Origin of the sequence: Tabrizicola sp. (assembly GCF_022842145.1) — a bacterium.
Classification (GTDB): Bacteria; Pseudomonadota; Alphaproteobacteria; order Rhodobacterales; family Rhodobacteraceae; genus Tabrizicola.
In genome coordinates, this window is the sequence record NZ_JALHQD010000005.1 from 169,307 (window position 1) to 225,712 (window position 56,406).

The 56,406-nt window shown below is 62.4% G+C and carries 52 protein-coding genes, 1 tRNA gene and 2 pseudogenes (2 of these 55 only partly in view); 19 read left to right on the forward strand and 36 right to left on the reverse strand.

What is annotated here, in order from left to right:
* From Q0C42_RS13655 to argB, 5 genes are all read right to left on the reverse strand, one after another.
* On the reverse strand, positions 1 to 91 hold the start of the coding sequence (locus Q0C42_RS13655) for an SDR family NAD(P)-dependent oxidoreductase (protein ID WP_295076818.1). It extends 569 nt beyond the left edge of the window; 91 of the gene's 660 nt are visible here — the first part of the coding sequence; the start codon lies at positions 89 to 91; its stop codon lies off the left edge, out of view.
* Positions 92 to 373: 282 nt separating this feature from the next.
* On the reverse strand, positions 374 to 877 hold the full coding sequence (locus tag Q0C42_RS13660; RefSeq protein WP_295076821.1) for a histidine phosphatase family protein: 504 nt from the start codon (positions 875 to 877) through the stop codon (positions 374 to 376).
* Positions 874 to 1,530 carry a ferredoxin gene (locus Q0C42_RS13665; RefSeq protein ID WP_295076823.1) on the reverse strand — a complete coding sequence of 219 codons (657 nt, stop codon included), beginning with the start codon at positions 1,528 to 1,530 and terminating at the stop codon, positions 874 to 876. The genes Q0C42_RS13660 and Q0C42_RS13665 overlap by 4 nt, the downstream gene beginning before the upstream one ends.
* Complete coding sequence (locus tag Q0C42_RS13670; protein WP_295076824.1) at positions 1,500 to 2,291, reverse strand: sterol desaturase family protein; 792 nt, start codon at positions 2,289 to 2,291, stop codon at positions 1,500 to 1,502. Before Q0C42_RS13670 ends, Q0C42_RS13665 begins: the two co-directional genes overlap by 31 nt.
* A 154-nt stretch (positions 2,292 to 2,445) precedes the next feature.
* Complete coding sequence (gene argB, locus Q0C42_RS13675; protein WP_295076826.1) at positions 2,446 to 3,345, reverse strand: acetylglutamate kinase; 900 nt, start codon at positions 3,343 to 3,345, stop codon at positions 2,446 to 2,448.
* Positions 3,346 to 3,476: 131 nt separating this feature from the next.
* Between argB and Q0C42_RS13680 the strand changes: the two genes are divergently transcribed.
* Positions 3,477 to 4,208, forward strand: coding sequence for an SDR family NAD(P)-dependent oxidoreductase (locus Q0C42_RS13680; protein ID WP_295076829.1), 732 nt, complete (start codon positions 3,477 to 3,479; stop codon positions 4,206 to 4,208).
* On the opposite strand, the gene Q0C42_RS13685 is transcribed toward Q0C42_RS13680, so the two are convergent.
* A complete protein-coding gene (locus Q0C42_RS13685) occupies positions 4,205 to 5,194 on the reverse strand; it encodes an alpha/beta hydrolase (RefSeq protein WP_295076832.1) in 990 nt (329 codons plus the stop codon). The two genes, Q0C42_RS13680 and Q0C42_RS13685, sit on opposite strands and share 4 nt — an antisense overlap.
* A gap of 90 nt (positions 5,195 to 5,284) precedes the next feature.
* Between Q0C42_RS13685 and ttcA the strand changes: the two genes are divergently transcribed.
* From ttcA to yihA, 5 genes are all read left to right on the forward strand, one after another.
* Positions 5,285 to 6,151, forward strand: a complete 867-nt coding sequence (gene ttcA / locus Q0C42_RS13690) for a tRNA 2-thiocytidine(32) synthetase TtcA (RefSeq protein ID WP_295076835.1) — start codon at positions 5,285 to 5,287, stop codon at positions 6,149 to 6,151.
* An 81-nt stretch (positions 6,152 to 6,232) separates the two neighbouring features.
* On the forward strand, positions 6,233 to 7,717 hold the full coding sequence (locus tag Q0C42_RS13695; protein WP_295076838.1) for a bifunctional diguanylate cyclase/phosphodiesterase: 1,485 nt from the start codon (positions 6,233 to 6,235) through the stop codon (positions 7,715 to 7,717).
* A gap of 178 nt (positions 7,718 to 7,895) precedes the next feature.
* Positions 7,896 to 9,737: a membrane protein insertase YidC gene (yidC, locus tag Q0C42_RS13700; RefSeq protein WP_295076841.1), complete on the forward strand. Its 1,842-nt coding sequence runs from the start codon at positions 7,896 to 7,898 to the stop codon at positions 9,735 to 9,737.
* Entirely contained in the window at positions 9,734 to 10,495 is a 762-nt protein-coding gene (locus tag Q0C42_RS13705; RefSeq protein ID WP_295076844.1) for an MOSC domain-containing protein, read from the forward strand. The genes yidC and Q0C42_RS13705 overlap by 4 nt, the downstream gene beginning before the upstream one ends.
* Positions 10,495 to 11,145, forward strand: a complete 651-nt coding sequence (yihA, locus tag Q0C42_RS13710) for a ribosome biogenesis GTP-binding protein YihA/YsxC (RefSeq protein WP_295076847.1) — start codon at positions 10,495 to 10,497, stop codon at positions 11,143 to 11,145. Before Q0C42_RS13705 ends, yihA begins: the two co-directional genes overlap by 1 nt.
* 1 nt (position 11,146) lies before the next feature.
* Here yihA and yidD read toward each other — a convergent pair whose 3' ends face one another.
* The 3 genes from yidD to rpmH are packed head-to-tail and all read right to left on the reverse strand — an operon-like array spanning position 11,147 to position 11,966.
* A complete protein-coding gene (gene yidD / locus Q0C42_RS13715; protein WP_295076850.1) occupies positions 11,147 to 11,395 on the reverse strand; it encodes a membrane protein insertion efficiency factor YidD in 249 nt (82 codons plus the stop codon).
* The gene (rnpA, locus tag Q0C42_RS13720; RefSeq protein WP_295076853.1) at positions 11,392 to 11,799 is read right to left on the reverse strand and encodes a ribonuclease P protein component; all 408 of its coding nucleotides are present in this window, start codon (positions 11,797 to 11,799) and stop codon (positions 11,392 to 11,394) included. The genes yidD and rnpA overlap by 4 nt, the downstream gene beginning before the upstream one ends.
* A gap of 32 nt (positions 11,800 to 11,831) precedes the next feature.
* On the reverse strand, positions 11,832 to 11,966 hold the full coding sequence (rpmH, locus tag Q0C42_RS13725; RefSeq protein WP_125324946.1) for a 50S ribosomal protein L34: 135 nt from the start codon (positions 11,964 to 11,966) through the stop codon (positions 11,832 to 11,834).
* A gap of 249 nt (positions 11,967 to 12,215) precedes the next feature.
* Between rpmH and Q0C42_RS13730 the strand changes: the two genes are divergently transcribed.
* The 4 genes from Q0C42_RS13730 (at position 12,216) to Q0C42_RS13745 (ending at position 15,919) form a co-directional block, all read left to right on the forward strand.
* Positions 12,216 to 12,944 (forward strand): VTT domain-containing protein, encoded by a 729-nt coding sequence (locus Q0C42_RS13730; RefSeq protein ID WP_295076859.1) that lies wholly within the window; start codon positions 12,216 to 12,218, stop codon positions 12,942 to 12,944.
* Complete coding sequence (locus Q0C42_RS13735; protein ID WP_295076863.1) at positions 12,945 to 14,360, forward strand: FAD-dependent oxidoreductase; 1,416 nt, start codon at positions 12,945 to 12,947, stop codon at positions 14,358 to 14,360.
* 71 nt (positions 14,361 to 14,431) lie between these two features.
* Positions 14,432 to 15,793: a HAMP domain-containing sensor histidine kinase gene (locus tag Q0C42_RS13740; protein ID WP_295076866.1), complete on the forward strand. Its 1,362-nt coding sequence runs from the start codon at positions 14,432 to 14,434 to the stop codon at positions 15,791 to 15,793.
* 49 nt (positions 15,794 to 15,842) lie between these two features.
* Positions 15,843 to 15,919 (forward strand) — tRNA-Arg (locus Q0C42_RS13745).
* A gap of 1,134 nt (positions 15,920 to 17,053) precedes the next feature.
* Here Q0C42_RS13745 and Q0C42_RS13750 read toward each other — a convergent pair.
* From Q0C42_RS13750 to Q0C42_RS21645, 4 genes and pseudogenes are all read right to left on the reverse strand, one after another.
* Positions 17,054 to 17,413, reverse strand: a complete 360-nt coding sequence (locus Q0C42_RS13750; protein ID WP_295076870.1) for a hypothetical protein — start codon at positions 17,411 to 17,413, stop codon at positions 17,054 to 17,056.
* 975 nt (positions 17,414 to 18,388) lie between these two features.
* Positions 18,389 to 18,661 (reverse strand): hypothetical protein, encoded by a 273-nt coding sequence (locus Q0C42_RS13760; RefSeq protein WP_367115740.1) that lies wholly within the window; start codon positions 18,659 to 18,661, stop codon positions 18,389 to 18,391.
* 63 nt (positions 18,662 to 18,724) lie between these two features.
* Positions 18,725 to 19,852: pseudogene (locus Q0C42_RS13765) on the reverse strand (IS3 family transposase).
* Between the two features lie 1,177 nt (positions 19,853 to 21,029).
* The gene (locus tag Q0C42_RS21645; RefSeq protein WP_367115741.1) at positions 21,030 to 21,179 is read right to left on the reverse strand and encodes an integrase core domain-containing protein; all 150 of its coding nucleotides are present in this window, start codon (positions 21,177 to 21,179) and stop codon (positions 21,030 to 21,032) included.
* 501 nt (positions 21,180 to 21,680) lie between these two features.
* Here Q0C42_RS21645 and Q0C42_RS13770 point away from each other — a divergent pair.
* From Q0C42_RS13770 to Q0C42_RS13780, 3 genes are all read left to right on the forward strand, one after another.
* Positions 21,681 to 24,335, forward strand: coding sequence for a calcium-binding protein (locus Q0C42_RS13770; protein WP_295076876.1), 2,655 nt, complete (start codon positions 21,681 to 21,683; stop codon positions 24,333 to 24,335).
* A gap of 250 nt (positions 24,336 to 24,585) precedes the next feature.
* Positions 24,586 to 26,322: a type I secretion system permease/ATPase gene (locus tag Q0C42_RS13775; protein WP_295076878.1), complete on the forward strand. Its 1,737-nt coding sequence runs from the start codon at positions 24,586 to 24,588 to the stop codon at positions 26,320 to 26,322.
* Positions 26,319 to 27,623, forward strand: coding sequence for an HlyD family type I secretion periplasmic adaptor subunit (locus Q0C42_RS13780; RefSeq protein ID WP_295076880.1), 1,305 nt, complete (start codon positions 26,319 to 26,321; stop codon positions 27,621 to 27,623). Before Q0C42_RS13775 ends, Q0C42_RS13780 begins: the two co-directional genes overlap by 4 nt.
* A 1,176-nt stretch (positions 27,624 to 28,799) precedes the next feature.
* Here the strand turns inward: Q0C42_RS13780 and Q0C42_RS13785 are convergent.
* The 9 genes and pseudogenes from Q0C42_RS13785 to Q0C42_RS13820 form a co-directional block, all read right to left on the reverse strand.
* Complete coding sequence (locus tag Q0C42_RS13785) at positions 28,800 to 29,249, reverse strand: hypothetical protein (protein WP_295076882.1); 450 nt, start codon at positions 29,247 to 29,249, stop codon at positions 28,800 to 28,802.
* A 225-nt stretch (positions 29,250 to 29,474) separates the two neighbouring features.
* Positions 29,475 to 29,666: a helix-turn-helix transcriptional regulator gene (locus Q0C42_RS21650; RefSeq protein WP_367115742.1), complete on the reverse strand. Its 192-nt coding sequence runs from the start codon at positions 29,664 to 29,666 to the stop codon at positions 29,475 to 29,477.
* A gap of 1,534 nt (positions 29,667 to 31,200) precedes the next feature.
* A complete protein-coding gene (locus Q0C42_RS13790) occupies positions 31,201 to 31,635 on the reverse strand; it encodes a hypothetical protein (RefSeq protein WP_295077119.1) in 435 nt (144 codons plus the stop codon).
* 86 nt (positions 31,636 to 31,721) lie between these two features.
* A pseudogene (locus Q0C42_RS13795) lies at positions 31,722 to 31,820 on the reverse strand (hypothetical protein); the annotation flags it as partial.
* Between the two features lie 330 nt (positions 31,821 to 32,150).
* Complete coding sequence (locus Q0C42_RS13800) at positions 32,151 to 32,486, reverse strand: hypothetical protein (RefSeq protein WP_295076885.1); 336 nt, start codon at positions 32,484 to 32,486, stop codon at positions 32,151 to 32,153.
* The gene (locus Q0C42_RS13805; RefSeq protein ID WP_295076888.1) at positions 32,483 to 33,133 is read right to left on the reverse strand and encodes a hypothetical protein; all 651 of its coding nucleotides are present in this window, start codon (positions 33,131 to 33,133) and stop codon (positions 32,483 to 32,485) included. Before Q0C42_RS13805 ends, Q0C42_RS13800 begins: the two co-directional genes overlap by 4 nt.
* Complete coding sequence (locus Q0C42_RS13810; protein ID WP_295076892.1) at positions 33,130 to 34,491, reverse strand: hybrid sensor histidine kinase/response regulator; 1,362 nt, start codon at positions 34,489 to 34,491, stop codon at positions 33,130 to 33,132. Before Q0C42_RS13810 ends, Q0C42_RS13805 begins: the two co-directional genes overlap by 4 nt.
* Entirely contained in the window at positions 34,492 to 35,637 is a 1,146-nt protein-coding gene (locus tag Q0C42_RS13815) for an FIST N-terminal domain-containing protein (protein WP_295076895.1), read from the reverse strand.
* Between the two features lie 25 nt (positions 35,638 to 35,662).
* Positions 35,663 to 36,373, reverse strand: coding sequence for a response regulator transcription factor (locus tag Q0C42_RS13820; protein WP_295076898.1), 711 nt, complete (start codon positions 36,371 to 36,373; stop codon positions 35,663 to 35,665).
* A gap of 204 nt (positions 36,374 to 36,577) precedes the next feature.
* Here Q0C42_RS13820 and Q0C42_RS13825 point away from each other — a divergent pair, with 204 nt between their 5' ends.
* The 3 genes from Q0C42_RS13825 to Q0C42_RS13835 are packed head-to-tail and all read left to right on the forward strand — an operon-like array spanning position 36,578 to position 38,892.
* Positions 36,578 to 37,543, forward strand: a complete 966-nt coding sequence (locus Q0C42_RS13825) for an ABC transporter substrate-binding protein (protein WP_295076901.1) — start codon at positions 36,578 to 36,580, stop codon at positions 37,541 to 37,543.
* Between the two features lie 37 nt (positions 37,544 to 37,580).
* Positions 37,581 to 38,315: an ABC transporter permease gene (locus tag Q0C42_RS13830; RefSeq protein WP_295076903.1), complete on the forward strand. Its 735-nt coding sequence runs from the start codon at positions 37,581 to 37,583 to the stop codon at positions 38,313 to 38,315.
* The gene (locus Q0C42_RS13835; protein WP_295076906.1) at positions 38,305 to 38,892 is read left to right on the forward strand and encodes an ABC transporter ATP-binding protein; all 588 of its coding nucleotides are present in this window, start codon (positions 38,305 to 38,307) and stop codon (positions 38,890 to 38,892) included. Before Q0C42_RS13830 ends, Q0C42_RS13835 begins: the two co-directional genes overlap by 11 nt.
* On the opposite strand, the gene Q0C42_RS13840 is transcribed toward Q0C42_RS13835, so the two are convergent.
* Complete coding sequence (locus Q0C42_RS13840) at positions 38,889 to 39,689, reverse strand: quinoprotein dehydrogenase-associated SoxYZ-like carrier (RefSeq protein WP_295076909.1); 801 nt, start codon at positions 39,687 to 39,689, stop codon at positions 38,889 to 38,891. The two genes, Q0C42_RS13835 and Q0C42_RS13840, sit on opposite strands and share 4 nt — an antisense overlap.
* 113 nt (positions 39,690 to 39,802) lie before the next feature.
* Here Q0C42_RS13840 and Q0C42_RS13845 point away from each other — a divergent pair, with 113 nt between their 5' ends.
* Positions 39,803 to 40,849: a quinoprotein relay system zinc metallohydrolase 2 gene (locus Q0C42_RS13845; RefSeq protein ID WP_295076912.1), complete on the forward strand. Its 1,047-nt coding sequence runs from the start codon at positions 39,803 to 39,805 to the stop codon at positions 40,847 to 40,849.
* A 2-nt stretch (positions 40,850 to 40,851) separates the two neighbouring features.
* Here Q0C42_RS13845 and Q0C42_RS13850 read toward each other — a convergent pair whose 3' ends face one another.
* The 5 genes from Q0C42_RS13850 to Q0C42_RS13870 are packed head-to-tail and all read right to left on the reverse strand — an operon-like array spanning position 40,852 to position 45,135.
* Positions 40,852 to 41,448 (reverse strand): hypothetical protein, encoded by a 597-nt coding sequence (locus Q0C42_RS13850; protein ID WP_295076915.1) that lies wholly within the window; start codon positions 41,446 to 41,448, stop codon positions 40,852 to 40,854.
* Entirely contained in the window at positions 41,445 to 42,260 is an 816-nt protein-coding gene (locus Q0C42_RS13855; protein ID WP_295076917.1) for an ABC transporter permease, read from the reverse strand. The genes Q0C42_RS13850 and Q0C42_RS13855 overlap by 4 nt, the downstream gene beginning before the upstream one ends.
* Positions 42,257 to 42,982: an ATP-binding cassette domain-containing protein gene (locus Q0C42_RS13860; RefSeq protein ID WP_295076920.1), complete on the reverse strand. Its 726-nt coding sequence runs from the start codon at positions 42,980 to 42,982 to the stop codon at positions 42,257 to 42,259. Before Q0C42_RS13860 ends, Q0C42_RS13855 begins: the two co-directional genes overlap by 4 nt.
* A gap of 12 nt (positions 42,983 to 42,994) precedes the next feature.
* On the reverse strand, positions 42,995 to 43,951 hold the full coding sequence (locus Q0C42_RS13865) for a YVTN family beta-propeller repeat protein (protein WP_295076923.1): 957 nt from the start codon (positions 43,949 to 43,951) through the stop codon (positions 42,995 to 42,997).
* A gap of 8 nt (positions 43,952 to 43,959) precedes the next feature.
* A complete protein-coding gene (locus tag Q0C42_RS13870) occupies positions 43,960 to 45,135 on the reverse strand; it encodes an ABC transporter substrate-binding protein (RefSeq protein ID WP_295076926.1) in 1,176 nt (391 codons plus the stop codon).
* Positions 45,136 to 45,265: 130 nt separating this feature from the next.
* Here Q0C42_RS13870 and Q0C42_RS13875 point away from each other — a divergent pair, with 130 nt between their 5' ends.
* A complete protein-coding gene (locus Q0C42_RS13875) occupies positions 45,266 to 45,769 on the forward strand; it encodes a DUF3280 domain-containing protein (RefSeq protein WP_295076928.1) in 504 nt (167 codons plus the stop codon).
* A 5-nt stretch (positions 45,770 to 45,774) separates the two neighbouring features.
* Here the strand turns inward: Q0C42_RS13875 and Q0C42_RS13880 are convergent, their stop codons facing one another.
* The 7 genes from Q0C42_RS13880 to torT form a co-directional block, all read right to left on the reverse strand.
* Positions 45,775 to 46,317: a PQQ-dependent catabolism-associated CXXCW motif protein gene (locus Q0C42_RS13880; protein ID WP_295076931.1), complete on the reverse strand. Its 543-nt coding sequence runs from the start codon at positions 46,315 to 46,317 to the stop codon at positions 45,775 to 45,777.
* The gene (locus Q0C42_RS13885) at positions 46,314 to 47,102 is read right to left on the reverse strand and encodes a substrate-binding domain-containing protein (RefSeq protein ID WP_295076934.1); all 789 of its coding nucleotides are present in this window, start codon (positions 47,100 to 47,102) and stop codon (positions 46,314 to 46,316) included. Before Q0C42_RS13885 ends, Q0C42_RS13880 begins: the two co-directional genes overlap by 4 nt.
* Positions 47,103 to 47,127: 25 nt before the next feature.
* Positions 47,128 to 47,664, reverse strand: coding sequence for a c-type cytochrome, methanol metabolism-related (locus Q0C42_RS13890; protein WP_295076937.1), 537 nt, complete (start codon positions 47,662 to 47,664; stop codon positions 47,128 to 47,130).
* Positions 47,665 to 47,738: 74 nt separating this feature from the next.
* Positions 47,739 to 49,541, reverse strand: coding sequence for a lanthanide-dependent methanol dehydrogenase XoxF5 (gene xoxF5, locus Q0C42_RS13895; protein WP_295076940.1), 1,803 nt, complete (start codon positions 49,539 to 49,541; stop codon positions 47,739 to 47,741).
* Positions 49,542 to 49,775: 234 nt separating this feature from the next.
* Entirely contained in the window at positions 49,776 to 50,912 is a 1,137-nt protein-coding gene (locus Q0C42_RS13900; protein ID WP_295077117.1) for an S-(hydroxymethyl)glutathione dehydrogenase/class III alcohol dehydrogenase, read from the reverse strand.
* 97 nt (positions 50,913 to 51,009) lie between these two features.
* Entirely contained in the window at positions 51,010 to 51,585 is a 576-nt protein-coding gene (gene gfa, locus Q0C42_RS13905) for an S-(hydroxymethyl)glutathione synthase (protein ID WP_295076942.1), read from the reverse strand.
* A gap of 206 nt (positions 51,586 to 51,791) precedes the next feature.
* Positions 51,792 to 52,868, reverse strand: coding sequence for a TMAO reductase system periplasmic protein TorT (torT, locus tag Q0C42_RS13910; protein ID WP_295076944.1), 1,077 nt, complete (start codon positions 52,866 to 52,868; stop codon positions 51,792 to 51,794).
* Between the two features lie 60 nt (positions 52,869 to 52,928).
* Between torT and Q0C42_RS13915 the strand changes: the two genes are divergently transcribed.
* Complete coding sequence (locus Q0C42_RS13915; RefSeq protein WP_295076946.1) at positions 52,929 to 55,796, forward strand: ATP-binding protein; 2,868 nt, start codon at positions 52,929 to 52,931, stop codon at positions 55,794 to 55,796.
* Here the strand turns inward: Q0C42_RS13915 and Q0C42_RS13920 are convergent.
* Positions 55,777 to 56,406 carry the 3' portion of a response regulator gene (locus tag Q0C42_RS13920; protein WP_295076949.1) on the reverse strand. It continues 72 nt past the right edge of the window, so 630 of the gene's 702 nt are visible here — the last part of the coding sequence; its start codon lies off the right edge, out of view — the gene reads right to left on this strand; it ends in the stop codon at positions 55,777 to 55,779. The genes Q0C42_RS13915 and Q0C42_RS13920 overlap by 20 nt on opposite strands.

Here is a 56,406-nt window from a genome sequence, read left to right on the forward strand (position 1 = left end):
GCGACAGTCCGACCACCTCGCCACGCTCCCGCAAGGCTGCGATCAAAGCCGCACCAATCCCGCCCGACGCCCCAACAACCAATGCCCGCATCACGCCTCCCGATCAGAAGCGAGAGATAGCGCCCCGCCGCCCGGCGACCACGCACAACGCTTTCATACTGGCTGAAATATCCCCGCCGGAGGCTCCGCCGCCGCCACCAGCCCGCGATCAACAAACGCCCGCGGATGCGCCGCCAAGCGGGAGCTCGATGCCCCCCGAGGCGGCTCCCCGTTCAAGGTACACAGCAGAGGGCATGGTAAAGCCCACGCTAACGCGGTCGATCAACCCGTTGATTTCACATTTAATCCGACAGCCGCCTCGCGTGGGCAGCGATCAGACCGCGATCTCGCGCGGGACGATGAAATCCACCGTCACCCCGGATCCGAAGGTGACGTCCGTCCAGTCCGTGACGTCGAAATCCGCCACCAGAGTGGCCCCCGTCGGATATCTCGCAAACTCCGCGTTGGCAGGCGGATGCGCGACCAACCGCGCCGCGAATTCCGCGATGCCGGGGTTGTGCCCGATCATCATCACCACGTCCGCCTTGCCATGCCGCAAGACCGCCATCATCACATCCGGACCGGCATGATAGAGCGCCGGCTTCAATTCCAGCACCGGAGCCCCCGGCAGCGCGGGCGCGATGCCCGAGAAGGTCTTCCGGGTGCGTACCGCATCAGAACACAGGACCTCTCCCGGCACATAGTCCCGGCTCGCCAGCCACTGCCCCAGGTCCGCCGCCGCGGCCTTGCCGCGCTCGTTCAGCGGGCGGTCATGGTCGGGGGTCAGCGGGTCGTCCCAGGAAGATTTCGCATGCCGCGTCAGGATCAAGCGCTTCATCTGTGGAACTGCCTCATGTGATAACCCGACTGTTCGGGCAGTCTTGCATAGCTTTGCGACAGCGGGCAAGCGCGGCGCACAAGGCAGCCGGCGGACAGGCACTCCGCCCCTTCCGGTCGGTCCAGGAAAGCGTGGCAGGCCGGCAGGTCATAGCCCGCCCCGGTCAGCGCGCCCACCGGGCAGGCGGTCAGGCAGGGGGCGGCACAAGTCTCGCAGGGCCGGGCCACCGGGGGCGGCACCGCGACGACATCCTTCAAGGCCAAAGCCCCGCGAAAGCTGACCATCAGCCCCTGCCCGGCATGAACCAGCAGCCGCACCGGGCTGTCCCAGACCCTGCCCGTCCGCAAGGCCCACTGGTAGAACGGATGATAGGGTGGCCCCCCGAACGGAAACAGCGCCTTCGCCCCAAGATCGCAGGCGATCCGCCCGATCACCCGGCGCGACCAGCGGTCCACCGGGTCCGGTTCGCCCCACTCCGGCTGCGCCTGCAGATGTGGCCAGAAGCCCGGCTCCCTCGGCCCCAGCATCAGCAGGGTTCTGGTGCCCGCCGGAAAGCCCGCCTCGCCCTCGGCCACGGCGAAACCGCCCAGCACCTCCAGCCGCTCTTCGGCCAGCCGCGCCTCTAGCGCCGGAAGGGCAAGCCCAGCGCCCACCCCAGTTTCGCCGGTCTCTCGTCCTGCCATTCCAGCCCCACGGTCATCGCGTCATGTCCCGCCTTCGGTTGTGGCACATGAGTGCGGAAAATCCGGTCCCAAACCGACAGGCAGAAGCCGTAATTGCTGTCATGCTCCTCGCGGTTCACCGAGTGGTGGACCCGGTGCATGTCGGGCGTCACCAGCACCAGCCGCAAGGCCCGGTCCACCGGCCCCGGCAAGGCAAGGTTCGAGTGGTTGAACAGCGCCGTGCCGCTGAGCAGGATCTCGAACACCAGCACCGCCAGCGCCGAGGGGCCAAGCAGATAGACAAGCCCGATCTTCAGCCCCATCGAGGCCAGGATCTCGACCGGATGAAAGCGGAAGCCCGTGGTCACGTCCATGTCGCGGTCGGCATGGTGGACCCGGTGAAACCGCCAGAAGAGGGGCACCTTGTGCGTCACCAGATGCTGCGCCCAGATCGCGAGGTCCAGGATCAGGACGGCCAGCACCAGTTCCAGCCAGCCCGGCCAGTCCAGCCGGTTCAGCAGCCCCCAGCCCTGCGCCTGGGCGTCAAACGCCGCTCCGATGGCAAGCAGTGGCAGAAGAATGGCCAGGCCCCGCAGCGCCAGGGTGTTCAAGACCGTGATGGCCAGATTGGTCGCCCAACGCCGCCTGCGCGTCAGCGCGCGGGGTCGGCGCGGGACCAGCGCCTCCAGCCCCGCAAAGAGGGCAAAGAGCGTCAGGAACACCCCGCCACGCCAAAGAAGTTCCTGCTCCATACGGAAGGCATATACGCGATTCGCGGCCGATGGTTAAGAACCGCAAGCCCGGGCGCGCGTATGCATGGAATGAATACGCAATGAATACGCAAAGGATACGCTGAAAACCCCGCCGTTTCAGCCGGTTAACTGTCCGCCCGCGGGTTCGCGCCGGTCAGCGCCGTGCGTGGGGTTTTATCCTGGGTTCGGTCGACCGGATCTGGCTTCCGGCCCCGTGGTCAGTGAACAACTCCAGAAGGCAGGCGTTCGGCACCTTGCCATCCAGGATCGTCACCGCCCGCGTCCCCTGGTCGATCGCCATCAGTGCCGTTTCCGTCTTCGGGATCATCCCGCCCGAGATCACACCGTCCGCCGTCATCTGGCGGATCTCCTCCGGCGTGATCTGGGTCATCACCTCTCCGGCCGCGTTCTTGACGCCGGGCACGTCTGTCAGAAGCAGCAGACGGTCCGCCTGCAAGGCGCCTGCGATGGCCCCCGCCGCCGTGTCACCGTTCACGTTGAAGGTCTCGTTGTCCTTCATCCCCGTCGCCACGGGGGCCACCACCGGGATGATCCCGGCGTTGTAAAGGTCGCGCAGGACCTGCACGTTCATTTCCACGGGACGGCCGACGTAGCCCAGTTCGGGGTCATCCGCCTCGCAGACCATCAGGTCATCGTCCTTGCCGGAAATGCCCACGGCCCGACCGCCCGCATCCATGATCGCCTGCACGATCCGCTTGTTCACCAGGCCCGACAGGATCATTTCCACAACCTGCACCGTGGCCTTGTCCGTCACCCGCTTGCCGCGCACGAATTCGGATTTGATTCCAAGCTTTTGCAGCATCTCGTTGATCATCGGCCCGCCGCCGTGGACCACGACGGGATGCACGCCGACCTGCTTCATCAGCACGATGTCGCGGGCAAATTCGGCCATCGCCGCGTCGTCGCCCATCGCGTTGCCGCCGAACTTGACCACCACCACCGCGCCCTCGAAGCGCTGAAGATACGGGAGCGCCTCGGACAGCATCTTGGCGGTCGTCTTGGCATCTTCCGGGGTCAGGGTCTGCTGCTTCATCGGGGCCTCCGTCTCTTCGCGCCGCATATGCTTTTTCCGACCCCCCGCCAAGTCTTATCGGCCAAGTCTTATCGGCCAAGCCTTGCCTTCCCCGTGGGGAAGGGTAGCCTTCCCCCATAAAGGAGACTTCTATGTCCGAACAGAAGACCCTTGTCCTGACCGGCGCAAGCCGCGGGATTGGCCATGCCACCGTCAAGCGGTTTTCGGCCGAGGGGTGGCGGGTCCTGACCTGCTCGCGCCAGCCCTTCGACCCGCGCTGCCCCTGGCCGGGAGGCGAAGAAAATCACATCGAGATCGACCTGGCAGACCCGAACAAGACCATCGCGGCGATCGAGACGATCAAGGCCAAGGTCGGCGGCCGCATCCATGCCCTGGTGAACAACGCCGGGATCAGCCCCAAGGGTCCGGAAGGCGCGCGGCTGAACACCATGACCACCGACCTGCGCACCTGGGGCCATGTCTTCCACGTCAACTTCTTCGCCCCGGTCATCCTCGCCCGCGGGCTGAAGGACGAGTTGACCGCGACGAAGGGGTCTATTGTCAACGTGACCTCCATCGCCGGGGTCCGTGTGCACCCCTTCGCGGGCGCCGCCTATGCCACGTCAAAGGCGGCGCTTGCGGCCTTGACCCGGGAAATGGCCCATGATTTCGGACCCTTGGGCGTCCGCGTCAACGCCATAGCGCCGGGAGAAGTGGAGACCGCGATCCTGTCCCCCGGTACCGACAAGATCGTCGAGCAACTGCCCATGCGGCGTTTGGGTCAGCCCAAGGAAGTGGCCGACGCGATCTGGTTCCTGTGCTCGGACCAGTCCAGCTACATCTCGGGCGCCGAGATCGAGGTCAACGGCGCCCAGCACGTCTAGACCTTCATCGATTTGGGCTTCAGGTGCAGTTTCCCGCTGCCATCGGCGAAGCGGGTCGGCAGCGCCGCGCGATCGATCTCGCCCTGGATGGTAAGGTAGACATCCTGCAGCACCCGGTTGGACGAGAAGTAGAACGCATGATCCGCGTTCGGGATACCGGCAAAATCCTCGCGGTCCTCGTCGTAATGGGTCCCGACATCGACATTCACCGCCTTGGTCGGCGAGTTGGCAGGAAGTCCGACACGACCCACCCGCGGCGAGACCCCCAGTCGCTTGGCGTTCGAGATCGACAAGGCGGCGTCATAGGGGTTCGAGTAGTTCGTCAGCCGGATGCAATGGCGATAAAGCGAGGCGCTGACTTCGGAGGCACCCATCGAATTGGCCGAGACATCGCCTCCCGCCAGCATGACCTGGCTTAGGGTCCAGCCCTGCTGCACCAGGGCGGGGCGGTCGTCGGCATCGTCGAAAGCCTCGCGCAGGACAAAGGCCCCCATGGAATGGGCCAGGACATGGGTGCTGATCATGCAGTCCGTCGACTGGATCCGCCCGAAGGCGGTCACGGCATCGGTCACCAGTCGCAGGGCCGTCAGGCGCGCGTCGACCCTGTCCTCAAGGTAGTTGAGGGCCGTATCTCCGCAGGGCCAGTCGAAGCTGACCACGGCCCCCTTGTAGCCAAAACTCTCCAGCCCCTTGCGGATCAACCGATGGCGGGCGAGGACGGTCTGCAGCGCGTTGTTGTAGCCATGGATGTAGATCAGGACGTCGCCGACGGGCTTGCCGGTTGCACTGGTGCTGGTCTTGGCGATGTCGATCACCGTCTTGAACCAGTCGGGGCGCGAGATTGCCATGGCCGGAGTATGGCTGGCGGCGGTCGGGGGGACTTTCAGGAACTTGGTTTGGCCGGGGTTCGAGCCGAATTTGCCCTGCGTCGTATTGCGGGCGCAAAAGATGTAATCCATCGCGATCTCCATAAAATGGTCGTTCAAATGCGGCCATTATAGCATCGGTCAGCCCATTTCCAAAGTCTTTGCCTTGGAGCACCCCTCTGGCATAAGGGCACATCCTGCGAGGCCCCCATGCTTGACGACACCGACGAGATTCACCCGCTTTTCCACGGCGCGCCCAAGGGGCTGGAGTTCCGCAAGCTGCGCAAGCGCCTGCTGCAACAGGTGCGCGAGGCGATCGACACCTATGGCATGGCGAAGCCCGGCGACCGGTGGCTGATCTGCCTGTCGGGCGGCAAGGACAGCTACACCCTGCTGGCGATCCTGCACGAGCTGAAGTGGCGTGGCCTGCTGCCGGTGGACCTTCTGGCCTGCAATCTGGACCAGGGTCAGCCCAACTTTCCGGCGACCATCCTGCCGGAATTCCTGACGAAGATGGGTGTGCCGCACCGGATCGAATATAAGGACACCTATTCGGTGGTGATCGACAAGATCAAGCCGGGCGGGACGATGTGCAGCCTTTGCTCACGGCTCCGGCGCGGCAATCTCTACCGCATCGCGCGCGAAGAAGGTTGCTCGACCGTTGTCCTGGGGCATCACCGCGATGATATCCTTGAGACCTTCTTCATGAACCTCTTCCACGGTGGCCGACTGGCCTCGATGCCGCCGCGCCTGTTGAACGAGGACGGCGATCTGTTCGTGGCCCGCCCCCTGGCCTTCGTGGCCGAGGCCGATTGCGAGAAGTTCGCGCAAGGCATGGGTTACCCGATCATCCCGTGCGATCTGTGCGGCAGTCACGAAGGCCTTCAGCGCGCGCAGGTGAAGAAGCTTCTGGACGACTGGGAAACCCGTACCCCCGGCCGACGCCAGGTGATGTTCCGGTCACTGATGAACGTGCAGCCCTCGCATCTGGCGGACCCCGCGCTGTTCCATTTCGCCGGCCTTGCGGCCGCCTTGGCAGATGTCGAAAATTCTACGCAACTTTCGGGCGAGCATTAAGGAACCGATCATGAACATCCGGCTAGCCTGACCCCAAGCCGCGGGCCCTGCGCCCGCTGACAGAAGGGACCGGCTGCCATGATGTTTGCGTTTCCGCGCGGGTCCGACCTGCCTTGGCAGATCATCGCCATGCTACCCGTCCTTGGTCTCGCGGCCTATTGGGCGGGGGGCGAAGCCGGATTGATCATGCTTGCGGCCTTGCTGCCGTTCTGGGTGATGGCCTATCGGGCGCACCTGCTGCGCGCCCCGCCGGTTGCGGTTTCGGACCAGGTGATCGACCGTCTGGACCGGGCGCTGGCCGAAATCCGGACGAAAGGCGGCGCGACCGGGTGCCTGGTGATCCAGTTCGACGATCCCGCACATCTGGCCGACCGTCTGGGCCGGACCCGGCAGTGCGAAATTCTTGCCGCCTCCATTGGCCGGCTTCGCGGGGCGTTGCGTCCGGGCGACATGCTTTTCCCGATGGAAGATGGCAGTCTGGCGGTGGCGCTCTCGGCCACGCCTCGGCTGGATGCCGAAATCATGGTGCGTATCGCGGCCCGGCTGCACCTGGTGGTGCAACAGCCGATGAACCTTGCCGACGGACCGGCGCAAGTGACCTGCTCGGTCGGCTTTTGCCATTCGGCCCAACTCCGGCAGCCGTCCGGTCGCTCGCTTCTGGACGCGGCCCAGGTTGCAGCGGACGAGGCTGCCCGTAACCGTCCTGGCGCGATCCGCGGCTATTCGGACGATCTTGCCCGGGCGCGGGCCGACCGCGATGCCTTGCGGTCGGGCTTTTCCCAGGCGGTCGACCGGGGCGAGATCCAGGCCTGGTTCCAGCCGCAGCTTTCCACCGACAGCGGCGAGGTTTCGGGGATCGAAGCCCTAGTCCGCTGGCAGCACCCCGAGCGCGGCCTGCTTGCGCCCGGCAGTTTCCTGCCCGCCATCGAGGGGTCCGAGTTGATGGAGCTTCTGGGCCAGACCATGCTGGCCCAATCGCTGGCTGCGCTTGTCGAACTCGACCGTCGCGGTTTGCATCTGCCGACCGTGGCGGTCAACTTCTCGGGTCCGGAACTGCGCGATCCGCAGTTGCCCGACCGCCTGCGCTGGACGCTTGACCGATATGGACTGGCGCCGTCGCGGCTGACGGTCGAGGTGCTGGAATCGGTGGTGGCTGGGGATGGAGATGACGTCATAGCCTCGAACATCGGCCGGATCTCGGCACTGGGCTGCGCCGTCGACCTGGACGACTTTGGCACCGGCAATTCCTCGATCACCGCAATCCGCCGCTTTGCACTGAACCGGCTGAAGATCGACAGAAGTTTCGTGCAGGATGTGGACCAGAACCGCGACCAGCAGAAGCTGGTCATGGCCATCCTCTCACTGGCAGAGCGTCTGGGGCTAGATACGCTTGCAGAAGGGGTCGAGACACCCGCCGAGCATGCCCTTCTGGCGCAACTGGGATGCGGCCATGTGCAGGGGTACGTCGTTGCAAAGCCGATGCCGGTTGGCGATCTGGTCCGCTGGTTGACCACCCACCGCGACCAGCATCGCGAAGCGATCCGCATCGGCGTGAAGGCACGCTAGACGGGGAAGCCCGCCCGGCCGCCCCGGCAATACGGGTGCCGCCGCCCTTCGGTTCCGCCGCGCGACCGGCTCGTTGCGAATTGATCGGCACTCCTGCCGGGGAAGGGCGAAACTGCTTGACCTTTCCCCGCCCCTGTCGTTGAAGCACCGCTGATCGATCAGCATGGTGGTTGGCGGCATGGAAGAGCAGAACAACAAGAATCTCATCCTCGCGATGGTTCTAAGCGCGGCGGTGATGCTCGTCTGGTTCATCTTCTTCCCGCCGCCGGAGCCGCCGGCGCAGACCGCCGTGACCGGGCAGACCGGCACCGAGGCTGTCGTGACAGCACCGGCAGAAACATCGCCGACCCAGCCCCAGACCGAGGCTGACCCGGTCCCCGAAGCGCCGCGGCTGGCGATCGACACGCCAAAGCTTTCCGGTTCGCTGTCCCTGCGGGGCGGCCGGATCGACGACCTTTCGCTGAAGACCTACCGCGAGTCGCTGGACGCGGGCGCGCCGATCGTGCGCCTCTTGTCTCCGGTGGGCGAAGAGCTTTCATATTACTCGGTTTTCGGCTGGCTTCCCGGCACCGGTCTCGACGTCACGGATGTTCCCGACGCCAACACCGCCTGGACAACCACTGCCGGCGCGACGCTTACGCCCGACCAGCCGGTGACGCTGCGCTGGGAAAACAGCAAGGGCCTGACCTTCCTACGCGAAATCTCGGTTGACGAAGACTTCATGTTCACCGTGACCGACACCGTCCAGAACAGCTCGTCCGCCGCGGTGGCGTTGCAACCCTATGGCATCGTCGCCCGGCATGGCCTGCCGAAACTGCAGAACATCTTCGTCGTTCATGAAGGTGCGATCCAGCGGACTGACGGCAAGCTCCTTGAGACCGACTACGTTGACATCACCGAGCTTGAAGTCGACGCCCGCGAAGGCCTGCCCGCCGAAGTCACCGAAGCCACCACCGACGGCTGGATCGGCTTTACCGACCATTACTGGATGACGACGCTGGTCCCCGAGCAGGGCAAACCGTTCAAGTCCGTGCTGAAATATGTCCCCAGCGCCGGCATCTACCAGGCGGAGGTGCGCCAACCCGTCGTCTCGGTCGCGGCGGGGGCGAGTGCCACCTCGACGATCCAGTTCTTCGCCGGGGCGAAGGAATGGGCGACGATCCGCGCCTACGAGAACGAGGGCGGCATTGCGGGATTCCTCGATTCGATCGACTGGGGCTGGTTCTACTTCCTGACCAAGCCGATCTTTGCCGTCCTGCACTGGCTGAACGTGCACATCGGCAACATGGGCATTGCCATCATCGCGCTGACCTTCTTCCTCAAGTTCCTGGTGCTGCCGCTGGCCTACAAGTCCTACGTCTCGATGGCGCGGATGAAAGAGCTTCAGCCCGAGATGGAAGCCCTGAAGGAACGCACAGGGGATGACCGACAGAAGCTGCAGCGCGAAATGATGCAGCTTTACAAGGACAAGAAGGTCAACCCGGCCGCGGGCTGCCTGCCGATCCTGATCCAGATCCCGATCTTCTTTGCGCTTTACAAGGTGATCTTCGTCACCATCGAACTGCGCCACGCGCCATTCTTCGGATGGCTCCGGGACCTGTCGGCACCCGATCCGTCGTCGCTTTACAACTTCTTCGGCCTGCTGCCCTGGGCTGCGCCGCCGACGGGGTCGGTGCTTCACCTGATCTTCATCGGCATTCTGCCGATCCTTCTGGGCATCACCATGTGGCTGCAGCAGAAGCTGAACCCGGCACCGACCGACCCGGTGCAGGCGTCGATCTTCGCGTGGATGCCTTGGGTGTTCATGTTCATGCTGGGCGGCTTCGCCAGCGGCCTGGTGGTCTACTGGATCACGAACAACACGATCACCTTCATGCAGCAGTACCTGATCATGTGGAGCCACGGAAAGCGGCCCGACATCTTCGACAACATCCGCTCGGCCAAGGCGGCGCGGGTCGAGGCGAAAGCCAAGCCTCCTGCCCCACCGACCCCGACTCCCGCCAAGAAGGGCAAGAAGTGACCGATCCGGCCGGGGGGCGCGTCGCGCAACTGGTGCGCCACCCTATCAAGTCCGCCGGCTTCGAGCAGGTGGCAGAGGCAAGGCTGACCGAAGGCGCGGCGTTCCCCTTCGACCGGGTTTGGGCGGTTGCTCATGCTGCAGCCCGGTTATCCGAACCACCCGGTTGGGCACCCAAACTGCAGTTCCTGCGCGGCTGGGGTTCGGCAGAGCTGATGGCAATCTCCTGCACGTCCGACGAGCGGGCAGGAAATGTGACGCTAAGCCATCCGCGCCGCCCGACAGAAAGCTTCACGCCCGATGATCCGACGGATGCCGCGCGGCTGATCGCCTGGCTGCGCCCCCTCTGGCCGGAAACGCGGCCAGAGCCAGCGCGCGTTATCCGGGTCCCGGGTCACGCGCTGACGGATCAGGACCAGCCCCTGGTGTCGATAAACTCGGTTTCTTCATTGGCGCAACTGGGCGCGCAGATCGGCCGTGACCTGTCGCCACACCGGTTCCGGGGCAATATCTGGATCGAAGGTTGGCTTCCGATGGCCGAACTGGATCTGGTCGGGCAGGAGATCACCATAGGTGAAGCCCGGCTGCGGATCGAAGAGCCGATCGGCCGCTGCCGGGCTACCGGGGCCAACCCGCAGACCGGGCAGCAGGATGCCGATACGATGGGGGCGCTTGAGCGTCGCTACGGTCACACCGACTTTGGCGTCTTCGCCAGGGTGATCGAGGGTGGCAAAGTCGCCGTGGGAGACGAGGTGCACTGATGGCAATGACCTTCACTTTGACGCCGGAGCCCGAGGACGAAGCCCGTGAGGCTGGACGGCTGCTGTTCGCCGGCCCCGTCACCTTCGTGAAGGGCGTGGTGGCGATGTCCGGCCTGCCCCCTGCCGACCGGCTCGAGGTCTGTTTTGCCGGGCGCTCGAACGTGGGAAAATCCAGCCTGATCAATGCGCTGACGGGCCGCAAAACGCTGGCCCGGGCTTCGAACACGCCTGGTCGGACGCAGGAAATCAACTACTTCGCCTTGGGCGAGGAACGGTATCTGGTCGACCTTCCGGGCTATGGCTACGCTGAAGCGCCGGTCGCCATTGTCGCGAAGTGGCAGGCGCTGCTGAAGCAGTATCTGTCAGGCCGCGTCACCCTGCGCCGCGCTTTCGTGCTGATCGATGCGCGGCATGGGGTCAAGGCGGTGGACGAAGAGATCCTTCAGCTTCTGGATCGCTCGGCCGTGACCTTCCAGGCGGTGCTGACCAAGGTCGACAAGATCAACCGGGTCGAGCGCGAAGCGGTGATCGAACAGGTGAAGGGCGCGCTGGGAAAGCATCCGGCGGCCTATCCCGAGCTTGTCGTGACCAGTTCCGAAAAGGGCGAGGGTATCGAGACCCTGCGCGCGATCATCGCGACGATGCAGTGACCTAGCGGTCAGCGTCGTGCTCCGGGTCGGCACCCGGTACCGGGTCATAGCCCTGCCCGCCCCAGGGGTGGCAGCGGCAGATGCGGTGCACTGTCAGGTAGCTGCCTTTCAGACCGCCATGCCGTTCCAGCGCCTCAAGCGCATAGGCCGAACAGGTGGGCTGAAAGCGGCAGCCATGTCCCACCCAGGGCGACAAGAGCAGGCGGTAGGCGCGGACGGGCAGCGCGGCAAGGTGCGCAAGCGGCGTCATGCCCGGCCTCGATGCACGGAAAGCAGAGCCTGCTCTAGATCCGCACGCAGGTCGGTGTAGGGGCGTGAGACGGTGGCCTCAGGCCTGGCAACCAGAACGTAGTCCCAGCCAGGCCGGGCGCGGGGACCCAGCACCTCGCGCGCCAAGGCCCGCAGGCGGCGCTTGGCGCGGTTGCGCAGCACGGCGTTGCCGATCTTTTTCGACGCGGTGAAACCAATGCGGGACAGAGGGTCGCCGTCAGCCCGATCCCGGGCCTGCAGCAGGAAGCCGCCCGTGCCTTGACGCCGGGCCGAGGCTGCCTTGAGGTAATCGGCGCGCTTTTGCATCACGCAAAGCGAAACCGCCGGAAAGCCGTTGGGCGCTTCGGCTAAGATGCCTTGGCCCTGGGTCTCCGGCGGTGTCATATGCTTACCCTGACGCCCCTGGGGGCGCGTGATCAGGCGGACAGCTTGTGACGGCCCTTGGCGCGGCGTGCGGCGAGGACAAGACGGCCGTTCTTGGTGGCCATGCGCGCACGAAAGCCGTGACGGCGCTTGCGAACCAGGTTCGACGGTTGAAAGGTGCGCTTCATCGCGGCTCTCCATTAGACATGACCCGAACCCGGTGGATTCGAGGGCCCGTAACTTGAAGCCCGTCCTTTACGGGCGGTTTCGGCCCAAGTCAACGCAGGCCGCGCGGATTTCCTGCAACATTTCGCGTCCGCGGTCGGGGAAATGTTTCAGTCTGGACCGGATCGCACCGGCCGGGATCAAGGCGGCGTGAAACCCCTGTCCCCCGGTCGCGTCCTGAGCCATGTTCGGCCCCCATGCAAGGACCCGACATGCCACCCGCCACCGCACCACCCACTGCTTCCACCTGGCTGAAGCGCCTGCCGATCCTGGTGATTCTTTCGGCGGCCCTTCTGGGGGCTATCGCGCTGCGCGATGAGCTGAGTTTCGAGACGCTTGCCCGCCACCGCGAGGACCTGCTGGCCTTCCGCGATGCGCATTATCTCTGGGCCGTGCTGGGGTTTCTGGCAGCCTATGTGGTGATCGTGGCGCTAAGCCTGCCCGGCGGCACGGTGGCGACGCTGACGGGCGGGTTCCTGTTCGGCCTCTTTCCAGGCGTCCTCTACAACGTGGCGGGCGCGGGCACGGGGGCGGTTCTGGTCTTTCTGGCCGCGCGCACCGGGTTCGGCGCGGCTCTGGCGCAAAAGCTGGAGACTGCGGGCGGCAAGGCGGCACGGCTGCAGGCGGCCCTGCGCGAGAATGAATGGTCGGTCCTGTTCCTGATGCGGCTCGTCCCGCTGGTGCCTTTCTTCATCGCGAACCTGATCCCGGCTTTCGTCGGCACCAGCCTTTACCGCTTTGCCGTCGCGACCTTTGTCGGGATCATTCCGGGCGCGCTGGTCTTCACCTCGGTCGGGTCGGGTCTGGGCGAGGTCTTCGCGCGGGGCGAGGCACCGGACCTTGGCATCATCTTCACGCCGCCCGTCCTGTTTCCGCTTCTCGGCCTTGCCGCCTTGGCGGCGCTGCCGATGCTGATCCGGGCCATCAAGGGAGCACATTGAATGCAGCGGATCGAGACGGATATCTGCGTGATCGGGGCCGGGTCCGGCGGCCTGTCGGTTGCGGCCGGTGCGGTGCAGATGGGCGCGCGTGTCGTGCTGATCGAGGCCGACGAGATGGGTGGCGACTGCCTGAACACCGGCTGCGTGCCCTCGAAAGCGCTGATCGCCGCAGCCAAGGCGGCCGAGGCACAGCGTCGTGGGTTCCGCGGCATCGCTGCAGTCGCCCCCGAGGTGGATTTCGGCGCGGTGAAAGATCACGTGGCGGCGGTGATCGACGAGATCGCACCCGTCGACAGTCAGGAGCGTTTCGAGGGTCTGGGCGCGACGGTGATCCGAGCCTTTGCCCGTTTCACCGGCCCGCGGGAAATCCAGGCCGGGGACACGGTGGTCCGCGCCCGGCGTTTCGTCATCGCCACCGGCTCGCGGGCGCTGGTGCCGCCGATTCAGGGTGTCGAGACTGTCCCCTACCTGACCAACGAGACGATCTTTGCCCTGCGTGAACGTCCCGAGCATCTGATCGTCATCGGCGGCGGCCCGATCGGGATGGAGATGGCGCAAGCGCATCGGCGGCTGGGCTGCGAGGTGACGGTGATCGAGGGGGCAAAGGTGCTTGGTCGCGAGGACCCGGAGCTTGCTGCCGTGGTGATCGAAGCCTTGCAGGCCGAGGAGATCACTCTTGTCGAAGGCCAGCCCGTCGTGCGGCTGTCCGGGGACAAGGGCGCAGTCGAGGTCACCCTGGGCGACGGGCGGCACATCAAGGGCTCGCACCTTCTGCTGGCCGTTGGCCGCAAGGTGGCGGTGGACGGGATGAACCTGGAGGCTGCGGGAGTGGCTTACTCGCCGAAGGGCATCACGGTCGACGCCCGGTTGCGATCGACGAACCGTCGCGTCTATGCGGTGGGCGACGTGGCGGGCGGCTTGCAGTTCACCCAGGTTGCGGCCTGGCACGCCGGTATCGTGATCCGCCAGGCCGTCCTGGGCCTGCCCGCCAAGGCCGACCCGCGCGCCCTGTCCCGCGCCACCTACACCGACCCGGAGCTGGCCCAGGCGGGCCTGACCGAGGCCGAAGCGCGCAAGCTGCATGGCGATGCAGTCACCGTCGTGCGGGCCGAGTTCGCCCACAACGACCGCGCGCTCGCCGAAGGGAAAGGCCATGGGCTGGTGAAGGTCATGGTGGTCCGAGGACGCCCGGTTGGTGCCAGCATCGTCGGGCCGCAGGCGGGCGAACTGATCGGGGTTTGGGCGCTTGCAATCTCGTCCAAGTTGAAGATGTCTGCCATTGCCGCGATGGTCGCGCCCTATCCGACGCTGGGAGAGGTTTCCAAACGCGCGGCGGGTGCCTATTTTAGCCCCAAGCTGTTTGACAGCCCAACGTTGAAGCGCCTGGTCAGGTTCGTGCAACGCTGGGTCCCGTAAGCCGGACAAGGAAGGTTCGGGTGGCCGAAAGACGCAAGAGATTTCTCAAGACGCTTTCGGGACGCTTCCTGATGCTTACCGTCATCTTCGTGATGCTGGCCGAAGTGCTGATCTTCGTGCCTTCCATCGCGCGGTTCCGGGCCGATTTCATGCTGACCCGGTTGAAGCAGGCGCAGATCGCCGCTCTCACACAGCTTGCGGCCGAAGACATGGTCTCGCCCGAACTTGAGGCCGAGCTTCTGGCCAACGCCGAGGTCTACAACGTCGTCCTGCGGCGGGACGAGGTGCGGCAGCTGGTGCTTTCGTCCCCGGTCCCCGGCGAGATCCATGACACGTTCGACCTACGCATGGCCGGCCCGTGGGAGTTGATCCGCGACGCCTTCGCCTGTCTGCTGGACCCGCAGGATCGCGTGGTGCGGGTGATCGGCTATCCGGTCCAGGAGGCTGGAACGCTGATCGAAGTGACGATGGAGACCAAGCCCCTGCGCGAGGCGATGCTGGATTATGGACTGCGGATCCTGATCCTGTCCGCCCTTATTTCCGTCGTCACCGCGCTGCTGCTGTTCCTCGCCGTCCAACGCCTGCTGGTCACGCCGATCCGCCGCGTGGTGCATCACATGCAGACCTATGCCGAAGCGCCCGAGGACGCGCGCCGGGTGATCGAGCCGAATGCGGATGTCGAGGAACTGCGTGCGGCTGAAGAGGCTCTGCAGTCAATGCAGATGCAGTTGACCAATGCGCTGCGGCAGAAGGAACGGCTGGCCCAGCTGGGTGGTGCGGTGGCAAAGATCAGCCATGACCTGCGCAACATCCTGACCACGGCGCAGCTTTTCGCCGACCGGCTGGAGGGCAGCGCCGACCCCGTCGTCACCCGGGCGGCACCGAAGCTGATCAATTCGATCAGCCGGGCGGTCTCCCTGTGCGAATCCACCCTCGCCTTCGGCAAGGCCGAAGAACCCCCGCCGCAGCTTCGCCGCCTGAACCTGGCGCAGCTGGTGGGCGAAGTGGTCGAGGGCGAAGCCCTGGGGGCTGATAGCTCGATCACCTGCCTGATCGAGGTGCCGCCGGGCCTGATCATCCGCGCCGACGGCGAGCAGCTTTATCGCGTGTTGTCCAACCTGATCCGCAATGCCCGGCAGGCGATCGAGGCCACCAGCCAGCCCGGCACCATCGAGGTCTCGGCTGGCGAGGACGAGGGTGAATGGTGGGTCCGGGTTGGCGATACCGGTCCGGGCATGCCGCCGAAGGCGCGCGAGCACCTTTTCGCCGCCTTCCAGGGCGGTGCGCGGAAGGGCGGCACCGGCCTTGGACTTGCTATCGCCGCCGAACTGGTCCGCGGTCACGGCGGCCGGTTGGAGCTGGTCCGCAGCGACGCCGAGGGCACCGAGTTCGCCATCCACCTGCCCAAGGAAACTACCGACCCCGCTCCTTGATTTCGCCCTTGCATTGCCCGGCGTGCAAGGCTACATCGCCCGACATTGCGGACCCGTAGCTCAGCTGGATAGAGCATCAGACTACGAATCTGAGGGTCGGGCGTTCGAATCGCTCCGGGTCCGCCACTCACCCTTGAAATCGTTGATTACCTTGGTGCGCCCTCGAACATAACCATCAATCAACCCACCATCTCCAAAACGCTTGTATGGCTGTTCGGTCTCGAAACGGAGGGCAGTGCCATCATCGCGCCCAACTGCACCGGTAGGAATCAGTCGTGCGAGTAACGCGGTCCCCGTGAGGCTCGTATCAGTTTGAGCTGCCACTTTTCCCAATGACACCTTTACACGCCTGCACGGCCGAAAGGTCGGGCAGTTCTTCTAATGGGACACCTCAAGAGCGCCATTGTGCAGTGAGCGTTGCAGCGACTTGGCCTGCCCCCAGTCCAGCGACAGCCAAGCCGCCCACTCATCCGGCTGTGTCAATATCACCAGCATCGCCTTGGGATGGATAGGCGCCACTTCGTCGTTAGGTTAACAGGTGAGGAAAGCGAAGAGGACGTCCGTGGTCGCGCCGTCCTTTAGCTTGCGGATCGAGGTCCAGGCGGGCGCCCAAATACCAGCGAAGAAAATGGGCCGATCTGCCGCCAGCTTGAATCAGGCGTTTCCGGCTCCCCTGCCGCCGGCGCGAGGTTCGGCAAACCGATCCACCGGCACCAGGCAGCGGTTGGCCGCACTTAGCCATCGCCGCCAGTGGGGAGAGTCTACATTCCGAACTTTGGTCACGCCTCGATCAATACCTGAAGGGCTGTGAAACTGCGGTGGCGACGGGAGACCCAACGCGCCTTGAGTAAGACGTGCCCGCCGTCGCCAGCAGTCAGGATTGGCGCGGTTCGGTCTGGATAGACTTCCCCGGATTCGAATATTGCCCGCCTCATTAGCCATACCGTCAAAGAGATGGCGCATAGCCTCGGCTGAGGTCGTGTGGTGGAATAGGTTGCACATGGCACACCACGCAGGTGGTCGGGGAGTTGTGTCAACATTTCCTCTAGCCGCAACTTCCGGGCGGATAATGTTCCTGCTAAGTCCTCCCGCATGCCGTGGCCCAAAACAGTCCCCGAAGATCTGTGCCGCAAGCTTGAGGCGGTCCTGGGTTACATAACCGCCCAGCGCCGCAGGACGTCTGGGGCGCAGTGCTGGAATGGCTGGAGGCCGAAGGGGTCGAGGCACCACCCGGCCAGCGGAGAGAATGCGTAAGACAGTCTACCTCTTTCGAAGGCTGACAATAAGCGCCGACACCCCAAAAACGAGGATCGAACTGACCGCAACACGAATCGCAAGCTGCGGGTTGACCAGCGTCTCAACCTGAAACAATGGCTTTCCATCCGCTGTGCCCAAAGCGGTCAAGAAATACGCGACTACGCCAGCGGCGCATGTTGACCATGCAAGGCTCATGGAAGTCGCGCCTGACCGCAACGCTGCCCGCGGCAGACACAGTCGGTCATGCCGCCCCCATCCAATGACAACCAGGTTTGACAACTGCGCCGCAGGACCTTCCTGCACCGGCGCGGTCGCCAGATCACGGACGAGAGCATCAAAAGTCTTTGTTCTGGCAAAGCTCATCAGCTGGGACGCTACCATGTCCCCGTCGAGTTTCCACGGACGCGTAGAAAGCTGCCCAAGGAGCATACTGCGCGTCAAAGGGTTTCTATAAAGAGTCGGAAGGGCAGGCCGGACGGCACGTACCAGTCGAATTGATGCAGACAGCGTAGCGAACTTGCTGCGCGGCAGCTAGCAGTGCGCCAACGTGGATCTGCGCACCCTTCTCGAAGGAACTCAATTCCCGTTTTGCCCACGAAGTCTTGTCATTAGATCAATCCTGGAAGTTCATAGAACTTAGCCCAAGGGCCCCGGTGAGAATGCGCTGAAAATCAATTACTGTACGCGCGTCCAACGCTGTTACCGAGCTTTCCACGCTTGCTTTGACCACTGTTGTGAAAACGGCACTAAGATACGTGCCAGGGTAACCTTAGGGTCATATACTCCGCTAAGGACTTTCTCAACTATCTCTGGCGAAAGTAATGTCAGTTTCAGCAACCGCGTCATGTAAGAGGAGGCGAGCCTCTCTCGCTCGGCCGGTTCGGCGATGGTGGCGAACTCCCCTGATTCTAGCATTCGCTTCCACCGGAAGGCCCGCGCTAACACCTTGATCAGAGTGTTGTCGCTTCGGTACGGGTTTGCTGCGCCGTCCAGCAACTGCATTTTCTTCCGCCCGCCGCGCCGCACAATGCGGAACGGAACACGGAGCGATATGACGTCGGCGCGCTGCTTACCCTCTAAGTTGCCATCATCCTGACCACGCCTGATCTGTCATATTGTGTTTGGCGGTGCCTATCCCGTGCTAGGTCGTTCCATTTTTCGTCGTTCGCAGTGCTAAGAGTTTCAGGTTCGGTATCAAGTTGATATCTTTATTGGGCGACTCGCGCCACGGTTGAGAATGATGGGGAAAGGTTAGAGCTTTATGAATACTTCCCAGCTTCATACGACGTTTCCAACCTTCGCGAGGAGCTCGCGCGTTAGCCCACACAAACCGTCAACTCACGGCAGCACGTCCAGCCCCTCCTCACCGATGTTCACCCTCTCCACCAGCAACGCCACCATGCGCGACTGCTCGGCGGGGGACAGTTCGTCCCACAGCGTATCCAGCCACTGCAGCGCCGCCGTTGCGTCCGCTTCGGTGATGCGGGCATCATGCGCCCGCGCCGCCATCCAAGTCCCCGCGATGATCTCCGGCTGCCGGAACTGCGCCCGAAGCTCCTTGATGACCGCGGTTTCTAGATCGCCCGATGGAACGCGCCCGATCGGGCACACGCCTTTACCGAACTTCAAGACACTCTGGACCTGTCGCGGTTCTGTTCCGGTCAGGTGCTCATGTTAAGCGGCTTTGCGTTCGAAAGCCACGGGGCTTTTCCGGCCCAAGGCTGAGCGTCTGCGGCGTGGATTGTAGAAGCCGTTGATGTATTCGGAGATGGCAACTTCGACGTCTTGACGGGTCTGCTTGTTCGTGCGCCAGACCAGTTCTGCCTTGAGGGATTTGAAGAAACTCTCGACGGCGGCGTTATCATAACAATTTCCTTTGCCACTCATTGACGCCACCAGTCGATCGTTGCGCAAGATTTTCTGGTAGTCGTGCGAACAGTATTGGCTGCCGCGGTCCGTGTGGTGAATGCATCCCCTCCGTGGCCTGCGCAGAGAGATGGCCATGTTCAGGGCGCGGATCGCCAGGTCTTTCTTAATGCGACTGCTGATAGCCCAGCCGACCACCCGCCGTGAATGCAGGTCCAGGATGACTGCCAGATAGACCCAGCCCTCCCGCGTCCAGACATAGGTATGTCACCAGCCCATTTCTGGTTGGGTTGGCTCGCGGCGAAATCCTGCTGCAGGAGATTCGGCGCTATGTTGAATGTGTGGTCGCTGTCGGTGGTTGCTTTGAATTTATGGGTTCTGACCACTGAAATGGCATTCTGCCGCATCAAACGACCCACCCGACGGTGCCCGACACGCACCCCAACTCGTTCAGATCTTCAGTCATCCTTGGGCGGCCATAGCTGCCCTGGCTCGATCTATGCTGATTGCGGATATGCGCCAAAAGCAACATGTCGCGCCGCTGCCGATGGGATACAGGCCGATGCTTCCAAGCCCGAAGACCTCGATCCGTTACCCCCATCACGCGGCAGGCATGCGCCCTGGAAAGCGCCCCCTGATAGTCGTCCAGAAACGCGAACTTCTCGGCTTTTGGGCCGCGAAGAACCGAGTGGCCTTTTTTAGCAGTTCCCTCTCCTCCTTGAGAATCCGGTTCTCACGCCGAAGCCGCTCATTCTCGCGCAAAAGGTTCTGGTCGGAGTCGGGTGGACCTGCCTCGTCAGAAACCTTCTTCACCCATTTGTTCAGGGTAGAAAGCCCAACCCCCAAATCAGACGCAACCTGACGCCATGTCAGGCCGCTGGTCTGTGCGATGCGAACCGCATCACGCTTGAACTCGTCGCTGTGTATCGCTGCCATATCCGGTCTGCTTGATGGCGAGTTGATCGCAAAAGACCGGAACAAAACCGCGACAGGTCCAAGGTGGTTGTAGAGTTGAAAGAGATTTATGCTTCTCACTCCGCAAGCTGATTTACAAGAACGGAGATTGCCCTCGTAGCGTCCCCCCACAGAGTTCACGAGTTTGTCGAGCATAGACGCGCAGTTCGGAAGGAACCTGACCGCCCTCCATCACCATTGCTTCAATCGCGCGGCTACAAGCCTGGTGTAGGCGGTCGTCCGAATTCCTGTTCGCGTGGAGGCGGGCTTCCCGGATGACCTTAAGCGCGTCCTTTTGCCATTGTCTCATTGTGAGCAATCTCCAAGCAGCGTGTGCCGCAAGAAGAGTGCCTTTTGGTAAAGATTCGCTTAATGAGTAAGCGCGAAGAAGTGCGATCTCTCTTGGGTTGCAGTTTGCGCACTTTGCTTCATGGCTTCAAACTGGTTCGCCAACAGGTCTTTGGCTTCTGTAGCGCAAACGATTGCCAGGAGCTTGAAAGCCTCTGCGGTGGCAGCGAACCCTTCGCGCTCTGCCATCGCAGCAGCGACAAGGGCTTGGTTCTTCAGTTCGCTCGGATGCATTTAACACCTAAGATTTGATCAACTTTCGCCCATACTATGCCCCGAGAGTTAAGGAAGTGTTAAACGAGCCGAACGGGTGGACAGTGAACCGGAAATGAACAACCAACTATCTCTACATTGTGCGTTCTTCTCGGCTCTGGGAACCATACATGCGTTTGTCTTTCGATTTCTCGCACCACCCAAGGGTCAGAATTATCTTCCTGTTTCCACAACATCGCCCATTGTTCTGAGATGTAGGTACAATCCAAGATTGGTTAACTCCATGTTTCATGGGTGCGGCTAGCTGGTTTTCCATTGGCATAGAGAGAGCGGCCAACGGATTCACCGGGCAACATCAGCAACCGAGTAGCTAAGCACGTGGATCTCTTCTGCCCCTCCGCCAAGGTTCTTAGCAGGATTGACTGGCAGAAGGCTTGACATGAAGGGGCGTTGACTGCCCGCCAACGAACGTGTGCGTTTCTGAGGCACACCCAACGGTGATCGAGAACTTCGACGCATCGTTTGCAGCTGAGGAGTTGGCGCGGTTCCGTCGCGATCTGGGCACGGCTGTCGGTCAGTGTCGAGAACAGCACCTCGTTCAGGATTCGTCGCAGAATCGACCGTTGGAGCTTTCGACGAACCCATTCTGCCAAAAATCACCGCGCGCGATGTAGTGCCACTGGACGGTGGTGTCTTGCCACCGGAACAAGATCGCCATCGAGGTGAACCCGGTGCCACTGCGGAACATGATGATATGTGGACTGCTCGCTTGGAAGACTTTGTATCGAGTTCGCGCCGCCCCCCCTGGCACCGTACACCGAGGTATCGGCACTCACGTTCAGCAACTCCCGCGCTCCACGACCGCCAACCGGCGGCCATCGGTCGAATGGCATCTTTGACATGGAGACCGGGCGCAATAACATGAAGTTGCAAAAAAGCCACAGATCACTCGAACATCTCAAAACTTTACCGAAATTCAGATCTAAAAAGACAGCGAAAATCCGAAATGTAAACCGACTATTAACGCTGGGGCGGTCAACTGAAAAAAAGAGGATCGAAAATGGTAAACATCAATCTGTGGCCCTTCGGGACAATGAAGTACACGGGGACTACTGCCTCAGACGATCTATTCGGGACCAACTTTCTGTTTGCGCGTGACGGCGCCTGGACGCCAGGTGCAATTTCCCAACCATACCAAGCATTCGCGTCTGAAGTTGGGCTCTCAACAATGAGGTACCCTGGCGGAACCATGACCGAAGATCTTTTCGACATGGAGAATCCCAACAATACCGGCAACCCGGTGGCCGGCCAGAAAGGCCTGGTGCCGCTAACGTCCTTTCTTGAATTCGCGGGCTCAATCAATGCGTCTGCTACCATTGTGATTCCCACCTATCGGCTCTTCACGAACACGTTCGATGCAAGCGGAAAAAGGATCATTGATCCCAATGCTGAGTCCATTGTAAATAACTTTGTCCTTTTTGCCCTTGAGGAAGCAAAGGCCGCCGAAACCTCGATTGTTGCATTTGAACTAGGAAATGAATGGTGGGTCAATAATGAAAGCCTATTTGGCTTTAGGATGAGTCCCGTTGATTACGGGCGAATGGCAAACTTCCTGGCACGAACTATTCAAGAAGCTATCATTGAATACAACTTGGGCCAGCCCAAATGGAACAAAGAAGATCCCGAAATTGTTATCCAAGTTGGCCCCGGTGGAAACGCGGAATGGTATTCCCGCGCCGAGCTTGGCCTCCCCACCGCGGGCAAGCCCGCCGATATTACTGCAACTGAAGCTATATTTAATCAGATATCGGACCCAGTATCACAATCGGCCATAGATGGAATTCTTACCCACAGATACCTTCACGGTGGCGACCATGCCGTCACTGGATGGGCATATAGACCATTCGAGTATTGGGAGCATCTGGCGCGGAATACCCCTGGATTCAATACCAACGTGAGCCGGTATGTAACTGAATGGAATGTGTCGGCAAGAAATGAAAATCAGTTTGGACTGAGGCAGTTTGATTCAATGATTCTGTTAACGCAGGAGATGATGAATGCGGGTGTCAGTCATGCGAACGTTTGGGCTGTCCAGCAGAACAATGACACTAAACTAACTTACAATACGGGTCTCCGGGAAGCGCAGTACGCTGGATTAACGTTCGGAGGACTTGCGTTCGATATGATGGCTGCTCAGTTGCCGGGCCAGCAGACAATCTTCAATCCTGGAACTATTTCCGACCTTCAATCAGCCATGTTTGGATCTGAATCCCGAATTGTCTACTTTCTGACTAACAAGACTGGAAACATCAGGAATGACGTCATTAGTAAGTTTACGATCCCGGCTGGAACAGAACATGTAAGCATCTATGAAGTTGAGGAAGGATCTGACGGGAAACCTACCGTAACTGTTCGAACGTCTAGCCTTCAAAACCTGCCTAGCCAAGTGCAGTTGACGCTTTCCACCGATGAAACTGTAATGATAGTGCTCACTCTAGGCGCCAATGGTGCGACCGTCGAAGGCTACGATCGCGCAGACATTTTGCTTGGAACCGTAGGGCCAGACCATATGAGTGGGGGGCTTCAGAATGACTCCATTGCTGGCTACTATGGAAGTGATACAATTCTGGGCGATGAAGGTAGTGATACGCTATTAGGTGGTGAAGGAAGTGATGTTCTAGAGGGGGGCAGCGGAGACGATCTAGTTCTGGGCGGAGATGGCAACGATTCTATCGGTTGGAGTTCCGGTTCTGATACCATAGTAGGGGGTTCGGGAGAGGATATGCTCAATTTTTCCCGTATGACTCTGAGCGTTTCCATTGATCTACAGGATCACTTCGTTTCGATTCCCGCTACGGGCGTAACTATCTCGGAATTTGAGAGCCTAATCCTAGGAAGTGGTAATGACACCCTGTTCGGAGGAGTTGGCCGAAACAGGATCGAAGCCGGCTGGGGAAATGATTACCTGGATGGGCGCGAAGGTGAAGACACACTTGAGGGTGGGGATGGTGATGACACCGTTCTGGGTGGTGCTGGTGAAGATCTTCTCGATGGTGGCTCCGGCAATGATGAGCTCTATGGCGGCGACGGCGCGGATTATATGGTTTCAGGCGATGGCCATGATTCGATTTTTGGTGGCATGGGAGATGACATCCTTGAGAGCGGAACTGGAGATGACTTAGTTATTGGAGGCGACGGAGCAGACGTCCTGATGGGAAACTCTGGCGACGACACCATGTTAGGGGGATCTGGTGATGATCGGGCCCTAGGTGGCTTGGGATGCGATGTTATCCTTTTAGGTATAGGTGATGATTACTCCGACGGTGGTGGTGGTGACGATTTTATGTTTGGTGGGACAGGTTCCGACTCTTTGAGAGGCATGAGTGGTGATGACTTTGTCCTTGGTGGGTCGCAACTATCATTAGATTTCTGGAGCGCACTTTTCGGCACAAGTACCAATCTAGAAGAGTATGTTGCCTCTATAATGTCGGACCCCGAAGATAAAGCGTCTTATCCATCCGACGATCGCATGATAGGAGGCCAAGGAAATGACACGCTAGTCGGCGGTGCTGGAAACGATTTGATTTTCGGTGAGATGGACGATGATTGGATCATTGGCGGGGGGGGGGGCGACCTCCTGTCTGGGGGCTTTGGAAGCGACACCTTTATCTTCGATTTGACAGCTTTTCATCAAGCCACAATTGTGGATTTTCATGCGTTCGATGACAGGATCATCCTGGTAGGATTGATGCCGCTTGGTATGGGTTCGATTTCGGAGTTCATAGATCATAGTGCGTCGGTATCTTCAGAAGGGGTGGTGGTCAACCTTTTGGGAGGATCTGAAATTCTTTTCCTTGGTAGGAAAAGTATTGATTTTCTACACTCCACCTTAGATTACTGGTGATGCGTTATTTGGTTTAGCGTCGCTCGGCATTGAAATAGGAGTCGGTTCATTCATAAAACTCGATGCGAGTCAGTTTGCCAGAAGTTTTTTCGAATTTTTTTTGTCTTAGCATAGTGGGCTTGTAGATGCCGAGCGGCCCTTTATTAATGGTTTGGCAATCAGTTCATGGCATCTATTCACTGTTCAATTGGTTCAGGCAACTCACCTTTGCCCCGGACTTGTGTTGAGCGAATGGCATAGCGGGGCGTAGATGCGGAAACGTGATTCGGTACAGGGCAGGAAAGAGCTGTGGTCTGCGTTCAGTGCGTCTTCTGGTCTCGTCCTTGCGACTTTATTGTACAGTATTGTTGTCAACCTCCTTATGTTTACCGGTCCACTATACATGTTGCAGGTCTATGATCGAGTGCTTGGCGCTAGGTCCGAGGCAACGCTAGTTGCGCTCTCTGCTCTCGTGATCTTCCTGTTCTTGGTCATGGGAGTGCTTGAGCACTCTCGGAGCAAGATAATGGCATTCGCCGGTGCGCGCTTTCAGGAACGGTTGGAGCGACGTGTGTTCGCCGCAGCGATGCAAAGGTCGTCTAGGGTTCCGAGTGATCCGGTGGCGCTCACCGCTCAGCGTGACCTTGAAGCCATCAGGACCTTTCTTGGGTCTTCAGTCATTCTTGCCATTTTGGATCTCCCGTGGACCCCGCTTTTCATAGTAGTGCTCTTCATCTTTCACTCCTTTATAGGTTGGCTAGCCGTGGGTGGGGCGGCTATTCTGATTCTCGCATCCGCATTCAACCAGGTTCTTTCACAGGGACTGCAGAAGGAGGCCGGTTTTACCGCGTTTCAGGCCGATCGTATGGCGGACTTGATGAAGGCTGAGGCCGAAACAATGCATGCTCTCGGTATGTCTGGCGCGGGGTTCGACCGCTGGCAAAAGGTGCGTAAAACTGCTCTAAGCAAGGCCATCTCTGCGGCGGGAGTCTTGGGTTGGTTCGGGTCATTAACCAAGACGTTTCGCATTTTTCTGCAATCTGCAGTGCTTGGCTTAGGAGCTTGGCTGGTTCTAAAGGAGGAACTGAGTGCAGGCGCAATGATTGCAGGCTCGATCCTGATGGGCCGCGCCCTTTCGCCGATAGAGATTGTTGTTGGGCAATGGACCCTTGCGCAGAAGGCTGGTGACGCGTGGCAACGGCTGTCTGAACTTCTTTCGTGCACTCCGCCGCCGCAGGCACGGACGGCTCTGCCCCGCCCGAAATCTTTACTTGATGTCGAGGCGCTGAGTGTTGGTGCCCCTGGCGAGCCAGTTCCTCTTTTGCGTATGGTCAGCTTTCGGCTGGAACCCGGCCAAGCGCTTGGTGTGATTGGGCCGTCAGGAGCTGGCAAGTCGACGCTTGCCCGCGCACTGACCGGTGCTTGGCGTCCTATGGCCGGGAAAATCCGGCTCGATGGGGCGGCGCTGGAACAGTATGATCCGGACATACTTGGACGGCTAATCGGCTATCTCCCGCAGCGGATCACTCTGTTCGATGGGACTATCGCCGAAAACATAGCTCGGCTCGATGATCAGGCGGACAGTGCCCGGATCGTTGAGGCGGCGCTGAAAGCTGACGCGCATGACATGATCGTTCGGCTGCCGGATGGCTATGACACCCGCGTCTCGTCAGGCGGGGGCCGACTATCGGGGGGGCAGATGCAGCGGATCGCTCTGGCTAGGGCGCTGTATGGTGACCCAGCTTTGCTTATCCTGGACGAGCCGAACTCGAACTTGGACAATTCCGGCTCCATGGCGCTGAACATAGCGATCCGCACGATGAAGGCAGAAGGCAAGTCCGTCCTGATCATGGCGCACCGGCCGGCAGCAATCCAGGAATGCGATCTGCTTCTGGTCCTTGAAGGCGGGGTGCGCAAAGCTTTCGGGTTGCGCGATCAGATACTGCGCGACCAAGTCAAGAACCACACGGAACTTCTGAAGCGTGCCTCTCCGGGAAGCACGGCATGAGCTCGTCGGATGCGCAGTGGTCGGCGGCACGCCCGCTCATTTGGGGGTTTCTGACGCTGGGGTTGCTGGTCGGCGGCCTGGGTGCCTGGTCGGCGCTGACCACCTTAGCAGGCGCGATCATCGCCCCGGGTCAGATCGAGGTTTCGCAGAATCGCCAAATTGTCCAGCACCCGGACGGTGGGGTGATCGAGGAAATCATGGTGCGGGAAGGCGCCGAGGTTCTGGCTGGCGATGTGCTGATGCGGCTGGACGGCAGTGCGCTGAACTCTGAACTGGTGATCGTTGAAAACCAGTTGCTGGAACTTGCCGCGCGTCAGGCACGCCTTGTGGCGCAAAGCGACGCGAACGCGGCGGTCCGCTTCCCGGAGAAACTGCTTTCGACCGCCGCCTTGCGCGCCGATGTGGCCGAGATGCTGGCCGGTCAGCAAAGCCTTTTTGCCAACCAAGCCAAGATGATGGCTCAGGCGCAAGAACAGCGCCAGACGCGCATCGGCCAGATCGAAAGCCAGATTGAGGGCTTCGCGGCGCAGCAGGATGCGATCCGCGCGCAGACCGGGTTGCTGGACAAGGAACTTGGCACCCAGCGTGAGTTGCTGGCTAAAGGCCTGACGCAGTCCGCCCGCGTCTCGGCGCTGGAACGCGAGCTTGCGCAGTTGAAGGGACAGCTGGGCGAATTGACGTCTGCGCGCGCCGAAGCCGCGGGCCGCATCACCGAAATCGAGATCGAGATCACCGCATTGCTTACCCAGCAGGAAGAGCAGGCCCAGGCGGAATTGCGCGATCTTGTGGCAAGCCAGAGTGAACTGGAAGAGCACGAGCGCGCTTTGCTGGAACGGATTGCGCGGCTTGATGTCAGATCCCCTGCCTCGGGCCTTGTGCTGGGAATGCAGGTTACAACGCCTCAGGCGGTGATCCGGCCGGCGGATGCCCTGATGTTCATCGTCCCGCAGGACAGGCCACTTCTGGTTGCCGCACGGGTGCCGGTCACTCATGTCGACGAGGTCCATTCCGGCCAGGATGTCCGACTGGTGTTCTCGTCGCTACCATCCCGAACGACGCCGGAAGTTGTTGGTCAGGTAACGCTCGTCTCCGCAGACGCTCTGACGGATGATCGATCCGGAATGAGCTATTTCAGAACGGAAGTTGCCATTGATGCCGCGGCCCTTCGCCAGTTGCGGGACGTGGACATCGTTCCCGGCATGCCTGTCGACGTCTTTATCCGCACGACTGACCGAACGCCGCTGTCTTACCTGCTGAAACCGTTCACGGACTACTTTCGGACTGCATTCCGGGAAACGTAAACTTGCGGCTGCGACCGGTGGGTGGAGAAGGTTCGACGGCAGGCCCATCCCCTCCAGCTCGTGGGGCTACCTTTGATTACCTGCGAGAGGGAGTTCGAAAAAGCCGTCGTCAACGCGCGCGCGAGGTATTCTGGTGCATCGGGTACTCACCGATGAAGATCACGTGACGATCAAGCTTGGCTGCTTTTCGAAGTAACAAGGCCATTGCCTTTCATCGTTCTTTGGGCTTGGCGACACGTCTGGTGTCTGGTGAGACGATCTAGGTGTTCTTGTATCTGGTGAAACGCACGTCGCAGTTTGCGCCTCCTAGCCCTCGATCATCCGCCATATACTGCGGCTTAGCCGACTTGTCGGGCAAGGCCACTCGGCGGGGAGAGCGAGGGTCGTTCATGGAGTGGTAGAGAAGCTTAGCCGCCTCATGCCGGACCTTTGCCTCAACTTCCCACGCTAGGGCCGCGTCTTCTCCATACGTTGCCCTACGGTTATTGAGTGCTGCGATCCGATAGTTGCGCATTGTAGACGCATCCATTAGAGCTCAGCGGTCAACTGAATTGCGCCAACTCCCCAAAGATATGCTTCCCCGACAGGCTCCCCGCGCTCCAATTCTCGAGAAACGATCTCGACCGGACGAAGGCCTGGCTCTTCCGCCAGTTGAGGCAGAACTATAGCGCGCTTGATGACATTGGAGCAGGCCGCAGCAAGTTCCGCGACAGTTGGCCAGACGCGGGTTTATGCATTGATATCCGAATCATCGACGCCTGGATCAAGAACGCCTCGTAGTCCACTACTGGCGCGAACTTGCAGAGAATACGGGCGAGGGCTTCAGCTTCGGACTGGGATGCTTTGGGATTCTCGCGCAGGTGCAGAGGCACGGTATAGCGATCCAGCCAACGCGTCAGGTGCTTCCCGATTTCGGAACCGCGGATGCTCATTGGATGTTCGTCCCGAAGTTGGTGAGGTCGTAGGGACGCGAAGGGGGTCTCGGCTTAAGTCGTGCAGTGATCCATGGGATCGGATCCACGGTGCCGGCCTTGCTGCAGTCCATGATTGTTTCGAGTATCTGTTCGTCCTGCCCTGGATTGTCCTTGCGGAGTTTCCCCACGAACCTGCGTGCACCGGTTTCTTGGATGCCACAATTGACGAGTACTCTCACACCCTCGTCGAAAATTGCCTTCGTCAGACTGATCGGCTCAGCGTCCAATGCGGTAGCATCGGAATCTTCTTCCCTTCTTTCACCCTTCTTCTTGGTTTGCGTCGCTGCTGCGCCGGAGGCTGCGTCGTTTCTGCGTCACTGCCACGCGGCGCATTCTGATAAATGTTGTAGTTGCAGATGGTTACGGTCAGGCCTTCGCCGGTATCTCGGTAGATCATGCATTGATCCTCGAGCTTGGCCAGATAGCGACGCACCGTCGGTGCAGACCACATCCACGCACTTGCAAGAAAACGCGTGGAGGCAGCGAGTTGACCGCGCTGCAGGTCAACAATGTGGTCAACGACACGCGTCGTTCTCGGTTTCCAGGAAGCGTTGGCAATAAGCCAGATCCACGCCTCGCGCTGGCTCATCGCTTCATCCTTGAAAGTGGGGTCGCCCCACAGATCGCGGGCAATGTTCACATTGACAGCCATTTTGCCTTTGCAATGTTGGCGACGACCCAGGTGGTCAAAGCGCCTGGCGTCACTTCCTGCACTAAAGTCCAATGACGGCGGAGGGCGATCTGGGATTTGATAGTCCCGGCGTAAGTGTCTGGCATCTTTATCTCCGGTGGCTACCGACGGACTGGGCAGGACATTACGGGCACGCAAGACCGGGCCATTTCCTGCAGCCCCATCCATCAATGGCGAGGCTGTCCTTCAGCCGCAGGAGGCGCGGCGGGCTTCCCAGGCTTCAACTTCCGAAAGCTTCCAGCGGGTGCAGCCTGGGGAAAGCGAAGTCGGTTTCGGAAAGTCGGGAACAGATTTTACCCAGCGCCAAGGCGTCGAGCGATGGACACCATAACGGCCGGCCAGTTCAAAGTCAGATAGGAAAACCTCAGGCGACGTCATCTTGCGTACTCCGGCTGTGTACGTATGCTCGCAACCTGCCGAAACGCTATCGGCCTAGTCCAAAGTACATTGCGACGAGTTTTGTCACCGCCTGTACGTTACCTTACAAAATGCCTCTGCAGAGCAACCGTTATTGTACTGGCTCTCTTTGGGTCTCCAGAAGGCTCATAGGCCTTAAGCACGAACGCAGGAAACGGACCACGATAGTTGTTGTACTCCCGAACCAACCATCTGACGGGCTATTTCCAAAGAACTTGCTGCAGACCTCGGCCAGCGATCGTATTAGCGCTCTCTGTGCTGTCGTGCCTATGTCCTCGACGGGCGGTCTGTCTCCAATTTCGGCCTCCAGGTATTTGGTAGCCGACAGTAACTCCTCGAGGAACGCGATCGCGTTGGGATAGTGTGAGGGGAGCTTCTGATCGATACGTTCAAGCAGGCCTCCGTCACTTGTCTTGTGGCCGGTCAACATCTCCATACCAGACTTCAGCCGAACGACCCTCTACGAATAATCGCAAGGTTCTTTGCTCGTGCTTTGGCGCGCTCAGGATAGGTCAGGTCGGACAAGACATCGCGTCGCGTGAAAGCAAATGATACGTTGTCTGCGAGATCACCCATAAGATCGCGCCACCCGGAAAATCGGTGCGCCCTTTCATCCTCTCTTGGGCGTAAAAAATGCGGAGGGCACCCCAGGCCAGCGCCATGCACTGCAAGGACGAGTCGCTCTGCAGCTTCAACACCCCAAGTCACCGAGAGCCCCCCAACCGTTGGCAGATGAATGATTGTCCTTCGATATAATCGTCCTCCTATCAGATTAGAGATGACGTCGGTTTGTGCCCCGTGCGTTGCGGCCCAAGTGAAGCATCGGTGCGATAGATTGCGACGTGATTGCAAACGAAAGACACCTTACGTAGGCGTTCAGAATATTGCAAAAGTTGTCTCAAGGTCCTTCTTGGTCACAGCGCTATGCGCTGATCGCGCGATTCCTTCACTCTGCGAACGGAAGCCAACTTTCATTTTGACGGAATCTTTCAGTCCGACGCGTAAGTGGCCCAGAATTACCTCCGTTTGCATTGTATAGGTGAGAATACTCTGCAGGCACGACTCAGCAATCCCTTCAAACTGCAAATGCCATCAATCTGATGCGAAGACTTCGTCACGACTACCGACCTTCCAAAAAATGCCACCCAATCAGCCATCATAGCGCGGCGCTTCTCAACCATATCACCCCGCCTGTACGCTGCCTCCACTGTGTTGCTGATCCGGTGCGCTAGCGCGACCTCTGCCATCTCACCAGGATACTCAGTCCTCTCGGCCGCCAAGAAACGTGCTTCGCATTCCGTGCGGCACGGGGCGGGCGCTTGCTTACGCGGTCAAGGTACCCCCGGTAGCCGGCCGCGACCTGTGCTATGTGCTGGCGTTTCATAAGCATCGAAAGGGCCATGTCCTAAAGTAGGCCAATTCTCGCACCAGGGAATAGGAGCAGCGTGCCGCTAAATCTCGGAAGGGTCTTTCAGGAGAGCCACAGATTCTGCGGTCAGCACCACACTATGTTCTCGCCGCACTTCATGCGATGGGCTGGGATGATCCAAAGTGACTTTTTAAAATCGACTTCCTCCCATGTGGCTCCCCTGACTTCGCCCGATCGAGCGGCTGTCGACGCCAGAAACTCCAAGGCGCGAGCAGGCAAGCTTTCGCTTTCGCGAATATCTGCAAACCATCTCGGAGCATCGTCTAGCTGCAAAGCCGGATGGTTGCTCTCATACGATACCTTGCTTGCAGCCGGAAGCAAATCTTTCAGGTTGCCTGCCCAGCGCGCCGGGTTGTCGTCGCTTCTAAACCCCGCCACAGTCGCCCAAGACAGAACCGCCTCGATCCGCCCACGAAGCCGGGTCGCGGTCTCAGTCTTTGCCGCCCAGATCGGCTGAGGGCAGCGAAGAACGGCGGCGGTATCGATCTCGCCGACCGGCATTCCGCCCGTCGGGCCTCAGTCAGCCGCGCCTTTGCGGCTTTCCGCTCCTGAATCGGATCAACCCCCCGTTCTACCCTGTCACGGGCCTCTCTGGCCTTGTCGCGAGCTTGCGAGAGCGTCACAGTGGGATACCCGCCCAATCCGATTCCCGGCGGCAGCCGCCGATCAGCATCCGCAGAATCCATGATTTCGCTCCGGTCGGGGTGAGCTGCATGTACAGACCGGTAACACCGCCAACCGGCACCATAAGGTTACCTTTTCCGCTAGAGTGAGCGAGACGCTTCACATCCAAGGCTCCTAGTTCAGCGGCGACTCTAGGCATTCCACGTTCCCGCTATAACACCCCTCGAAAAGGATGCCGCAGGAAAGGATGAACTACAACAGCATGCAACACGCCATGGCATCAGATTTCTGGTTTTCCCTAGTATTTCGGCACTTCGTCGCTTCGGAAGGCAACGGAATACGACGCAGAATGGCGGCCTCCGGGTCCGCCAAAATCCACAATGACGCCGCAGCTAAAAGCAGATGATCTCGGCTTCTGCTTCCGCCCGTCGCAAGTCCGCGACCTGGGCGTTTGCCGGAGCGGTATCGCGAAAGAGCGTGGACCTTTCGCCGGAAGTCTGGCGCATGGTCAGCACGGTTTCTGCCGCCACGTAGGCGTCATAGGGCAGGATCGTCGCAATCACGTCGATAGCGCAGGAACACTTGCGAAGCGCCTCGGGCGTCTGACCGTTCACCGCCATGCAACCAAACACGTAACCTGCCCGCGCCTCGGTAGGATAGTCGTTTGCCCCTGCGATCTGGGGGCAAGCCAGCACGATGACCGACGCAAGATGTAAGACCCGGGTCATTCGCTACCCTTTCCCGGATCGGACAATTTGAACGTCTCATGATAGCCAGTCTCCGGATCGGGAGTATCCGCGCTTAGGCTGAGGATGCGGCCAGGAACCGAGGGCGCGACCACGAACCGCAGCGTCAGGTCGGCAAACTCGCCCATTCGCTCACGATTGGGATCGTCTTCAAAGGGGCGCAGGGTGAATGCCTGTGCGGCGACCATGCTGCCGGCGTAAGGTTCGCTGGCGTCGGTTGGGTCGCCACCCGTGCGCAGGGCATCCTTGATACGGTTTCGGATGTAGAATGGGCTTCCACCGGTGAGTGTTGCCATGCTGCGGGCAACAGATTCCAGAAACACCAACAAAACGGGATTTCCGCCCTCTGCCGAAAAATCCCCAAGACTGCGGCTGCGGCTGTCGGCAATGAGTGTCAGAGACAGGTGCGCCGCCCCATTTGTGGGCTTGGAAAGCACCAGGCTCTCCTGGGACACGGGCTGGAAATCCGGTGCCGCGGGGCCGCTTCGGACATGCGAGTAAACAATCTCCACCCCGGGCGGCAAGGGCGAGAAGATCCCCTCGGCAAAGAGGCTGTCCGTTATGGCATCGGCGTTTGCAGGCCCGACAAGCATCAGACCTGACACTATCATCCAAAGCAGTCTGGTCATGGAATGCCCCCTTCCGTTCTCTCTTCAACCAACCGCAGCAGCGCGTGGCGCAGGTCCTCGGGCTGGATTGGCTTCTCCAGCACCCGGATGCCGTGGCGCGCGCAGCTTCGCACCATTGCGGCGTTGCGATGGGCCGTGACCACGACCGCCGGGATCTCCGCGCCGCTCAGGTCACGCAGGACGGTGATGGTCCGCAGTCCCGTATCGCTGCCCCGCAGGTGATAGTCGGCCAGGATCAGGTCCGGTTGCAGCCCAAGCTCTGTCACTGCTGCGCGTGCGCCGGCGGTGCCATCGACCACATGAGTGCGCATTCCCCAATTGTTGCGCAGGGTCACGGCATATCCATGTCGCATGGCGGCATTGTCCTCGACGATCAGGGCCTGCAACCCCCGCAGCCGATTGCGGTCGGGATGATGCCGTGCGCCGGTCTTCCGGACCGACGCATTCCGGGCCACGATTTCAAGGCCGATGCGGAAAAGCGATCCGCGGCCCGGTTCACTCTCCAGTTCGATCGGATGGCCAAGCTTTGCACAGGCGCGCTTGACGATGGACAGGCCGAGACCCATGCCAGGCTCGCCAGAACCGTCCTGTCCCAGGCGATGAAATTCGGCAAAGATCTGGTCACGGTCCTCGGCAGCAATGCCGATGCCGGTATCGTGGACTTCCAGCCAGGCCTGCCCGCCGCGCCGGCGTGCACCAATCAGCAGGCCGCCAGCTTCGGTGTACTTTATCGCATTTGACACCAGATTCTGCGCGATCCGTCGCAAGAACACCGGGTCGCTGTCCACGGCCAGGGAACTGCGGACAAAGCGCAAGCGCAGACCACGCGCGGCAGCGGGCGCCTCGAACTCGACGCGCAGTCGATCAAAGAGCGCGTCAAGGCTGACTGCCTTGCGGTTGAACTCGATCCGTTGCGAGTCGAGGCGCGAGATGTCTAGGACGGCGCGGATCAGCTCTTCCACGGACTCGAAGGCGTTGCCCAAGCGCTTGACCAGATCGGTCTGATCGATCCCAAGCTCCATCATCGCAAGGTTGGACAGGAACAACCGGGCCGCGCTGAGGGGCTGCAAAAGGTCATGACTGGCCGCCCGCAGGAACCGCGTCTTGGACCGGTTGGCTTCCTCGGCGGCCAGTCGGGCGGCTGCAAGTTCATGGTTCTTCTGGCTCAGGTCGGCCAGCGCGCGTTCCAGGTCGCGGTTGCGCGCGGCCACTTCCTTTTCAAGCGCCAGCGCCGCCTGGAACAGCGACCAGGCCGACCCACGCGTCTTGTCGTAATGGTCCAGCCGTTCGATCAAAGCTGCGTTGATGCGTCCCAGCTTTTCGATCCGGCGTTCCAGATCATCTCCGTCTCGGAGCATCTAGTGCCTCTCGGGGTCCAGGAAGGCCAGACCGACGAAGGTCTGGTTCATGTGCATGCCACCATGCTGTTCGCCGTAGGTGTTGAAGCCGGCCATGTTGTAGCGGTGGAAGATATCCTTGATAACACCGCCAAGCCCCGCATGTTCCATCGCCAACCGCCGCAGGATGCAGTCGAAGGACAGGATCAGCGACGGAATGGCGGGAAGATCGCGCAGCATCGCCTCAAAGCCCTCGGTCAGGTCCTCGGCCAGACCCAGCGACATCACCGCACCAGTATCGATCGACGACATCAGCAGAAGCCCGCCCTCTTCGGTCTGCTGGCGGATCGCGCGGACGAAAAATCGCCCCCCCATGTTCACCAGCAAGGGGTGCCGGGCAAAGACCAGCGGCGATAACTCGGCGATCGGGACGCCAACGATGCGGGCGTATTCCTCGGCCGCAGGTTCGGCGTTGATCTCCAGCAAAAGACGTTCGGCCGGATTGGCGCGGGTGACGATCATCCGGGTTTCGGTGGCGCGGAAGTGGTCGAAGATCAGGTCGCGCACGTCGAGGTCTGTCTCGATCAGGCAGAAGATCGCAACATCGCGCAACACGGCCTGATCAGCGATCACAAAGGTCTGCGAAAAGTCCAGATCGTCCCCGGCTGAGCCGCCCATGACCATGACGTGCGGAAGGGCGGCGTCGAGCGTCGCCACCAGCACTTCTTCCTGCTGCGAAGACCCGTCGACCAGCAGAACCCCGAAAAGCCGGCGACCCGGGTCAGGCTTGAAACGCGCCAGCATGTCGCGCAGTCCTGTCATCCAGCGCGAGACTGGCAGGCGAGACAGCTCGTCCAATACCAGCACTTCGGACCGGAAGCTCTGCGCGGGAAAGCCGATCGCAACCGCCGTGCCATTGCAATAGCCCTCGCCAGACAATTCCCCCGCCGAGGAGCAGCCAACGATCCGGGTGTCGGCGGGCAATCCCTTGCGAAGATCCGCCGCCAAGACGGGAAGCATGGCACTGGGCGAGGCGAAGATCAGGACCAGGTCCGGATCGGCCGGCTTGAGGACCGAAAGCAGGCCAGCCGCCGCCGAGGCCACATCGCCCATGTGGATCGTTGCCTGAACCGGAGCCGTAATGTGCGAAGCGGGATACTCCCTCACCGTTTTCCCGGCCCCCTTCATGTGGTCAGTCGCTGTCGTACAGCTTGATCGCCTTGGCGAGCAGCACGACCTGGGTCCGGCGCCGCACTCCGATCTTGCCCATGATTGCCGCGATGTGGGTCTTTACCGTCGCCTCCGAAATGTTCAGCGCGTAAGAGATTTCCTTGTTGGCCTTGCCCAGGCAGATCTGGCGCAGGATCCGGGACTGCTGGTGGGTAAGAGATGCGAAGCGATGCGCGATCTCTTCCATGTCGGGCAGCGCCAGATGCTGCGGGGCGTCGTCCGGGTCATAACCTTCTGGCGTCACCTTCTCGCCCGACCAGACCCGGCGAAGTGCCGCACACATCGCCTCGCGGCTCAGCGACTTGCTGATATAGCCCTGCGCGCCCGCGGCCATCACCGCGCTGATCATCGCTGGGTCCTCGTTGGCGGAAATCACCGCGATGGGGACGCCGGCGGCCACGCGGGCCAGCGTCACCATACCCTCGGATCCCTTGGCATCGGGCAAGTTCAGGTCCAGTAGGATCGCATCGGGCAGCTTGCCATACTTCAATCTCTGGATTGCCGAAGCTAGGTTCCGTTCGCACTGCGCCTGCCGCAAGCCGAAGGCGACGCGCAGGGTCACAGTCAGCGCTTCACACATGAGGGGATGGTCGTCCACGATCAGCAGGTCATCGACCTTCATCATGACGCCGGGCGCCGAACCGCATGCCTCGACCACAATCTGGTGCCGCATGGTCTCCTCCCTTGCCGCGTCTGGATCCTGCGCGGCTTCAGAAATGAACGCTCGTCCAGCGCCCTGGTTCCTCAGCTTCCGGTTGTCCCTCGAAGTTCTCCCGACCTGATCATGTCAGGTTTTTTCCGGCAGGTATCTCATCCTTTGGGTTGATTTACGGAGGGCGTCCGAAGTGGCATGGTTGAGAAAATCAGGAGTATTACGATGCTTGACCGCTTCCGCTTGGGCGCTGCGGCGCTTGTGGCTGTTTTGGCCTCAACTCCCGCCTTGGCGGAAGAATTGACGATCGGCACCCTCGCCTCGGGCACGGTGCGGTGGGAATTGGACACAATTCAGCACTACGGATTGGACAAGGCGGAAGGCTTCGATCTGAAGATCACGGAACTGGCGGGCAATCCCGCCACCCAGATCGCCCTGGCCGGGGGCGAGGTCGATGCGATCGTCTCCGACTGGCTGTGGGTCGCGCAGCAGCGGGCCGAGGGCAAGAATTACGTCTTCATCCCGTTCTCCACCGCCGTAGGTGCGCTTCTGGTACCCCAGGACAGCCCGGCGCAGACGCTGGCGGACCTGAAGGGCAAGAAGATCGGTATCGCCGGCGGACCGGTGGACAAAAGCTGGCTGATCCTGCGCGCCTATGCCCGGCAGGAAACCGGCGAGGATCTGGCGACCGTCACGGAACAGGTCTTTGGTGCCCCACCGATGATCTACGAGGCAGGTCTCTCGGGCGAGGTCGACGGGGTGATCAACTTCTGGAACTTCCTGGCCAAGATGAAGGTCCACGGCATGCGGGAGCTGATCACCGTGGCCGAGGCCGCCACAGCCTTGGGCCTGGACCCGGCGACGCCGCTTTTGGGCTATGTCATGGATGAACAGCTGGTGCAGGAAAAGCCCGAACTCGCCGCTGCGTTGAAGCGGGCCTCACGCGCGGCCAAGGAACTGCTGCTGACCGACGAGGCGGCCTGGCAACGCCTGCGTCCGATCATGAACGCCGAGGATGACGCCGAGTATGCGGCCCTCCGCGAGGGCTGGCGGCAGGGGGTTCCCGCCGACGCTCCGGTCGACGAGGCCAACGCCGCCAAGGTCTTTGCCCTGATGGTCGAGCTTGGCGGAGAGGAACTGCTGGGCCAGGTCAAGGAACTGCCCGAAGGCGTGTTCTACAAAGGTGACTAGCCCAGAGCCATTCGGGCGCGCCTCCGGAAGCCTTCCGGTGGTCCTTTCGCTTGCCGCCTTCCTCGGTCTCTGGGCGGTCGTCGCAGCGATCGTGGCCGAGCCCGCCACGATGCCCGGCCCACTGCGCGTCTGGACCGTACTGGTGGATGAGGCGGCGTCCGGCCGCCTTCTGACGAACACTGGCATCACCCTCCTCCGCGTGGTCGCCGCCTTCGTCGTGGCGATGGGGATCGGCGTCGCGCTTGGCCTCGTCCTCGGGCGCAGCGGCAGGACGGACCGCTGGCTGAATCCCTGGCTGGTGATCCTGGTCAACATGCCCGCGCTGGTGGTCACCGTCCTGTGCTACATCTGGATCGGGTTGAACGAGGTCGCCGCCGTCGCCGCCGTCGTCATCAACAAGGTCCCCCTCGTTACCGTCATGGTACGCGAGGGTTCCCGCGCGCTTCGCCCCGACCTCGATGACATGGCCCTTATCTTCCGTATGCCGACCGGTGCACGTCTCCGTCATGTCGTCCTGCCGCAGATGGCCCCCTACATCGCCGGGGCTGCGCGGGCGGGGTTGTCGCTGATCTGGAAGATCGTGCTGGTAGTGGAATTCCTGGGCCGCTCCAGTGGCGTCGGTTTCCAGATCCATCTCAACTTCTCGATGTTTCGGGTGGCACATATCCTGGCCTATGCATTCGCCTTCATCCTCGTCATGCTGGTGATCGAATACCTGATCCTGCGGCCCTTGGAACGTCATGCCGGGCGGTGGAGGCAGGATGGACATTGACATCAGGGCCAAGTCCTTCGCCGGTCGGCCGGTCCTCGGTCCGGTCCGGCTGACGCTGGCGCAGGGACAACGCGTGGCGATCCTGGGGCCATCGGGGATCGGCAAGACCACCCTTCTGCGCATCGTCGCGGGGCTGGACGCCGACTTTGACGGGACCGTCAGCGAGGAGGGTCGCACCACGGTGGTCTTTCAGGAACCGACGCTGCTGCCGTGGCGCACGGCGCTGGAGAACATCACCTTACCTGCCGGGGTAACGCCCGAGGTCGCGCGCGGCTTGATGGCCGAGGTCGGCCTTGGCGGAAAGGACGCACTATACCCGCGCCAGCTTTCCCTTGGGCAGCAAAGACGGCTTGCGCTGGCGCGGGCATTCGCGCCCTCCCCCACCACGCTTTTGATGGACGAACCCTTCGCCTCGCTGGATGCCGGAACCGCCGGGCGGATGCTGGATCTGACCGCTGCCCTGCTGGACCGCTCCGAAGTATCGCTGATCTTCGTGACGCACGACCCGGCCGAGGCGACCCGCCTTAAAGCGCGGGCGCTGACCCTGTCCGGCAGCCCGGCCACGCTGAACGCCTAAAGCCCGGTCATGGGAAAGCTTTGGTCAAAGACGTTGCCGTCGGTGTCCTCGGCATGGACGGTGATCCTCTCGGCTCCGTTATCCAGAAAGCGGAACTGGTAGACCGGGTCCTCGGAAATCGAGATGCCTGCCGTGACCTTGAACAGAAGGTCATCCCCCTGCCGCACCTCCAGCACATCAACGAAATGCGCCGGGATGTTCAGCAGCGTCACCTGATCGCGCTGAAAGCCGGTGGTGTTCGGATGCCGCAGCATCAGCTTGGCGGTATGGCGCACCTTCGTGCCTTCCGGCTCCGAGGACAGGATCTGGAACCGCATCTGGCCCATTTCGGCCTGCAGCGCTTCCAGGTCTTTCGAGGCTGGTGCCGCGCAGCCGCCGCTCGCCTTCACGTAGCGCCCAGCCAGCACGCTGGCCGTGTCGGTCACGGCAATGGCGCGGATGTTCGAATAGGCGTTGACGCGTAGCCGCAGTTCCATGTCCAGCGGCAGCATGGCGGGGCCCAGCGTGATCTCGGCCGCCACTGGCGCGGGGTTCTCGTCGATCACCACCGTCAGCGCCCGGATCGCCGGGGCACCGGGCGGCTGGGTCAAATGGACCGGGACAAAGGCAGGGTCCATCGCGCGGGTGGGCGCGTCCAATAGCAGAATGTCGGAGTTCTCGGTGGCGGTGTCTCCATCGGGAACCAGCTCTTTCAGCTCTTCCCAGGCGGTGCTGTCGACCAGCGGGTTGTCCTGCGCCAGTGCTGGCGCAGGGCAGAGCATGATCGCGGTCAGGGCGGCCCGAAAGACGTGCGACATGACGCTTCCTCCGCATCCACTACCGCACGAATCCTGCATGCAAACGAGTCATACTTTCGGTTGATCCCCCACAGTGCGCCGATCCGCTAGACTGCGGGACGGGAGGTTCCCTCATGTTCCATCTGGTCGTCACCGCCTGCCTTGCATCCGACCCCTCGGTCTGCACCGAGCGCCTGCTGCCCACCCCCGAGCCGTCGACGGAAGCCGCCTGCACCGAAGGTGCCAAGGCCCGCATTGCCGAATGGGCTGCCCTCCATCCCAACCTGACGACCGGCGACTGGAATTGCCGCCCGACCGAAGACCTGCCCCGCCTGGAGATGACCGATGTCGCGCCGGGCGTCTTTGTCCACATCGGTCGGTCCGAGCCTGTCTCGATTGCCAACGGCGGGGATATCGCGAACCCTGGCGTGATCATCGGTGATACGGTGGCCGTGATCGACCCGGGCGGCAGCCGTGCGATTGGCGAAGGGCTTTACGCCGCAATCCGCGATCTGACGGACAAGCCGATCAGCCATGTGATCCTGACCCACATGCACCCCGACCACATCTACGGTGCCGAGGTCTTTGCCGAGGCCGGGGCGCAAATTATCGGTCACCGCAACCTGCCCTCGGGACTGGAGCGGCGGGCCGAGGTCTGGGCCGAGAGCATCCCGCGCCAGGCCGGAGCGTTGGCGATGATCGGAACCCAAGCCATCCCGCCGGACCGGACCGTCGCGGCGCAGGAGGAGATCGCCCTGGGCGGCGCGACGCTGCTGCTTCATCCAGTGGCGACCGCGCATACCGACAATGATCTGACGGTGTACCACCTGGAAAGCGGCACTTTGTTCACGGGTGACCTGGTTTTTGCCGGTCTGACGCCCTCTGTCGATGGCTCGTTGACCGGCTGGCTCGACTGGTTGGAGCTTCCGCCCGACCCCGTGCCGCAGCGGATCGTGCCGGGCCACGGTCCGGTCTCGCTGGGCTGGACGGAAGGCACCGCCCCCCTGCGCACCTATCTGGTTGCGCTGGCCGACCAGACCCGCGCCGCCATCCGGGCGGGCGAGGCGATGAGCACGGCGGCAACCCATGTCGGCACCGACCAGCGCGGGAACTGGCAGGGCTTTGAAGAAATCAACGCCCGCAACGCCATCGCCGCCTTCAAGGAACTGGAGTGGGAGTAGGCCTAGGGCAGATGCGCCGCGATGGCGCGGCCCAGCGCAAATGCCCGCTGCTCCAGTATCACCGGTGTTTCGCAGACATAGGTCAGTTGGGCCTGCCGGTCGGTGAAGATGCGGACGTCCCAGTCCAGCCGTTCCTCCTCGGCATCCATCTTGTCAAAGTCGGGGTCCAAGGCCGCCGACAGCCGCGCCATCTCGGCCCGCCGCGCCTCGATCTGGGCGCTGAGCGTGAGCTGCTTTTCGGCATAGCGTTCGACTCCGGCCATGATGCGGGTGCGATAGGCGTCGATCCGGTCGAACACCGCGACGAACAGCGCCGTCAACTCTTGCGCACTGGCTTCCTTGGCAAAGGCTGCGATCTGAACCTCGGCTTCCTCCATCGGCAAGCGCCGCTGTTCCAGCACCTGGGCCAGCGCTGCGATGTCCGCCCGCTGAGCAAGTATCTCGACCGCTGCGTCCGGTGGCGGGCCGGACCAAAGCTGCCCAACCGACAGATGCGGCTGCTTTGGCTGGATACAGGGCCAGGTCGGATCGCCTGACCCGCCGGCCAGGGCAACTACGGGTAAAGCCAGTATGACGGCGAAAATGAAAATGCTTTTCATGCCCCTGTTCCTTTCCGTCGGCCCCACAGGCCCTTTGCAGGATCGTACATGTAGACCGCCGCCGCGAAGAACGCGGCAAAGCCCCCGGCCGTGACCAGAAACGAGGTTGGATCGAACTGCAGATACAGCGCAAAGCGGATCAGCTCGACCGCATGGGTGAAGGGGTTCACCGCACATATCCAGTAGAGAAGCTCGCTGGATTCCTTCATCCGCCAAAGGGGGTAAAGTGCCGACGAGGCAAAGAACATCGGGAAGATCAGGAAGTTCATCACCCCCGCAAAGTTCTCGAGCTGCCGGATGGTGGAGGACACGAACAGCCCCAGCGCCCCAAGCATCAACCCCGACAGGACCAGCGCAGGCAGCACGGCCAGATAGCCAAGGGCGGGCGGTCTTACATCCCAGGCCCAGGCGATCAACAGGAAGGTGTAGACCTGCAGGATCGACACGAAGACCCCCGCCATGAGCTTTGACAGAAGCAGGAACCAGCGCGGCGCGGGGCTGACCAGCAGCGTCCGCATCGCCCCGGTTTCCCGGTCGTAGACCATCGACAGCGAGGACTGCATCCCGTTGAAAAGCTGGATCATCGCGCAAAGACCGGGGGTTACGTAGACCTCGTAAAGCACGTAGGTCTGGTAGGGCGGCGTGATGGACAGACCCAACACGGCCCGAAAGCCTGCCGCGAAGATGAAAAGCCAGACCAGGGGCCGCACCAGCGCCGCGACGAACCGCCCGCGCTGGTTGACGAAGCGCAAAGCCTCGCGCCAGACGATGCCGCGGAAGACGATGGTCCAGGCGCGCCAGCCACCAGTCATGCCTCTGCCCCCGTCAGCGTCAGGAAGGCGCGCGTCAGCCCTTCGGACCCCGCCATGTCGCGGGCGATTCCATGCGCCAGCACCGCGCCTTGGTGGAGAATGTAGACATCATCCTCCGCCCCGATCTCGTCCAGGATATGCGTGGCCCAAAGGACCGAGACCCCGTTCCCCGTCAGCCCACGGACCAAGGCCAGCACCTCGCGGCGTGAACGGACGTCCAGCCCGGTGGTCGCCTCGTCCAAGAGCAAAAGGTCCGGGCGGTTGATCAGAGCCCGCGCGATCTCGGCCCGGCGCTGCTGGCCGCCCGACAAAGCCGCGACCTTCATTCCGGCCCTGTCGGCCAGATCGACCTGCACCAGCACCTCGGCAATGAGGGTATGGGCCATCGCCCGACCGATGCCGTGCAACGCTGCGTGGTAGGCCAGGTTCTGCATGACCGTCAGGTCGCTGTCCAAGGCGCGGGTCTGGAACACCACCCCCAGCCGGGCCAGGGCCTTGCCCGGAACGCGGCGCAGGTCATGCCCCGCGACCCGGATCACGCCGCTGGTGTTGTCGTAAAGCCGGGTGATCAGCGAGAAAAGCGTCGTCTTCCCGGCCCCGTTCACCCCCAGCAAAGCCACAAACCGCCCGCGCGGCACCACAAGGTCAACGTCCCGAAGCGCCACGACCTTGCCGAAGGCGTGGCTTACCCCCGTGATCTCCAGAGCCGGGCTCTCCTCCATGCCGCTCTCCGTTCAATCAGGACCCACAACGATGCCCCAGGGTTGCTGGCCGACGGGAACCGAGCGGATGACCTCCCCCGCCGCCACGTCGATCACCGAGACGTCGTTGGAATTGCCGTTAGTGGTGAAGAGAAGGCTTTCGTCCGGCGTGAAGGCCAGCTGCCAGACCCGCTGACCGACCAGAAGGTAGTCCAGCACCTCGAATGTCGTCCCATCGATGACCGCCACCCGGTTCGCCGGCCCCAGCGCCACGAAGATCCTGGAACCATCCTGCGTGATCTTCAGCCCCACTGGCTGGATCGCCTCGGGCAGGACACCGGGGATCTCGAAGCCGATCTTGTGGACCACCTCCTTCGTCGCCACGTCGATCACCGCAACGGTCCCGCCGATCTCGGCCGTGACGAACAGAAGCTTGCCGTCCGAGGTGAACTGCGCGTAGCGCGGGCGCTGGTCCACCAAAACGTTCGCCACGATCTGCGACGTCGCCGTGTCGATGAAGTGCGCCATGTTGGTCGTCTCGGAGGTGTTGACCACAAAAGCCCCATCGGGCGAGATCGCCATCCCCTCCGGCTCCACCCCCACAGGGACTTCGGCCAGCATCCGGTGCGACTGCACGTCCACGATGGTGACCAGGTTGTCGTCCTCATTCGCGATGTAAAGCGGATTGCCGCTGGGATGCAGCACGAACAGCTCCGGGTCCGGGCCGGACGGCAGGGTATGCGTCTCGGTATAGGTCTCGGTCTCGAATACCCGCACCGTGTCGTCGTCCGAGGCGCAGACATACAGCTCTTTCCCATCGGGCGAGATCGTGATCCCCCGCGGTCGGTTTCCCGCCGGGAAGGTGGCGATCACCTCCAGCGTCTCGCTTTCCAGAACGGTGATGTCGTTGCCCTTCTCGTTGGTGATGTAGACCTTGTTGGCCAGCGCGGGATGGGCCAGCAGGACAAGGGACAGGGCGGCAAGACGCATGGGGGACCTCATGGGAAGGAACATTCGGTTTCGGGACGGTCCCTCCCAAGCGTGTCAAGCTGCGACACCTGGTGCAGGAACGCATCTTGCGGCGAGACGGTTACGGTCAGCGCTCCGGTCGTCAGCAGGATCGGCTGACGCAGCTGATGGTCCCAGTCGCGGATCGTCAGCTTCTGGCCCTTGAAGCCCGCGACCTCGAACTCCGGTGACAGGATGTGCTCGCGCAAATTCGCGGGGTCGCCCGATTGCGTGCGTGTCGCCGCCTCGCCAACGATGCGGATGGCAAGCCAGGCCTGATAATCCTCTTCGCGCATCGGGCGGCCGGCCATCGCCTCGAACCGGTTCTGGAACTGCGTGGCACCCCAGGCCTCCAGCGCCGGGTGCCAGGTGCGTGGCACGAGGCCAGCGGAACCCGCGACAGGCCGTGCGTCCCAGGTCTGGAACGGCAGGTATTCGGCGAAGATCCCCGCCTCGTCCGCGGCAATCAGGATGTCATGATCCTCCGCGCCCTGCGTGAAGACCGGCATCTGTTTTTGCACCTGGACATGCCCGGTATCGGTGCGCCGCGCGCCGCCGGTGTCCTCATAGACCCGTTCCTCGACGATCTCGGCCCCGAACTTCGTGGCCGCGGTGCGGAACGCCTGGGCAAGGTCGACGTCAGCCGGATGGCTGCCAGCGACCAGAAACCAGCTGTCCCACTTCTTCCACGCCAGGAACTGCGCCAAGGCATCGGCGAGCATCGCGTGGCTTGGGGCCACATGGACCACGTTTCCCCGACAGTCCGCGCCGCGCAACCCGTCACCCCGTGCGCCAGCGTTCAAGATCAGCGCCCGATCCCCGGCCAGATCGGTCAAGGCCAGCGTGGTGGCGTCGTCGGCCAGGATGACGACGAACCCCGCACCCCCGGCCAAGGCTTCCTCCAAAGCGGCGGCCGCAGTGTCAGGTGTCGCCACGAAGTCGGCGGTCTCGAAAATCTGGCCCATGAAGCTGCCGGTGGTGGCATTGTCCTCGGTCCCAAGTCGCGCACCCGCGAGGCCCAGGTCGGCGGGCGCCAGGTCCAGCCGCGAGATGGGCGGTAGCCCTGCCACATCCACCCGCAGGACGGCGGCCCTGATCAGGGTGTCGGCCTCCGCCAAGGCTGGTGCCAGAAGCCCCACCAGGCTGATCGCTGCAATGAACTGCATAGGCCACTCCTCGGTTGATTGGGCCACAGCGGCGCGGGAAGCGTCAATTCAACCAAAAGGTTGAGAGTTCCCCCCGAATTCATCCTTCCGACGGATTGCGGGACCCGGGTCCGGCTCGCATCCTGCTGCCATGAAAGCCGCCGTCGCATCCCTGGCCCTGCTTCTCTGGGCCAACCCGGTCCCCGCGCAAGAGCCGCCCACTCCGGGTAGGGTCGCCTTCTTCGGCTTGCGCTTTATCGACATGTCCACCGAGGGTGCCATGAACGGCGTCCGCCCGGATGAATCGACCCGCACCAAGATGGCCAGCGCGTTGGTCGCCGAGGACATGGTCGCCCGTGGGTTCGAGCTCGTCCCGATTGACCCGGTGGCCAAGCGGCTTGAGACGATCACCAACCCCACGGACTGCAATGGCTGCGACACCGCCATGGCGGCCGAGCTTGGGGCGGATTATGCGCTGACCGGCGAGGTGCGGAAGATCTCCAACCTCATCCTCAGCCTTGAACTCAACTTGCGCGATGCGGAAAGCGGGCAGACGCTGCGGGCCGGAACCGTGGACATTCGTGGCAACACGGATGAAACTTGGAGGCGCGGGTTCAGCTACCTTTTGCGCAATATCATCTTCCGGCAACGCTAGCCGCGTCAGCCTGCCTGGAACGGCTCCACCCGCACCAAAGGCGGGTTTCCAGGCAGCGTCACCCAACCCTCGGGCCCCTCCGGATACCAGATCACCTGCGTATAGCCCAACTCCAAGGCCCGCTTGGCGACGTTCCAGGACATCCAGCAGTCCGCTCGGCAGAAGACGACGATGGCCTGATCTCGGTTGCCTTTGGTCGCTTGCTCCAGCCCGGCGCGCAGATAGGCTTCCTCTTCCGGTGACAGCGACTGGAACCCGGTGTTCGGCAACCAGATCGAACCCGGAATGCTGTCACGCGGCTTGTCGCGCCAGATCGTACCCTCGGGCAGGTCCGCTGGTTTGACGTCACGCGGCATCACGTCGATGAAGACCGCCTTGCCGTCGCGGTGCAAGGCCGCCGCGGCCTGGTTGTCCACCACCGTCGCCCCGGCCAAGGTGTCGGGAACCGGGGCCGCATAGGGCGGTCCGCGATAGCCCTCCGGCTCGGGCGGGACCTGACCAAGGGCAGGTCCCGCAAGCGCAAGCGCCAGGACCAGCCAAAGCTTCACGGCGCAGCCTCCTGCAATGCGGTCCCCTGGTCATTCACCAGGGGCACACCCGCCTTGGTCAGGATCGCCACGATCTCGGCCTGGTTGCGGCGGATAAGCGAGTTCAACTCGCGCTTCCAGTCCTGGTCGCTGGGGCGCACGCCCATCGTGATCCGGTAGAACAGCTTGGGGCTGGCTGTTTCCTGCAAAAGGGGAGTGACCGTCAGAGCCGGGTTGCCCTTGGCCAAAGGTCCGCCAATCGGCCCCCACAGGATGGCCGCGTCGATTGCGCCCGATTGCAGATCGGCCAGCATGTCGCCCGCCGGGTCCTGCACCCGCCGGTCCACGATCAGCGGATAGGGCTTTGCCAGCGCCATCAGCCCATGCTGCGCCACGTGCGAGGCCGGAGGCGTTCCCGCCACGATGCCGATCCGGCGGCCCTGCAACGCGGGGTCGGTCAAGGTCTCGACCTTGGCCAGCGCATCGTCGCTCCGCGTCACCAGGACATAGACCGAGGTGTAGTAATGATTGGTGTTCTGCACCAGCTCATCGCCCTGCGCATAGCCGATGACCACGTCGCACACCCCGGCGCGCAGCGTCTTGCGGATGAAGCCGGGCCCCATCGGAAACCACGTGGTCTCCAGCGGCCGGTCCAGGCGTTCGGCCAGAAGTTCGGCGATCTCGTTCTCGAATCCCTTGGTTTCGCGGCCCGAGAGCGGCAGGTTGGCGGGATCGGCACAAACCCGGAAGGCAGTGGAAGATACCAGGTCCGCCGTCTGTGCCGACACTGCCCCTGCGGAAAGCATCAGGCTCAAGACGACAGGCCAGACCTTAGCTGTCCATGCAGGACTCTTCATTGGCCGCGACCTCCTCGCTCTTTTCCGCTCGCTTGGCCGGACGGCCGCGGGGAACCGCATCCGTCCCGCGGGCCTTGAGATAGGTGTAGATGTCGTCCAGGTAGCACATGACATTCGGGTTGGTTCCAAAGGACGGCATGACCGAATTCTGGCCACCGCCCACCTTCTGGCGGCCCTCGGCCACCACGGTGTAGAAATCATAGTAATCCATCACCACCGCGGACCTCTTCAGCGCGGGCGCGTAGGTCGACCCCTCGCCATCCGGTCCGTGGCAGACATGGCATTCCGCGTGGTAGCGCCGGAACCCCGAGAAGGTGGCCCAATCGACCGTGCCATCCTCCTCGATCTTGTAGGTCGGAATCCCCTCTGCCGTCATCCAGCGCCCGTTTTCCTCATGGTCGGCCACCAGGTTCGGGTCGGTCTCCTGCGCCTGCAGTGGCAGCGCGACCAGGGCGATCACTCCGATGGCACTGAAAAGATTGGTCTTCGGCATGTTGCGGTTATCCTTCATCTTTCGCATCGCACGAAACGCGGGGGCCGCCATGCCCCGGTCGAAGCATGGCGGCCCGGTCAGTTTGGTATGTGTCAGTCCGACAGTTCGAACACGGTAAGCTGGCCGCCCAGTGCGGTGTAATCGGACAGCGCCGCATAGCCGCCCACCGCGCCAAGCCCTTCGTTCGGGTTGGTCAGACCAGCCGCCAGACCGATCCCGGCCCAGCCGCCGACGCCCGAGAGGACGGCGATGTACTGCTTGCCGCCCTGCTCATAGGTCATCACGTTGCCGATGATACCGGACGGGGTCTTGAACTTGTAAAGCTCCTCGCCCGTCGCGGCATCGATGGCCTTCAGATAGCCCTCCAGCGTGCCGTAGAAGACGACGTCCCCTGCGGTCGCCAAAGCACCCGACCAGACCGAGAACTGCTCGGGCAGCGACCACTTGATCTCGCCCTTGACGTTGTCCCAGGCGATGAAGTTGCCCATCCCGCCGTGGCTGTTCGGAGCCGGGTACATCGACAGCGTGGCCCCGACATAGGGCTGACCTGCGGCGTAGCTGACCTTGAACGGCTCATAGTCCATGCAGACGTGGTTGGTCGGCACGTAGAACAGATTGGTCTTCGGGCTGTAAGCCGCCGGCTGCTGATCCTTGGTCCCAAGCGCCGCTGGGCAAACGCCCATCGTGTTGGTGTCTTCGCCAGTCTGTTCGGTCGAATACTCCTTGACCACCGCCGGACGACCGTAGGTGGGCGAGGCCGGGTCCATGTCGACACCCGTGGTCCAGTTCACTGCGGGATCATACTTCTCGGCCACCAGAAGCTCGCCCGTTTCGCGGTCCATCGTATAGCTGATGCCGTTGCGGTCGAAGTGGGTCAGAAGCTTGCGCGGCTGGCCGTTGAAGTCCTGGTCGGTCAGGATCATCTCGTTGACCCCGTCAAAGTCCCACTCGTCATGCGGGGTCATCTGATAGACCCATTTCGCCATGCCGGTATCGGCGTCACGTGCGAAGATGGTCATCGACCACTTGTTGTCGCCGGGACGCTGCTTCGGGTTCCAGGTCGAAGGGTTGCCGGTGCCGTAGTAGATCAGGTTCAGGTCGGGGTCATAGGCATACCAGCCCCAGGTCGTGCCACCGCCGATCTTCCACTGATCGCCCTCCCAGGTGCTGATCGAGCTGTCCTTGCCGATCGGCTTGCCCAGATGGGTGGTCTTCTCCGGATCGACCATCAGTTGATCGTCCGGGCCGACCGAATAGGCCCGCCACAGCTGCTCGCCCGTCTCGATGTTGTAGGCCGTGACATGGCCCTGGACGCCGAACTCGCCACCCGAGATGCCGACGATCAGCTTGTCCTTGACCGGCAGCACGGTGGCTGTGTTGGTCTCGCCCTTGGTCGGATCGCCGTTGACCACCGACCACTTCGTCTCGCCAGTCTTGGCATCCAGTGCCACCAGCGTGGTGTCGGCCTGATGCAGGAAAACCTTGCCGTCGGCATAGGCGAGGCCCCGGTACACCGTGTCGCAGCACATCACCGCGATCACATCCGGGTTCTGCTTCGGCTCATAGCGCCACAGGATCTTGCCTTCATTCGCCAGGTCCAGCGCGTAGACCACGTTGGGGAACGGCGTGTGGACATACATGATGTCGCCGACCACAAGGGGCGAGCCCTCGTGCCCGCGCAGCACGCCGGTCGAGAAGGTCCAGGCGACCTTCAGATCCTTCACGTTGTCCTTGGTGATCTGGGCCAGCTCCGAGTACCGGGTGTTAGCATAGTCCCCGGTCTGGATTGCCCATTGCTTTGCATTGCCGATTGCTTCCGTCACGCTCTCGTTGGCGGATGCCGAAACGGACATCCCCAGCGCAAGCGCGATGGACAAGGTGCCTAAGGTCTTCATGGTGCCTCCTCCGATGGCCAGTTTGGTCGGCCGACTGATGTTCAACGGCAAACCGGGAACGGTCGAGCCAGAGGGTTTCTGGCTCGCTGTCTTCACGACGAGCGGCATTGAACTGCCGCTTCCATTTTCCTCATTTCATTAGGTTGCCCGTTCCTCCACCGGTCAACCTTCGCCCCCGAGTTCTCAACCTAAAGTATGGCCACGCCACGGTTTTTGTGGCGCGGCCAGCTTGCGCTAGTACACAACCACCGCCCGGATGCTGGTGCCCGCGTGCATCAGGTCGAAGCCTTCGTTGATGCGCTCCAGGGGCAGGATGTGGGTGATCATGCTGTCGATCTCGATCTTGCCGTCCATGTACCAGTCGACGATCTTTGGCACGTCGGTGCGGCCCCGCGCGCCGCCGAAAGCGGTGCCTTTCCAGACCCGGCCGGTGACCAGCTGGAAGGGCCGCGTTTCGATCACGGCCCCGGCGGGTGCCACGCCGATGATGATCGACTGGCCCCAGCCGCGGTGGGTGCATTCCAGCGCGTCGCGCATCACCTTGACGTTGCCGGTGCAGTCGAACGAGTAGTCCGCGCCGCCGATCTTGTCGAAAGACGTTTTCGTCAGGTCGACGATCGCCTGGACGACCGAAGTGCCCTCGGGCAATTCCTTGGGGTTGACGAAGTGGGTCATCCCGAACTTCTCGCCCCAGGCCTTCTTGTCGTTGTTCAGGTCGACACCGATGATCATGTCGGCCCCGGCCATCTTCAGGCCCTGGATCACATTGAGGCCGATGCCGCCCAGACCAAAGACCACGGCCTTGGCCCCGATCTCGACCTGCGCGGTGTTCAGGACCGCCCCGATGCCGGTGGTGACCCCGCAGCCGATGTAGCAGATCTTGTCGAAGGGGGCGTCGTCGCGGACCTTGGCCAGCGCGATTTCCGGCATGACGGTGTGCTGGGCGAAGGTCGAGCAGCCCATGTAATGGTAGATCGGCGTGCCATCGAGCATGGAGAACCGGGTGGTGCCGTCCGGCATCAGGCCCTGGCCCTGCGTGGCGCGGATCGCGGTGCAGAGGTTGGTCTTGCGCGACAGGCAGGACGGGCATTCGCGGCATTCGGGGGTGTAAAGCGGGATGACGTGGTCGCCGGGTTTCAGCGACTTGACGCCGGGGCCGCATTTCACCACCACGCCCGCGCCTTCGTGGCCCAGGATCGAGGGGAAGATGCCTTCCGGGTCCGCGCCCGACAGGGTGAATTCGTCGGTGTGGCAGATGCCGGTGGCCTTGATCTCGATCAGGACCTCGCCTTCCCTGGGGTCGTCGAGATTGACCTCCATGACCTGCAACGGCTGGCCTGCGGCGACGGCAACGGCGGCACGGGTGCGCATCTGATATTCCTCCCAGGTGTCAATCCCGGCCATGCGGACGGGGCGCGGAAGGGCGTCACCGCCCCACCGCCGAAGTGCAGGTCGTGGCCGACCTGGCCTAGTCTTTCAGGACGCCGCTGGCCTTTGCGGTGAAACTGGCGATGTAATCCATCAGCGCAGGCGACAGCGCGTCATAGGGCGGCAGGCCCAGTTCGTTCAGCCGGGCACGGATGCCGTCCATCGCCTCGGGCCGGGTGCCGCTTTCGATCACCGACGACACGAAGGCCGCAAATGTGGGGGCCGCCCAACCTTCCTCGCCCGAAAGCTCGGTGTGGATGAAACTCAGGCCGGTGAACGGGTGGTTCTCACGCGTGACCGGGCCATGCAGGTGCACGCCGCAACCGGTGCAGGCGTGCCGCTGAATCAGCGCCGACGGATCGACAACCTTCAGTTTGCCCTCATTCCGCGTCACCTTGACCTTGTCGGATGGCACGACGGAAACCATCGAGAAGATCGCCCCCTCGGGCTTCCAGCACTTGGTGCAGCCACAAACGTGATTGTGCAGGCAATCCGAGGAAATCTCGACTTCCACCGGGTCCGAAGCGCAGTTGCACGTCAGCGTTCCGCCGGAAAATCCGGATCTGCCGGGTTTGACACCATTGTCCACCGCCGGGTGGATACTGACCGTCGCCATTTTCGCGCCTCCCCTGGTTTTCTGTGAGGAACAGCGTGGCATCGATACGAATAGTCCGCAATTCAACCAAAAGGATGGCGAAGGCCTGGCTTCGGTACCGATTGCCAGGTGATCGCGCACGCGCTCCCTAGCGACCTCCGAGGGACGTCACACCGGGAGGGAGCGACGGTGCCGCTACAGCCAGCTGGACCTCTTTGGCCTGGTCCTCAAGGGGTTCCGTTGGGGGCCGGATTCGCTTCCTGAGAAAAGACCGGCACGAAACTGGCCGGCGCGAGCGAACCCTCGATCACATCGACGCCGGCAGTGGCGGCTGTCACGGTCCAGACAGGTGGACCCGCATGGTAGGTCGTCAGGCGATCTTCCAGCGCGCGGACTGCCAGCTCGATGGAAAGCCGCCCCTGCAGGACTGGCGAGTCGGTTGGCGCAGCCAGGATCCGCCCCCGGACGACGCCCCGGTACACGGCATGGCTGAGATAGGTCGAGACCACCTCGACCTTGCTCTCCAGCCCCCTTGCACGCAGGATCGGGACCGCTGCCTCGGCCATCGGGCCGCTTCCGACCAGGTAGTCGATGTCGGGCATCGCCTCGAGCACCTCCTCGACCAGCAGGACCTGCTCTTCGGTTCCGGTGTCGCCGAAGCGGATCATCACGATCTCCGCCGAGCTTTCCGCCAGCGCCGCGCGGAAGCCCGCGTCGACAAAGGTCACCCAGCCCGCGCCCTGTGGTCCTGGAAACCAGGCGACGCGGACCGGCGCACTGCCCTTGGGGTGGCGACTGGCCAGAAAACGCCCCGCAGCCGCCCCCATCTCGGTCCAGGGCACGCTGGCCTTTGCGGTGATTCCGCTGTCATCGATGTCGTTGACTGCGGCAATGACCGGCTTGAGCCGGGCGATCCGCTCGACATCGGCAGTCAGCCCGGCATAGGAGACGGCCCCCAGGATGACTCCGTCGAACTCCTGGCTGGCACAACCTTTCAGCTGTTCGATCTGTCGCGAGAGGTTGGGGTAACCCCCGGCCTCGAAAACATCGAAGGAGACCCCTAGGCGGCGTGCTTCCTCGACCATGCCATAGTTGACCGACAGCCAGTAGGCATCCTTCAGATGCGGATAAAGGACGCAAAAGCGCCAGGGTCGGGCGGCGCGGGTGAGCGGCGTGTAGGTCAACGGCACTGCGGCGCTGCTGTCGTCGAAGGGCACGGCGCGGGCTTCCAGCTTCCACACCTCGGCACCGGCCTGGCCCGCAAGGCCCGCCAGCAGAACCGCCGCCGAAACGGCCTTGCGCATCGCGTCTCCTCTTTCGCGGATTCGGTGATAGCTTGGACCCGCAAACCCTGGGAGCGAACCTTGCGGAACTTCGGCTACAAGTCGAGTCTTGGCGGACGTCTGCTGCTGGCGATCGCGCTGATCGTGGGCTTTCCAGCCGCCACCGGGGTGCTGGGCTGGTTCGAGCTGAAGGATGTGGCGGCAAACCAGTCGCGCGTGGTGACCGAGGCGATCCCGGCGATTTCGGAAGTTCGGGGCGTGGCCGAAGAAACCAGCCGTGTGGTTGCAGTTGCGCCCGAACTGGCGGCTGTCACGGACGAAGCGCAGCGGGCCGAGCGGGCGGCGTTCCTGTTCGACCAGGCCAATGCCTTGCGCGCGCGGCTGTTGCGGCAGGAGGGGTTGCGGGACGAGGCACTGGCCAACGCTCTGGCCGCCGAGGCGGGCCTGCGGCAGGCGCTCACCACGATCGACCGGCTGGTGCGGCAGCGGATCAGCCTGATTGCCCGCCGGGATGCTCAGCTGGCTGCGGGCCTTGCCGCGGCGGTCGAGCTGACGGAAATCGCCGATACTCTGGTGGCGAATGCCGAAATGGGGGCCTCGGCCGTGATCTCCAGCCTTTACGGCATGGACGGGACGGATACCGCAGACCCCGAAGTTCGGCTGGATACGCTGGACAAGCTGATCGAGGTCGACCTCTTTCAGATGGGACTGATGTTCGAACTGCGGTCGCATGCCTCCGAGGTCGGGCTGCTTTTGAACCGGGTGGCCGGGGTGCAATCGCAAGTCGAGTTGCAGTCCCTTCGCGACGAGCTGGCGGCGCGGGTCCGGGTGATCGCGCGGCGGCTGGAGTCGGTACAGGACCCGCGCCGGGCAGACCGGGTGCGCGTGCTTCTGCGGGTGATCGGTGCCGCGCCGGCGGCGCCTCCCGAGACGGCGGCACTGTTCGAGAACATGGCCCAGGTGCTGGCAGTGACCGAACGGATCGCCGGAGCCGAGACCGAGCTCCGGCGGGCGGCGCTGGAGCTGGAAACCGCGGCCTCGGTGCTGGCGGACCGGATCGAGGCCAATGCGGTCCGGGCGGGCCAGTCGGCGCAGCAGGCGATCCTGGCGACACAGCGGCTTTATGCGTTTTCGGCGATACTGGCGTTGGTGCTCTCGCTGGCGGTCCTGTGGTTCTATGTGCGCGGCAACCTGATCCGGCGTCTGGATGCCCTGTCCTCGCGCATGACAGGCTTGGCCGAAGGCAGCCTGGGCGAGGCAATCCGCCCCTCGGGCAGGGACGAGATCGGACAGATGGAAGCCGCGGTCGAGGTGTTCCGGCAGCAGGCCATTGCGAACCATGATCTGGCGGCGGAACGCGAACGCCACCTCGAAGAACTGCGCAGGCACCGCAGCGAGTTGCAGGAACTGGTGGACGAGCGGACCGAGGCGCTTCGGGGTGAAGTGTCGGCACATGACGCAGCGCGCGACCGGGCCGAGGCTGCGGACCGGGCGAAGTCAGAATTCCTGGCGATGATGAGCCACGAGATCCGCACTCCGATGAATGGCGTGCTAGGAATGCTCCGCAACCTGCCACGCAATGGGCTGACGCGGGTGCAGGTGGCGCGGCTGGAGGCGGCGCTGGCGTCGGGCAAGGGGCTGATGGGCCTGCTGAACAGCATCCTCGACTATTCCAAGCTGGAGCAGGGCCAGACGGCGGAAGAAATCGAGGATTTCGACCTCGGTGAAGCCTTGGGGGACATCGCGCTGTTGATGGCACCGATGGCCGAAGAAAAGGGCCTGCGGCTGGTGACCGAACTGCCCGACGCCGCGCTGCCGCCGCTGCGGGGCGACATGGGCAAGCTGCGGCAGATCCTGTTCAATCTGGTGTCGAACGCGGTGCGGTTCACCGATGCGGGCGAGGTGCGGATCGCCGTGGGGCTGAACGGCCCACCCGAGGCGGACACCCTGCGGCTGCGCTTCACGGTCAGCGATACCGGCCGCGGCATCGCGCCCGACGCACTGGAGCGGATCTTCGCCGCCTTCCAGCAGGAGGACCCGCAGACCGCAAGGACACATGGCGGCACCGGGTTGGGCCTGACGATCAGCCGGCGGTTGGCCGGGCTGATGGGCGGGGCGCTGACTGTCGCCAGCCAGCGCGGGCATGGCGCGACCTTCACGCTGCACCTGCCCTTCGCGCGGGGCGCGGACCCGATCGCAAGGAAGGTGGAGCCCGCGCCGGACCTGCCGCCGCTCAGCGTGCTGGTGGTCGAGGATCACCCGGTCAATCAGGAGGTCGCATTGGGCTTTCTGCAGTCCATGGGTCACCGGGCCGCAATTTCGGCGACGGGAGAGACGGCGCTGGAGATGCTTGCGGCGGGCGGCTACGACGCCGTTCTGATGGACGTCAACCTGCCCGGAATCTCGGGCATCGAGACGACGCGGCGGCTGCGTGCTTTGCCGGGGCTGGACCGGCTGCCGGTGATCGGCGTCTCGGCCCATGCCCAGCCGCAGGACATGGCGGCGTGCCGGGCTGCCGGGATGGACGAGGTGGTGGCCAAACCGCTGACGCCCGAGGCTCTTGCCGCCGCGCTGGAGAGGCTGTGCGGGGTGGGTGTCGCTCCTGCGGTGCGCGAGACCCTGGCCGACCTGGGGCCGACCGCGACGCGAGAGCTTCTGCGGCTGATGCTGGACCGGCTGCGACCCGAGGTGGAGGCGCTGGCCGCGGCGCTGCAGGTGCACGCAACCGGTGACATCGAACGGCTGGCGCACCAGTTGAAGGGTGCCGTGGGCAACTTCGCCCTGCCCGAGCTGGGCGAAGTTCTCGCCGACCTGTCGCGCCGCGATGCCAGACCGGGACCCGAGGCCCTGGGACCCTTGCTCATTGCGGCAGCGGCGGCTGAGCGGCAGCTGACCCGGTCGCTTCAGTCGCTGGAGGAGTTGGCTGGGGTCAGGACAGCTGCGCAGTGAAGACGTAGCCTTCGCCGTGCGAGGTGCCGAAAATGCGGGGCTGCTTCGGGTCGTCGGCGAACTTGGCCCGCAGGCGTTTCACCATCACATCGACCGTCCGCGATCCCGAATCGCCGTGGCGGTGGGTGATACTCGCCAGCAGCCGATCGCGTGAAAGGACGATCCCGGGGTTCAGCACGAAGGTGCGCAGCAGTTCGTACTCGGCGCGGGTCAGCTGAACTCCGACTCCGTCTTCTCCGCTGACATGGCGCGCAGCGGTGTCGAAGGTGTACCCCGCAAAATGCACGACCCGGCGCGTCAGCTGCCGCATCGCCGCCGTGCGTCGCAGAAGGTTCTTGACCCGCGCCAGAAGCTCGCGACGGTTGAAGGGCTTGCAGACATAATCGTCGGCGCCAAGTTCAAGCCCCACGATCCGGTCAACGTCATCGGTGCGCCCCGACAAAAGGATGATCCCGACCTCGGACCGCGCCCGCTGTTCGCGGGTCAGTTCAAGCCCGTCCTTGCCGGAAAGGTTGATGTCCACGATCAGAAGATCAGGGCTTTCTTGGGCCAGCACCTTCTCGGCCGCTTCGGCCCCGGCGCAGACCGTGACCCGGTAACCGAACGTCTC

Excerpts from the sequence above, each read along its gene's own strand:
- Q0C42_RS13785 (WP_295076882.1), bottom strand. The coding sequence starts at position 29,249 with ATGGCTGTCAATGTGAACATTGCCCGCGATCTGTGGGGCGACCCCACT.
- Q0C42_RS13835 (WP_295076906.1), top strand. The coding sequence starts at position 38,305 with ATGGACATTGACATCAGGGCCAAGTCCTTCGCCGGTCGGCCGGTCCTC.
- rnpA (WP_295076853.1), bottom strand. The coding sequence starts at position 11,799 with ATGACACCGCCGGAGACCCAGGGCCAAGGCATCTTAGCCGAAGCGCCC.
- Q0C42_RS13740 (WP_295076866.1), top strand. The coding sequence starts at position 14,432 with ATGCTTACCGTCATCTTCGTGATGCTGGCCGAAGTGCTGATCTTCGTG.
- Q0C42_RS13820 (WP_295076898.1), bottom strand. The coding sequence starts at position 36,373 with ATGCGGCACCAGATTGTGGTCGAGGCATGCGGTTCGGCGCCCGGCGTC.
- yihA (WP_295076847.1), top strand. The coding sequence starts at position 10,495 with ATGGCAATGACCTTCACTTTGACGCCGGAGCCCGAGGACGAAGCCCGT.
- Q0C42_RS13750 (WP_295076870.1), bottom strand. The coding sequence starts at position 17,413 with ATGAGCTTTGCCAGAACAAAGACTTTTGATGCTCTCGTCCGTGATCTG.
- Q0C42_RS13885 (WP_295076934.1), bottom strand. The coding sequence starts at position 47,102 with ATGCTTTCCGCAGGGGCAGTGTCGGCACAGACGGCGGACCTGGTATCT.
- yidD (WP_295076850.1), bottom strand. The coding sequence starts at position 11,395 with ATGACGCCGCTTGCGCACCTTGCCGCGCTGCCCGTCCGCGCCTACCGC.
- Q0C42_RS13800 (WP_295076885.1), bottom strand. The coding sequence starts at position 32,486 with ATGACCCGGGTCTTACATCTTGCGTCGGTCATCGTGCTGGCTTGCCCC.
- Q0C42_RS21650 (WP_367115742.1), bottom strand. The coding sequence starts at position 29,666 with ATGACGTCGCCTGAGGTTTTCCTATCTGACTTTGAACTGGCCGGCCGT.
- Q0C42_RS13660 (WP_295076821.1), bottom strand. The coding sequence starts at position 877 with ATGAAGCGCTTGATCCTGACGCGGCATGCGAAATCTTCCTGGGACGAC.
- yidC (WP_295076841.1), top strand. The coding sequence starts at position 7,896 with ATGGAAGAGCAGAACAACAAGAATCTCATCCTCGCGATGGTTCTAAGC.
- Q0C42_RS13875 (WP_295076928.1), top strand. The coding sequence starts at position 45,266 with ATGAAAGCCGCCGTCGCATCCCTGGCCCTGCTTCTCTGGGCCAACCCG.
- Q0C42_RS13865 (WP_295076923.1), bottom strand. The coding sequence starts at position 43,951 with ATGCGTCTTGCCGCCCTGTCCCTTGTCCTGCTGGCCCATCCCGCGCTG.
- Q0C42_RS13900 (WP_295077117.1), bottom strand. The coding sequence starts at position 50,912 with ATGCGCACCCGTGCCGCCGTTGCCGTCGCCGCAGGCCAGCCGTTGCAG.
- torT (WP_295076944.1), bottom strand. The coding sequence starts at position 52,868 with ATGCGCAAGGCCGTTTCGGCGGCGGTTCTGCTGGCGGGCCTTGCGGGC.
- Q0C42_RS13775 (WP_295076878.1), top strand. The coding sequence starts at position 24,586 with ATGCGGAAACGTGATTCGGTACAGGGCAGGAAAGAGCTGTGGTCTGCG.
- Q0C42_RS13770 (WP_295076876.1), top strand. The coding sequence starts at position 21,681 with ATGACCGAAGATCTTTTCGACATGGAGAATCCCAACAATACCGGCAAC.
- Q0C42_RS13805 (WP_295076888.1), bottom strand. The coding sequence starts at position 33,133 with ATGACCAGACTGCTTTGGATGATAGTGTCAGGTCTGATGCTTGTCGGG.
- Q0C42_RS13840 (WP_295076909.1), bottom strand. The coding sequence starts at position 39,689 with ATGTCGCACGTCTTTCGGGCCGCCCTGACCGCGATCATGCTCTGCCCT.
- Q0C42_RS13855 (WP_295076917.1), bottom strand. The coding sequence starts at position 42,260 with ATGACTGGTGGCTGGCGCGCCTGGACCATCGTCTTCCGCGGCATCGTC.
- Q0C42_RS13845 (WP_295076912.1), top strand. The coding sequence starts at position 39,803 with ATGTTCCATCTGGTCGTCACCGCCTGCCTTGCATCCGACCCCTCGGTC.
- Q0C42_RS13870 (WP_295076926.1), bottom strand. The coding sequence starts at position 45,135 with ATGCAGTTCATTGCAGCGATCAGCCTGGTGGGGCTTCTGGCACCAGCC.
- Q0C42_RS13825 (WP_295076901.1), top strand. The coding sequence starts at position 36,578 with ATGCTTGACCGCTTCCGCTTGGGCGCTGCGGCGCTTGTGGCTGTTTTG.
- ttcA (WP_295076835.1), top strand. The coding sequence starts at position 5,285 with ATGCTTGACGACACCGACGAGATTCACCCGCTTTTCCACGGCGCGCCC.
- Q0C42_RS13735 (WP_295076863.1), top strand. The coding sequence starts at position 12,945 with ATGCAGCGGATCGAGACGGATATCTGCGTGATCGGGGCCGGGTCCGGC.
- Q0C42_RS13860 (WP_295076920.1), bottom strand. The coding sequence starts at position 42,982 with ATGGAGGAGAGCCCGGCTCTGGAGATCACGGGGGTAAGCCACGCCTTC.
- Q0C42_RS13810 (WP_295076892.1), bottom strand. The coding sequence starts at position 34,491 with ATGCTCCGAGACGGAGATGATCTGGAACGCCGGATCGAAAAGCTGGGA.
- rpmH (WP_125324946.1), bottom strand. The coding sequence starts at position 11,966 with ATGAAGCGCACCTTTCAACCGTCGAACCTGGTTCGCAAGCGCCGTCAC.
- Q0C42_RS13680 (WP_295076829.1), top strand. The coding sequence starts at position 3,477 with ATGTCCGAACAGAAGACCCTTGTCCTGACCGGCGCAAGCCGCGGGATT.
- Q0C42_RS13780 (WP_295076880.1), top strand. The coding sequence starts at position 26,319 with ATGAGCTCGTCGGATGCGCAGTGGTCGGCGGCACGCCCGCTCATTTGG.
- argB (WP_295076826.1), bottom strand. The coding sequence starts at position 3,345 with ATGAAGCAGCAGACCCTGACCCCGGAAGATGCCAAGACGACCGCCAAG.
- Q0C42_RS13850 (WP_295076915.1), bottom strand. The coding sequence starts at position 41,448 with ATGAAAAGCATTTTCATTTTCGCCGTCATACTGGCTTTACCCGTAGTT.
- Q0C42_RS21645 (WP_367115741.1), bottom strand. The coding sequence starts at position 21,179 with ATGTTCCGCAGTGGCACCGGGTTCACCTCGATGGCGATCTTGTTCCGG.
- gfa (WP_295076942.1), bottom strand. The coding sequence starts at position 51,585 with ATGGCGACGGTCAGTATCCACCCGGCGGTGGACAATGGTGTCAAACCC.
- Q0C42_RS13790 (WP_295077119.1), bottom strand. The coding sequence starts at position 31,635 with ATGCCGGTCGGCGAGATCGATACCGCCGCCGTTCTTCGCTGCCCTCAG.
- xoxF5 (WP_295076940.1), bottom strand. The coding sequence starts at position 49,541 with ATGAAGACCTTAGGCACCTTGTCCATCGCGCTTGCGCTGGGGATGTCC.
- Q0C42_RS13670 (WP_295076824.1), bottom strand. The coding sequence starts at position 2,291 with ATGGAGCAGGAACTTCTTTGGCGTGGCGGGGTGTTCCTGACGCTCTTT.
- Q0C42_RS13890 (WP_295076937.1), bottom strand. The coding sequence starts at position 47,664 with ATGAAGGATAACCGCAACATGCCGAAGACCAATCTTTTCAGTGCCATC.
- Q0C42_RS13695 (WP_295076838.1), top strand. The coding sequence starts at position 6,233 with ATGTTTGCGTTTCCGCGCGGGTCCGACCTGCCTTGGCAGATCATCGCC.
- Q0C42_RS13730 (WP_295076859.1), top strand. The coding sequence starts at position 12,216 with ATGCCACCCGCCACCGCACCACCCACTGCTTCCACCTGGCTGAAGCGC.